Annotated in this window: 60 protein-coding genes and 1 pseudogene (1 of these 61 running past the window's edge); 54 read left to right on the forward strand and 7 right to left on the reverse strand. The window is 37.6% G+C overall.

Annotated features, from left to right (window positions below; all coding sequences use genetic code 11):
* Positions 1–232: 232 nt before the first annotated feature.
* Positions 233–2,008 (forward strand): ABC transporter ATP-binding protein, encoded by a 1,776-nt coding sequence (locus NRIC_RS12625; RefSeq protein ID WP_146623065.1) that lies wholly within the window; start codon positions 233–235, stop codon positions 2,006–2,008.
* 234 nt (positions 2,009–2,242) lie between these two features.
* Here the strand turns inward: NRIC_RS12625 and NRIC_RS12630 are convergent, their stop codons facing one another.
* Positions 2,243–2,803, reverse strand: a complete 561-nt coding sequence (locus NRIC_RS12630; RefSeq protein ID WP_175580086.1) for a helix-turn-helix domain-containing protein — start codon at positions 2,801–2,803, stop codon at positions 2,243–2,245.
* 458 nt (positions 2,804–3,261) lie between these two features.
* Here NRIC_RS12630 and ccpM point away from each other — a divergent pair, with 458 nt between their 5' ends.
* Positions 3,262–4,689: a Cys-rich peptide radical SAM maturase CcpM gene (ccpM, locus tag NRIC_RS12635; protein ID WP_146623067.1), complete on the forward strand. Its 1,428-nt coding sequence runs from the start codon at positions 3,262–3,264 to the stop codon at positions 4,687–4,689.
* Between the two features lie 10 nt (positions 4,690–4,699).
* A complete protein-coding gene (locus NRIC_RS12640) occupies positions 4,700–4,942 on the forward strand; it encodes a hypothetical protein (protein WP_146623068.1) in 243 nt (80 codons plus the stop codon).
* Here the strand turns inward: NRIC_RS12640 and NRIC_RS12645 are convergent.
* The 4 genes from NRIC_RS12645 to NRIC_RS12655 all read right to left on the reverse strand — a co-directional run bounded on the left by NRIC_RS12645 (position 4,917) and on the right by NRIC_RS12655 (position 6,566).
* Complete coding sequence (locus tag NRIC_RS12645) at positions 4,917–5,300, reverse strand: hypothetical protein (protein ID WP_146623069.1); 384 nt, start codon at positions 5,298–5,300, stop codon at positions 4,917–4,919. The genes NRIC_RS12640 and NRIC_RS12645 overlap by 26 nt on opposite strands.
* Before the next feature lie 147 nt (positions 5,301–5,447).
* A complete protein-coding gene (locus tag NRIC_RS19715) occupies positions 5,448–5,582 on the reverse strand; it encodes a hypothetical protein (RefSeq protein ID WP_265416114.1) in 135 nt (44 codons plus the stop codon).
* Positions 5,583–5,606: 24 nt separating this feature from the next.
* Positions 5,607–5,975, reverse strand: a complete 369-nt coding sequence (locus NRIC_RS12650) for a DUF1694 domain-containing protein (RefSeq protein ID WP_175580087.1) — start codon at positions 5,973–5,975, stop codon at positions 5,607–5,609.
* A gap of 378 nt (positions 5,976–6,353) precedes the next feature.
* On the reverse strand, positions 6,354–6,566 hold the full coding sequence (locus NRIC_RS12655; protein WP_146623071.1) for a hypothetical protein: 213 nt from the start codon (positions 6,564–6,566) through the stop codon (positions 6,354–6,356).
* A gap of 167 nt (positions 6,567–6,733) precedes the next feature.
* Between NRIC_RS12655 and NRIC_RS12660 the strand changes: the two genes are divergently transcribed.
* The 13 genes from NRIC_RS12660 (at position 6,734) to NRIC_RS12720 (ending at position 18,365) form a co-directional block, all read left to right on the forward strand.
* Complete coding sequence (locus tag NRIC_RS12660; protein ID WP_146623072.1) at positions 6,734–7,549, forward strand: MerR family transcriptional regulator; 816 nt, start codon at positions 6,734–6,736, stop codon at positions 7,547–7,549.
* 320 nt (positions 7,550–7,869) lie between these two features.
* The gene (locus NRIC_RS12665) at positions 7,870–8,721 is read left to right on the forward strand and encodes a PRD domain-containing protein (RefSeq protein ID WP_146623073.1); all 852 of its coding nucleotides are present in this window, start codon (positions 7,870–7,872) and stop codon (positions 8,719–8,721) included.
* On the forward strand, positions 8,721–10,553 hold the full coding sequence (locus NRIC_RS12670) for a beta-glucoside-specific PTS transporter subunit IIABC (RefSeq protein WP_146623074.1): 1,833 nt from the start codon (positions 8,721–8,723) through the stop codon (positions 10,551–10,553). Before NRIC_RS12665 ends, NRIC_RS12670 begins: the two co-directional genes overlap by 1 nt.
* 9 nt (positions 10,554–10,562) lie before the next feature.
* The gene (locus tag NRIC_RS12675) at positions 10,563–11,990 is read left to right on the forward strand and encodes a glycoside hydrolase family 1 protein (protein ID WP_146623075.1); all 1,428 of its coding nucleotides are present in this window, start codon (positions 10,563–10,565) and stop codon (positions 11,988–11,990) included.
* A 10-nt stretch (positions 11,991–12,000) separates the two neighbouring features.
* Positions 12,001–12,780, forward strand: coding sequence for a histidine phosphatase family protein (locus tag NRIC_RS12680; protein WP_146623076.1), 780 nt, complete (start codon positions 12,001–12,003; stop codon positions 12,778–12,780).
* Between the two features lie 566 nt (positions 12,781–13,346).
* Positions 13,347–14,213 carry a PRD domain-containing protein gene (locus NRIC_RS12685; protein WP_146623077.1) on the forward strand — a complete coding sequence of 289 codons (867 nt, stop codon included), beginning with the start codon at positions 13,347–13,349 and terminating at the stop codon, positions 14,211–14,213.
* Entirely contained in the window at positions 14,206–16,065 is a 1,860-nt protein-coding gene (locus tag NRIC_RS12690) for a beta-glucoside-specific PTS transporter subunit IIABC (protein ID WP_146623078.1), read from the forward strand. Before NRIC_RS12685 ends, NRIC_RS12690 begins: the two co-directional genes overlap by 8 nt.
* A gap of 27 nt (positions 16,066–16,092) precedes the next feature.
* On the forward strand, positions 16,093–16,818 hold the full coding sequence (locus NRIC_RS12695) for a glucosamine-6-phosphate deaminase (RefSeq protein WP_146623079.1): 726 nt from the start codon (positions 16,093–16,095) through the stop codon (positions 16,816–16,818).
* A 170-nt stretch (positions 16,819–16,988) separates the two neighbouring features.
* Entirely contained in the window at positions 16,989–17,144 is a 156-nt protein-coding gene (locus NRIC_RS12700; RefSeq protein ID WP_146623080.1) for a DUF960 family protein, read from the forward strand.
* 112 nt (positions 17,145–17,256) lie between these two features.
* Positions 17,257–17,394: a type II toxin-antitoxin system RelE family toxin gene (locus tag NRIC_RS19875; protein WP_227873799.1), complete on the forward strand. Its 138-nt coding sequence runs from the start codon at positions 17,257–17,259 to the stop codon at positions 17,392–17,394.
* Positions 17,378–17,557, forward strand: a complete 180-nt coding sequence (locus tag NRIC_RS12710; protein WP_146623081.1) for a winged helix-turn-helix domain-containing protein — start codon at positions 17,378–17,380, stop codon at positions 17,555–17,557. The genes NRIC_RS19875 and NRIC_RS12710 overlap by 17 nt, the downstream gene beginning before the upstream one ends.
* 303 nt (positions 17,558–17,860) lie before the next feature.
* Complete coding sequence (gene relB / locus NRIC_RS12715) at positions 17,861–18,082, forward strand: type II toxin-antitoxin system RelB family antitoxin (protein ID WP_146623082.1); 222 nt, start codon at positions 17,861–17,863, stop codon at positions 18,080–18,082.
* A 4-nt stretch (positions 18,083–18,086) separates the two neighbouring features.
* A complete protein-coding gene (locus NRIC_RS12720) occupies positions 18,087–18,365 on the forward strand; it encodes a type II toxin-antitoxin system RelE family toxin (protein WP_146623083.1) in 279 nt (92 codons plus the stop codon).
* Positions 18,366–18,486: 121 nt separating this feature from the next.
* Here the strand turns inward: NRIC_RS12720 and NRIC_RS12725 are convergent, their stop codons facing one another.
* A complete protein-coding gene (locus tag NRIC_RS12725) occupies positions 18,487–19,407 on the reverse strand; it encodes a sugar-binding transcriptional regulator (protein WP_146623084.1) in 921 nt (306 codons plus the stop codon).
* Between the two features lie 160 nt (positions 19,408–19,567).
* On the opposite strand from NRIC_RS12725, the gene NRIC_RS12730 reads away from it, so the two are divergent.
* From NRIC_RS12730 to NRIC_RS12745, 4 genes are all read left to right on the forward strand, one after another.
* Positions 19,568–20,404, forward strand: coding sequence for a class II fructose-bisphosphate aldolase (locus NRIC_RS12730; protein ID WP_146623085.1), 837 nt, complete (start codon positions 19,568–19,570; stop codon positions 20,402–20,404).
* A 16-nt stretch (positions 20,405–20,420) separates the two neighbouring features.
* Positions 20,421–21,116, forward strand: coding sequence for a triose-phosphate isomerase (locus tag NRIC_RS12735; RefSeq protein WP_146623086.1), 696 nt, complete (start codon positions 20,421–20,423; stop codon positions 21,114–21,116).
* A 5-nt stretch (positions 21,117–21,121) separates the two neighbouring features.
* Positions 21,122–21,640, forward strand: a complete 519-nt coding sequence (locus NRIC_RS12740) for a YjbQ family protein (RefSeq protein ID WP_146623087.1) — start codon at positions 21,122–21,124, stop codon at positions 21,638–21,640.
* A gap of 81 nt (positions 21,641–21,721) precedes the next feature.
* On the forward strand, positions 21,722–22,162 hold the full coding sequence (locus NRIC_RS12745) for a PTS sugar transporter subunit IIA (protein ID WP_146623088.1): 441 nt from the start codon (positions 21,722–21,724) through the stop codon (positions 22,160–22,162).
* 102 nt (positions 22,163–22,264) lie between these two features.
* Here the strand turns inward: NRIC_RS12745 and NRIC_RS12750 are convergent.
* Positions 22,265–22,522 (reverse strand): annotated as a pseudogene (locus tag NRIC_RS12750) (nucleoside-diphosphate kinase); the annotation flags it as partial.
* Positions 22,523–23,109: 587 nt separating this feature from the next.
* Here NRIC_RS12750 and NRIC_RS12755 point away from each other — a divergent pair.
* The 34 genes from NRIC_RS12755 to NRIC_RS12920 all read left to right on the forward strand — a co-directional run.
* Complete coding sequence (locus NRIC_RS12755; RefSeq protein ID WP_146623182.1) at positions 23,110–24,354, forward strand: NAD(P)H-dependent oxidoreductase; 1,245 nt, start codon at positions 23,110–23,112, stop codon at positions 24,352–24,354.
* A 71-nt stretch (positions 24,355–24,425) separates the two neighbouring features.
* Complete coding sequence (locus tag NRIC_RS12760; RefSeq protein WP_146623089.1) at positions 24,426–24,818, forward strand: transcriptional regulator GutM; 393 nt, start codon at positions 24,426–24,428, stop codon at positions 24,816–24,818.
* A gap of 15 nt (positions 24,819–24,833) precedes the next feature.
* Complete coding sequence (gene srlA, locus NRIC_RS12765; protein WP_146623090.1) at positions 24,834–25,367, forward strand: PTS glucitol/sorbitol transporter subunit IIC; 534 nt, start codon at positions 24,834–24,836, stop codon at positions 25,365–25,367.
* Positions 25,368–25,402: 35 nt separating this feature from the next.
* Entirely contained in the window at positions 25,403–26,413 is a 1,011-nt protein-coding gene (gene srlE / locus NRIC_RS12770; RefSeq protein ID WP_146623091.1) for a PTS glucitol/sorbitol transporter subunit IIB, read from the forward strand.
* A gap of 25 nt (positions 26,414–26,438) precedes the next feature.
* Positions 26,439–26,792 carry a PTS glucitol/sorbitol transporter subunit IIA gene (locus NRIC_RS12775; RefSeq protein ID WP_146623092.1) on the forward strand — a complete coding sequence of 118 codons (354 nt, stop codon included), beginning with the start codon at positions 26,439–26,441 and terminating at the stop codon, positions 26,790–26,792.
* A 52-nt stretch (positions 26,793–26,844) separates the two neighbouring features.
* Positions 26,845–27,807 (forward strand): sugar-binding transcriptional regulator, encoded by a 963-nt coding sequence (locus NRIC_RS12780; RefSeq protein ID WP_146623093.1) that lies wholly within the window; start codon positions 26,845–26,847, stop codon positions 27,805–27,807.
* A gap of 52 nt (positions 27,808–27,859) precedes the next feature.
* Positions 27,860–28,813 carry a sugar-binding transcriptional regulator gene (locus NRIC_RS12785; protein WP_146623094.1) on the forward strand — a complete coding sequence of 318 codons (954 nt, stop codon included), beginning with the start codon at positions 27,860–27,862 and terminating at the stop codon, positions 28,811–28,813.
* Positions 28,814–28,957: 144 nt separating this feature from the next.
* The gene (locus NRIC_RS12790; RefSeq protein ID WP_146623095.1) at positions 28,958–29,266 is read left to right on the forward strand and encodes a DUF960 family protein; all 309 of its coding nucleotides are present in this window, start codon (positions 28,958–28,960) and stop codon (positions 29,264–29,266) included.
* Between the two features lie 147 nt (positions 29,267–29,413).
* Positions 29,414–29,671: a hypothetical protein gene (locus NRIC_RS12795; RefSeq protein ID WP_146623096.1), complete on the forward strand. Its 258-nt coding sequence runs from the start codon at positions 29,414–29,416 to the stop codon at positions 29,669–29,671.
* A 117-nt stretch (positions 29,672–29,788) separates the two neighbouring features.
* The gene (locus tag NRIC_RS19720; RefSeq protein WP_175580088.1) at positions 29,789–29,989 is read left to right on the forward strand and encodes an alpha-galactosidase; all 201 of its coding nucleotides are present in this window, start codon (positions 29,789–29,791) and stop codon (positions 29,987–29,989) included.
* 95 nt (positions 29,990–30,084) lie between these two features.
* On the forward strand, positions 30,085–30,330 hold the full coding sequence (locus NRIC_RS19725) for an alpha-amylase family protein (RefSeq protein ID WP_146623098.1): 246 nt from the start codon (positions 30,085–30,087) through the stop codon (positions 30,328–30,330).
* A 195-nt stretch (positions 30,331–30,525) separates the two neighbouring features.
* Entirely contained in the window at positions 30,526–30,825 is a 300-nt protein-coding gene (locus NRIC_RS12810) for a hypothetical protein (RefSeq protein WP_146623099.1), read from the forward strand.
* A gap of 131 nt (positions 30,826–30,956) precedes the next feature.
* Positions 30,957–31,799 carry a 5-dehydro-4-deoxy-D-glucuronate isomerase gene (gene kduI, locus NRIC_RS12815; RefSeq protein ID WP_175580089.1) on the forward strand — a complete coding sequence of 281 codons (843 nt, stop codon included), beginning with the start codon at positions 30,957–30,959 and terminating at the stop codon, positions 31,797–31,799.
* A gap of 21 nt (positions 31,800–31,820) precedes the next feature.
* A complete protein-coding gene (locus tag NRIC_RS12820) occupies positions 31,821–32,627 on the forward strand; it encodes a gluconate 5-dehydrogenase (RefSeq protein WP_146623100.1) in 807 nt (268 codons plus the stop codon).
* Between the two features lie 152 nt (positions 32,628–32,779).
* A complete protein-coding gene (locus NRIC_RS12825) occupies positions 32,780–35,521 on the forward strand; it encodes a sigma 54-interacting transcriptional regulator (protein ID WP_175580090.1) in 2,742 nt (913 codons plus the stop codon).
* 23 nt (positions 35,522–35,544) lie between these two features.
* The gene (locus NRIC_RS12830; protein ID WP_146623102.1) at positions 35,545–36,351 is read left to right on the forward strand and encodes an HAD family hydrolase; all 807 of its coding nucleotides are present in this window, start codon (positions 35,545–35,547) and stop codon (positions 36,349–36,351) included.
* Positions 36,352–36,847: 496 nt separating this feature from the next.
* The gene (locus NRIC_RS12835) at positions 36,848–37,336 is read left to right on the forward strand and encodes a PTS sugar transporter subunit IIB (RefSeq protein ID WP_146623103.1); all 489 of its coding nucleotides are present in this window, start codon (positions 36,848–36,850) and stop codon (positions 37,334–37,336) included.
* A gap of 4 nt (positions 37,337–37,340) precedes the next feature.
* The gene (locus NRIC_RS12840) at positions 37,341–38,201 is read left to right on the forward strand and encodes a PTS mannose/fructose/sorbose/N-acetylgalactosamine transporter subunit IIC (protein WP_146623104.1); all 861 of its coding nucleotides are present in this window, start codon (positions 37,341–37,343) and stop codon (positions 38,199–38,201) included.
* The gene (locus tag NRIC_RS12845) at positions 38,194–39,036 is read left to right on the forward strand and encodes a PTS system mannose/fructose/sorbose family transporter subunit IID (RefSeq protein ID WP_146623105.1); all 843 of its coding nucleotides are present in this window, start codon (positions 38,194–38,196) and stop codon (positions 39,034–39,036) included. The genes NRIC_RS12840 and NRIC_RS12845 overlap by 8 nt, the downstream gene beginning before the upstream one ends.
* Before the next feature lie 114 nt (positions 39,037–39,150).
* Positions 39,151–39,570, forward strand: coding sequence for a PTS sugar transporter subunit IIA (locus NRIC_RS12850; protein WP_146623106.1), 420 nt, complete (start codon positions 39,151–39,153; stop codon positions 39,568–39,570).
* A gap of 1 nt (position 39,571) precedes the next feature.
* Complete coding sequence (locus NRIC_RS12855) at positions 39,572–41,347, forward strand: DUF2264 domain-containing protein (RefSeq protein WP_146623107.1); 1,776 nt, start codon at positions 39,572–39,574, stop codon at positions 41,345–41,347.
* Positions 41,344–42,477: a glycoside hydrolase family 88 protein gene (locus tag NRIC_RS12860; protein WP_175580091.1), complete on the forward strand. Its 1,134-nt coding sequence runs from the start codon at positions 41,344–41,346 to the stop codon at positions 42,475–42,477. Before NRIC_RS12855 ends, NRIC_RS12860 begins: the two co-directional genes overlap by 4 nt.
* Before the next feature lie 56 nt (positions 42,478–42,533).
* Positions 42,534–44,729, forward strand: coding sequence for an alpha-galactosidase (locus NRIC_RS12865; protein ID WP_146623108.1), 2,196 nt, complete (start codon positions 42,534–42,536; stop codon positions 44,727–44,729).
* The gene (locus NRIC_RS12870) at positions 44,707–45,525 is read left to right on the forward strand and encodes a hypothetical protein (protein WP_146623109.1); all 819 of its coding nucleotides are present in this window, start codon (positions 44,707–44,709) and stop codon (positions 45,523–45,525) included. Before NRIC_RS12865 ends, NRIC_RS12870 begins: the two co-directional genes overlap by 23 nt.
* The gene (locus NRIC_RS12875) at positions 45,518–47,131 is read left to right on the forward strand and encodes a glycoside hydrolase family 43 protein (protein WP_146623110.1); all 1,614 of its coding nucleotides are present in this window, start codon (positions 45,518–45,520) and stop codon (positions 47,129–47,131) included. The genes NRIC_RS12870 and NRIC_RS12875 overlap by 8 nt, the downstream gene beginning before the upstream one ends.
* Positions 47,128–47,775, forward strand: coding sequence for a bifunctional 2-keto-4-hydroxyglutarate aldolase/2-keto-3-deoxy-6-phosphogluconate aldolase (locus NRIC_RS12880; RefSeq protein WP_146623111.1), 648 nt, complete (start codon positions 47,128–47,130; stop codon positions 47,773–47,775). The genes NRIC_RS12875 and NRIC_RS12880 overlap by 4 nt, the downstream gene beginning before the upstream one ends.
* 2 nt (positions 47,776–47,777) lie before the next feature.
* The gene (locus NRIC_RS12885; RefSeq protein WP_146623112.1) at positions 47,778–48,773 is read left to right on the forward strand and encodes a sugar kinase; all 996 of its coding nucleotides are present in this window, start codon (positions 47,778–47,780) and stop codon (positions 48,771–48,773) included.
* 30 nt (positions 48,774–48,803) lie between these two features.
* Complete coding sequence (locus NRIC_RS12890; RefSeq protein ID WP_146623113.1) at positions 48,804–51,347, forward strand: sigma 54-interacting transcriptional regulator; 2,544 nt, start codon at positions 48,804–48,806, stop codon at positions 51,345–51,347.
* 144 nt (positions 51,348–51,491) lie between these two features.
* The gene (locus tag NRIC_RS12895; RefSeq protein ID WP_146623114.1) at positions 51,492–51,974 is read left to right on the forward strand and encodes a PTS sugar transporter subunit IIB; all 483 of its coding nucleotides are present in this window, start codon (positions 51,492–51,494) and stop codon (positions 51,972–51,974) included.
* A 14-nt stretch (positions 51,975–51,988) separates the two neighbouring features.
* On the forward strand, positions 51,989–52,804 hold the full coding sequence (locus tag NRIC_RS12900; RefSeq protein WP_146623115.1) for a PTS mannose/fructose/sorbose/N-acetylgalactosamine transporter subunit IIC: 816 nt from the start codon (positions 51,989–51,991) through the stop codon (positions 52,802–52,804).
* A complete protein-coding gene (locus tag NRIC_RS12905; protein ID WP_146623116.1) occupies positions 52,801–53,628 on the forward strand; it encodes a PTS system mannose/fructose/sorbose family transporter subunit IID in 828 nt (275 codons plus the stop codon). The genes NRIC_RS12900 and NRIC_RS12905 overlap by 4 nt, the downstream gene beginning before the upstream one ends.
* A 65-nt stretch (positions 53,629–53,693) precedes the next feature.
* Positions 53,694–54,410, forward strand: coding sequence for an alpha/beta hydrolase (locus NRIC_RS12910; protein ID WP_146623117.1), 717 nt, complete (start codon positions 53,694–53,696; stop codon positions 54,408–54,410).
* Positions 54,411–54,584: 174 nt separating this feature from the next.
* A complete protein-coding gene (locus tag NRIC_RS19730) occupies positions 54,585–54,707 on the forward strand; it encodes a hypothetical protein (RefSeq protein WP_265416115.1) in 123 nt (40 codons plus the stop codon).
* Positions 54,708–55,305: 598 nt separating this feature from the next.
* Positions 55,306–57,671, forward strand: the 5' portion of a protein-coding gene (locus NRIC_RS12920; RefSeq protein WP_146623118.1) for a GH39 family glycosyl hydrolase. Its footprint extends 64 nt past the window's final position; only the first 2,366 of its 2,430 coding nucleotides appear in the window; its start codon is at positions 55,306–55,308; its stop codon lies off the right edge, out of view.

Below are 57,671 nucleotides of genomic sequence, written 5' to 3' on the forward strand. Positions count from 1 at the left end.
GTGCCTAGAGCTATAAGGGATTCGGGCGATATATCATGTTTCAAGTTTTAGTTATTTAATCGAATATTGAACTCTCGTGTAAAAATTTGAATGTTTAATAAACCGAAGGAAAACAGGGAAAAGCACTTAATAATAATATGTATAATTGTATGTGAAAAGTGAAATATCAAACAATACTCAGAGTTACCTTCAAAATATTCCTAAAAAAGACAGAAAAAGGTCGTGATAGAAAATGGAAAATCTATCTACTACTCAAGCATTACAAACCCTGTTTAGAGCAATTCGAATGCTTTATAAGTTCAAAAGATCACTATTGTTTATCATGTGTATTAAAACACTAATTGAGGGCATGATTACCCCCCTCTTACTAGTCGTAATGCAGCAAGCAATAAATAATATTCAAACTAAAACTGGAAATTTTACTATTATAATTTGGATGTTTTGTTTTTATTTTTTAATAAAGATATTGTTTGAAATTTTTGATACTTGGTTGAATGTTTATACTGAAAAAGTCCAAAGTCTCTTTTCTAAAGATATAGAATTGCGAATCTATGACAAGATTTCTTCCATGGATCTGGAAGATTTTGAAAATCATGAAACTTACGATCTACTTAGAAGAGCGCAAACGCAAAGAGGGGAAAACATTGTTTCCTTTTTCAAAGAATTCATGGGAATATTAAGAGAACTGATCAATTGTGCTGGTATGTTAATAATATTAGTACGATTTAATATTGTTCTAGTCTTTTTAGTAACCTTGATACCTATAGTTCAGTACTTCTTTTCGTTAAAAATTGGAAAGGAGCAATTTAGTACCATGGTTGCTCGAACATCTAAGGAAAGAAAAGTCTGGTATATTGACTACTTGTTTACTACAGGAAATGCATTCAAAGAACTTAAACTATTCAATTTCGAATCTTTTCTAAAAATACAGTATGAAAAGCTAAAAAAAATAATTATTACTCAAGACATAAAAATTGCAAAAAAATATGCAAATAACTCTTTATTATTTACAACTTTTGATTTGATTTCTTCATTCGGACTATATGTGTATATAGGATACAAAACCTTTAGTTCAATAATTCTGATCGGTGATATGACAACTTATATAAACGGTATTGATAGTGTAAAGAATAGTGTTTCCTCATGTATTCAAGCTGCTTCCAATATTACACGAAATAGTTTTTATCTGTCTTTACTTTTCAAATTTCTAGATCAAGATAACCAAAATACTACTGTTGGAAATGATATTCGGAAAAAGACTATAACAAGTATTGAAACTATTGAACTAAAAAATGTTTCATACAAATATTTAGGCTCGTCTGATTATGCAATAAAAAATGTATCATTCGTATTAAAAAAGGGTAGTGTGTTAGGGATTATTGGAAAAAATGGATCAGGGAAGTCTACATTGATTAAAATTATCTTAGGTTTTTATAAAAACTATGATGGAACAGTATTAGTTAATTCCAAAGATTTGAGAGACATTGATTCTTACTCATACCAAAAACAAATTAGTGCCGTATTTCAAGATTTTATAAAATATGAGTTTTCATTAAAGGACAATGTGATGATATCAGATATATCTAAATATAATGAAGAAGATAAGTTCATTAATTCTATAAAAGATGTCGGATTAAACGATTATATCCATAATCATGATATGATATTAGGGAAATGGTTCGAAGGAACGGATTTATCTATAGGACAATGGCAAAAAGTTGCAATTGCACGATCAATTTTTAAGGATTGTAGTATGTTAATAATGGATGAAGCGGATGCGTCACTTGATGTAATATCGCAAAAAGAAATTTACAAATTGATTGCAAAAATCTATACAAACAAGATTGGGATTTTTGTGTCACACAAAGTAATAAGTACAGGGAAAATTGCATCAGAAATACTAGTATTAAAGAAAGGAGAGGTTGTAGAATACGGGAGCTCTGAGAAATTGGCTGAAAATCATAAGCATTATTTTGAAATGTTAGAAGCAGATATGGATTATAACTGATCTTTATTAAGAAGATGACTATATAAAAACACTTTTAACATCACATTGATACTATGCGTTGATAGACTTCAGATTAACAAAATTCAAAAGGATATTTTCAGTGATAATTATTAAGAGAAAGCATAATGAAAAAAGGCGTCTTTTAAAAAGAGGCTGTGACAAACACCCATGGCGGTTGTCACAGTCTCTTTCAATTGTCTAAAGTATTGTTATAAGGATTTTAATTAATTTTCGTCAAACACCAGTAGCAAAAACTATTACTCCACTATAGGTGAGTATTGTTAACAAGAATGAGAAAACTGTAATAAAAAAAGAGATGAAGATAATAATCTGAATTATGCGATGAATAATTTTTTGTGTCATATTTAAAGATTCTTTGTAGAAAGACTTAAAGTATAGTACAGCCACAAAACAAATTGAAATGATAAACATGATTTGGAGTGGAATATCAGCCATTAGCATCCTTGAACCATGAACTAATAAAGGATTCAAAGACAGAATTGAAAATAATGAAACAAAGAAACATACAATAAGTATAAAGATACTTTGACCTAACAATTGATTAATAACAGCGTCATCTCTAATCTTTTTCATAAGTTGCTCATCTCCTTTAATTAATATATCCAGCGAGACATCAAAAAATAAACTTATTTGCAACACCATATTTATATCTGGCAGACTTTTTCCAGTTTCCCAGTTGGAAATTGTCTGTCTTGAAATATTGAGTTCATCGGCTAGTTGTTGTTGAGTAATCAATTTCTTTTTCCGCAGGTGTGTAATAGTTTTTCCAATCACGTTAAACATCTCCTTTCTTCACATATATTGTATTCTGTGAATTAAAAAAAATCTAGCAAATATGTAATGCAAATGATTTTTCCTGATGTAAAGATGATTTGACAAAGTTCTCTACAACAGTAATTCCTGAGTATTGAATTGAATAGACGGATAAAAATCAATAATTGTTTTTGTCTCAAAAGAATTACCTGTTATTGTTACAATTAATGAATATATTGAATAATTCCAACGAAGTAAGAATAAAAGGAAAAAGTATGAACTATCCTTTTATACCAACGCTTATAGGCTATGAAATGTAAACTCAACAGTATTGAAGCAGTTTCGTAACTACTCAATAATAATAAATGATGGTAGGATAAAAATGTAAATATTACTAAGTGCTCTTCTCTGTTATCACTTAAAGTTCAGTTTTCTATAACCTTTATTGTTAATTACTTCACATTAGGAAGGAGAATTTCATGAAGAACAATATTCCGTTTGTCCATTTGTTTAATGTTTCAGAAAACCATTATATGTTTGATGTGAATACTGATTCGATACTAAAAATTACCGAGAGTACGAGTAAAAAAGTAAACGATTTATTCGATAAATCTAAACATGGAGAGGTTGAAAATTCAGAAGATCTTCTGAAACTTAGGGAAAATGGGTATCTAAAATCAAATAGAGTCGAAAAGACGCTACACCCTAGCACAAAACTGTTGCCGACAATATTGAGATCAAAAATAAATTTTCTTGTTCTTCAAGTCACTCAAGGATGTAATCTAAGGTGTAGTTATTGCATTTATTCTGGATTGTATGATACGAGACAGCATTCGAAAAAAAAAATGTCTTTTGATACTGCTAAGAAAGCTATGGACTATTTGATCACTCATTCGACTGATAGTCCCGACTTAAAAGTAGGTTTTTATGGTGGAGAGCCTCTATTAGAATTTGAATTAATTAAAAAATGCGTTGATTACATGGAAACTATGGGAGCTAATAAACCTCGAGTATATAACATTACCACAAATGGAACATGCTTGACTTCAAACGTAATGGATTTTTTTGTCAAACACAATTTCAGAGTTACGATTAGTCTTGATGGACCTGAAAATGTACATGATAGAAGTAGAAGATTTGTCGATAGCGATAAGGGGTCATTCAGATTGATAAAACGGAATTTGGAAAAATTTAAAGAAAGACATCCACAATATTATTCTCAAAACGTTGGTTTCAACACTGTTTTAACATCAAAAGACAGTTATTTTGAAATAAGTGATTATTTTAATTCTGAAGATGTGTTTTCGAACTCAGAGTTTTCATGTAATTTTGTATCGGATGCCCAGTCTAAAGATGCTATCAATATAAATGATCAATTCCTTCAAGAATATTACTATGAATATTTCAAAATGTTATTGTCCAAAGTTGGGCGTGTGGGTGAAAAGAATGTATCAGTAATTATTAAGCAGGAATTTACTAATATATGGCAAACTCGAACGGGAAAACAAAATTTTAAAAGGGAAAAATTGCCTAGTATTTCCCATCACGCGGGTCCTTGTATTCCTGGAGAAAAGTCGCTTTTTGTGACTGCTGATGAAAAATTATTTCCTTGTGAGAGAGTTAGTGAAAATTCTGAATATTGTAGTTTAGGCAGCCTTGATTCAGGAGTAGATGTTAACAAAGCTGAAAAAATGTTAAATGTTGAGACCGGCATGGAAAAGCACTGCCATAATTGTTGGGCTTACGAATATTGTGGAATGTGTTGTAGATTTTCCACAAGTCAAGCTGATATCACAAAACAGATTCAAATGAGGTGCTCAGGTATGAGAACAGGAGTGGAGAATTTGTTCAAGGATTACTGTGTATTGCGCGAATTAGGATTCGATTTTGAAGTTAACCATAATTAGGAGGGATGAAATGTCTAAAGTAGTGATTTATCCATTCGATAAAGGATCTGAGGTAATAGTGTCTAATAGAAAACATTTGATAGATTTGGAGATATCTCAATTAATTTGTCCAAATGGATGGGGTTATAAGAGCTATGATGGTGTTAATGTGGATCATAATTTCAATGCTAACTGTGATTTACTTATTATTCCCGAGTATGAGAACGAGATTAATTTTGAAATTGAAATCATTGTGTTAAAATATATTGGCTAAAGGATAAGTGATTCTTTTTGGCTGCTATTTTTATTTTATTTGCAGCAAAGCACTCTGTAAGAATATGATCAGAAGAAGTCTTTGAAATTCCAATTTGATATACTGTTTCCTTCATCGTCATTTCTTTTCGAATAATGTTTGGTGGGGTAGACATGTATATTTTTGTTGCATCTTCTGATTCTTCTGGGTCAGGTCTATCAGCACAAACAATGATATCACCCTTGCTGACAGAGAGACCAAGTAGTTCGTAATACCTAACGATCAAGGCCTTCGTAAATGTTGTAAGACCCATACCATTACAGATACTATGGGTGGTTTTCACAGTAAAATGAGTTTGATCATAGGTGATTCTTATCATATGACGACTCCCGCTACTATAATAATCATCAAAAATAAATTGAGTACCTTCTGGCTGTACTGGAGCATATTGAGTAAGAATCTCGAAGTTATAGTGAAAAAATCCTTTTTTACTCGGTCATTTAGAAAAGGTAGACGCCGCATTAAATCATTTGCGGCTGTTTACATGGTTCACTCGTTTTTTCAAGTGAACAGAAAGGGCAAATACACCTGTCTGTTCATTATTATTGATAGCAGTATAGTATTGGCCCATTAGATCGATTTTCATAAATTTATTCTCCATTTCCCCTCCTGAAAAACGATTTCTTTATCTTTTTGTTTGCGGCTCCAAAATCACAGCAATATGGGAAGATTTTTCAAAATCACTCGTTTTTGAAAGTCGATAGCCATCGTTTACAACAATCGTAAAATCCCCATTTTCTCTTATAATCAACTTCATTAATTTAGAAATATACTTTTGTTGAAGATTTCCGTTAATCAGTAATTTTCCTTTCGTATGACTCAAAAGCGTTTTTAACTTTTTTATTGACCCGCTGATATTTTTATGAAAATCCTTGAACGTTATGAAATGCATAATTTTTTTTGAGTTGCTCCCTAACAGCAGATCAGATTCAATTACAGGCCTATTTGCATTTTTTTGATGTTGTAGGATATATTGTTGAATTTTTTTAATCATTTTTGATCTCCTCATTATTCTGTATTTTAAATTCTAAGTAAGAATGAACCATCGATTTTAATAGATATAAGTAATCTGTTTCTTGTCTTTTCGCAGACGTAAATAGTGTTCTGGAAATTATCTGACAAAGTATTTTTATTTCTTTTTGTTCAAAGCTTCTCCTAGATAATTGGAAATTCTGAAAACGGACCTCAATAATTTGTGCAATTTTTTCTTCTAAAGAAACGAAGGGCTTTATATATTTTCCAGAGTTTAATTTGATTAATTGATTCAAGCATTTAAAAGAAAAGTTCTTTTTACCTAAAGCAATTAGTTTTTCAATAAAAGTATCCAGCTCTTCTTTTGAAGTAACTTGAGGGAAAGTTTCAAATATCTTGATTAAAATTTCGTGTTTATGGCATCTAGAAACGCATTGATATTTTTGTAATACCTCAAGAAAAATGGTTTTGAAACATTTGCTACTTTTAAAAGTTCCAGTTGAGAAAAATTAATCGTTTTCTTTCGTTCTGCTAAAAATTTCATCGCAAAAAACAATCTGTAATCAAGTGCATTTTGATTATTTTCTTTTCTGAAAAATATAATTAGTTCCATATTGAATCATCTCCATTCATCGTTATAAATAATTTAAATCCTTTTTTAACGCTAATTATCTGGATTCCTTACTAAGCATTTTAATCAAATTGTATTGAAGATCCCCAAGTGATGTGCTATAACTCATTTATAAGGTATCCCTTAAAGGGAAGGTCAAGGAGGAGTTTATGAATCATAAAGATTTATTAACAATTGGAAAACTTGCGGAGCTTTCTGGCATTCACGTAAAGGCTTTACGATATTATGATCGCATTGGTGTTCTTACTCCAACTATCGTGGATGAAGACAACGGATACAGGTACTATTCGAAGGAGCATGTTCTTTTAGTTGAGATAATAAAAATGTGTGCAGATGTAAGTATTCCTCTCAAGGAATTAAAAAATTACTTATCAGATGATGGTTCGATTGAAAACGTTGCTGAGTTAGCAGATATCGGGATTGAAAAAATCACGCAGCGGATAAAAGAGTTTCAAGAACAGCTCTTATTTTTGGAAGAAATAAAGAGTGATATTCAACGTATTACACGGATCGGTGAGGGAAAAGAAGACACGATCATTCGTTTTGAAGCAACTGACTATTGGCTAGAACCTTATGAAGGAAACATTGGAGATTTGGAATACCATAGATTAATGGGAAGGCTTTTTGAAAAGCTTGAGACAGATTTAGGATTGAAATCCAAATATGAAATGGGTACCGCATTTATTAATAGAACTGGAAAATACGAATCCTATATGTTTATCAGACTTGAAAAAGACGAGAAAAATCTTGATTTTGATAATGTTATTCGAATTCCAAGAACTGCGTATAGATCAGAATTGACGACCGAAAAAAAGGTAGCCTCTGCTCAAAAAATATTTCCAGACTTACTTTCAATCGATTATGAGAAATTTATCTTTCAACTGGAGATTATTTCTGTCCAAATGAATGAAAAGAGTCCGAAATATGAGATAAGATGTTCGCTTCCAAATTATTTAAGAAAGTAACGGATGTCGTCTCAATAATTATTAATTTAAAAAGAGGGGATTAAGAAAAAAGATACCTTAATTAGCCTTGGTAAATCTGATTGTATAAGACTTTTTGCTACACTAATTATACGAATTCCATTACGGTTTATCTGAAAAATTCTAAAATAGATTGACTTTCTATTTTTTTTTAGCTAATATAGTGATGACAAAAGAAACCGCTTTTATTCGACGATAGAATAAAAACGAGAGTATGTTACTGAATCGCAGGCAGACTCAAATCACTAGCATTTTTTGCTGTGGTTTGAGTTTTTTTTGTTCAAAAAAAAGGAGGAGAAACTATGATCATTCGTCAGATACTCAATAATAATATTGCTCTAGTGCAGCGGGGTGAGCTAGATGTCATGGTGATATCAAGAGGTGTCTCTTTCAAAAAAAAGGTCGGTGATACGCTAACATTAGCAGAAGTAGAAAAAGTTTTTGTCCCTGATTCGCATGATGTGCTGGAAAATTATAGTTATCTTCTGAGTCATGCTGATCCATTGACGCTTGACGCAACTGAACAAATCGTGAAGTATGTTGAGGACCTAGAACAAAAGAAAGTAAATGACTATCTCTATTTAACATTGTTAGATCATATTGATTACGCGTTGAAAAGAGCTGAAAAAAGTCAATTCATTATTAGTCCGTTGGCTTGGGAAGTCCGAAAATTCTACCCTGAACAGTATGCAATGGGCAAGCGAGCTCTTGCTATCATTACTGAAACGACCGGAGTTGAATTTCCTGAAAGCGAAGCTATCTCGATAGCTTTACACTTTGTTAACCTGAGCAATCCAGAAATCGACATTGAAGAAACGATAAACGCGATGGAAGTAATGAATAATATTTTACGAATTATTCGGGTCCATTTTCAATTGGATTTCGATGAAGGATCAATGAACTATAATCGTTTGGTCACTCATTTGCAGTATTTTATTCAAAGAATCTCGGCAGGTGAAATCTATAAAAGTGAAAATGAGGAATTGAATAAGCAGATTAGAATGATGTATCCCGAAGCTTATCTGTGTGTCAATAAGATCCGAATTTACATTTTAGATCGTTACGATCGTGAGATTACTCAAGATGAGGAGACCTATCTTATGCTGCACATTAATCGTGTCACACAACGTGAAGAAAGAGAGGAGCAACAATAATGAAATATGAAGCTTTTTGCAATCAGATCATTGAACTCGTTGGTGGAAAAAGAAACGTAGAAGCAGTTGTTCACTGTATGACTCGCTTACGTTTTACTTTAAAAGACGCCAGTTTAGCTAAAGCGGATGAGATTCGTGCATTAGATAGCGTAGTTGATGTCGTATCAAATAAAATCTCATTTCAAATTATTATCGGAACCGAAGTAGCGAAAATTTATCCTGAACTTCTGAGTTTGCTAGGAATGGAAAATGTTGAAGAATCAAAAACCAATAAAAATGTCGTGAAACGAATCTTAGATCTTTTATCTGAGAGTATCACACCAACGTCGCCGGCTTTAATGTCTGTCGGATTGATTGCTGGTATTCTATCGATATTTACCTTGACGGGCTTGTTATCACCAGAAAGTTCTACCTATATTATTTTTGACAGTATCAAAACGGCGATGTTTAGTTTCTTACCAGTGTTTATGGCAGTTTCTGCTTCAAAGCGTTTAGGGACGAACACGTATATGGGGATTCTTCTAGCCGCAACTTTGCTTACCCCCACTATCAATGGAGTGGAAGGGTTAACTTTGTTTGGAATTTCATTACCGACAATCACTTATTCTAGTTCATTTTTACCGATTCTATTAGGTATCTGGTTTATGGGAAAAGTGACCGCTGCGACGACTAAGATTGTTCCAAAATCATTGGACTACTTTATCTCACCAGTGATAATTATCATGATTACTCTACCCGTCACACTGCTCTTATTTGGTCCGATCGGTACGTGGATCAGCAATGGGCTCTCATTTGTTGTCGACTTCTTGACTCAATCAGTCGGATCGTGGGTGGTAGTTGCACTATATGCGGCATTCCAACCATTTTTAATTATGTTAGGGGCGGCTAATTTTACGATTCCTTTGATTATGAATGCTTTTGCGAGTCAAGGCTTTGAAACGATCTTTGTGCCAGGCTTTATCATCTCGGATTTAGCAGTTAGCGGCGTAATGTTCGGCTACTTCCTTCGTGCGAAAGAGAAAAAACAAAAGTCATTTTTTGGAACGGTTGCCTTTAGTGCCTTCATGGGTGTAACCGAACCAGCAATCTTCGGTGCCTTTGTTAAATATCGTCGACCATTTATGGCGGTAGCGATCGGCGGCGGGATTGGTGGTCTGATTGCCGGAGTGATGAATGTTAAAGCCTATTCGTTAACTACGCTCTTTGGAGTGGCCAGCTTTATTGGGGATAATCAATACAGTAATTTCTATTTTATGATCATCGCATTAGTCGTGGCCTTCATCGGATCGGTGATAGCAGGTTATTTACTGTGGCTGCCAAAAGAAACGGCTATTGATGAGGTGACGGAAATTAATGAAACCGCCGACAAGTCTGTTTTAAGTAAGGTGGATATTATTGCTCCGGTTGCAGGGGAAAAAGTTCCTTTAAATGAAATCAATGATCCTGCTTTCTCTAGTGGGGCACTCGGCAAAGGTATTGGGATTACACCAACAGAAAATAGTATAAAAGCACCAATCAGCGGCAGAGTCGTCTCGTTATTCCCGACCAATCACGCAATCGGAATCAAGAACGAAGATGGCGTGGAGGTCTTGATCCATATTGGCGTAGATACGGTTGAGCTGAAGGGACAATTCTTTAAGCCGTTGGTCAAGGTGAATGATCCAGTCGAACTGGGAACGCCATTGATTGAAGTGGATTTTGATCAGGTCAAAGAACATGGCTTTGATCCTACTGTAATTATGGTGGTGACCAATACGCAAGACTATTTGGATGTGGTGGCGAATACGGCCGCTGAACCATCTAGAAAAGAATTGTTAACGGTTGTCTTATAGGAGGATAAAATGAAGTTTTCGCAGGACTTTTTATGGGGTGGCAGTATTGCCGCTCACCAAACAGAGGGAGCTTTTGATCAAGATGGCAAAGGGCTGGGGATTATGGATCTTTTAACCAGCGGCAGTTATCTTAGACCAAGAGAAATCACTAAAGAAATAGAATCCGGTAAGCGATATCCTTCTCATGAAGGAATCGATTTTTATCATCGCTACAAAGAGGATATTCGACTTTTTGCTGATATGGGCTTTAAGGCACTACGAATTTCAATTGATTGGTCAAGAATTTTTCCTAATGGTGATGATGTTCAACCAAATCAACAGGGGATTCAATTTTACAGTGATCTAGTAGATGAATTGCTCAAGTATGGAATTGAACCGATCGTCACCTTATATCACTTTGAAATGCCTATGGCGATCGTAGAGAAGTACGATACATGGAAAAATCGCGCAACGATTGATTTGTATTTGAGATTTTGCCAAGTAATGGGAGAAGCATTAAAGGGACGAGTGAAGTATTGGATTACCTTCAACGAAATGAATCACATTGATCCAAAAACGGAAGTCTCAGATATTTTCACCTACATTCTTGCGGGTCTAAAAAATTCTGAGATTGAAGAACCGCAGAAAACACTAGCTGTGATCAGCTATAACATGACATTAGCTTCTGTTAAAGCAGTCAAACTGCTGCATGATCTTGATCCAAAAAATGAAGTGGGATGTGTCTTTGGCTTAACACCATCTTATCCAAAGACCTGTCAGCCGGAGAATATGTTGAAATCTTTTCAAGATACATTGCAAGAATTCTATCAGATCGATGCAATGGTCGGTGGTCGTTTTCCTAAGTATAAATTGTTTGAATACCAAAAGATGGGGATTACGTTGGACTATCTCGATGAAAACCAGCCAGCATTTGCAGAAGGGAAAATAGATTTCATCGGGTTGAATTATTATATGAGTGCAGTAAGCACGATAAAAGAACGGAGCGATCAGGAAGGTGCCTTTTTCGGTGGTGAGCTGAATCCGTATCTCGAAAAATCAGAATGGGGCTGGTCGATCGACTCTGTTGGCTTGCGCTACCTGTTGAATTTTGTCTATCACAAATACCATCTGCCGATCATGATTTGTGAGAATGGCTTAGGTGCAGAGGATATACCATCAAAAGATGGAACAATCAACGATGATTATCGGATCGATTATCTACAAAAACATTTGAGCGAGTTGAAGAAAGCGATCTTTGAAGATGGGGTCGAATGTTTTGGCTACTTGATGTGGGGGCCGATTGATCTGATCAGTGCCACTACAGGAGAGATGAAAAAACGCTATGGCTTCATTTATGTGAATAAGCACGATGATGGGTCGGGCGATTTATCCAGAGTTCCAAAGAAATCTTACTATTGGTATCGAGATATGATTAGTACTCAAGGAGTAAACTTATAGGAGGAAGAAAATGAAGAAATTTTTAAAATCAATGTTGGTATTAAGTGCAGTTCTACTGTTAGGAGCTTGTGGAACACAAAATCAACAGGCTAGTGAAGAAGAGAAGAATGAAGAAATTACTCTGTATCTCGTTCGCCACGGAAAAACATTCTTTAATAGTACTGGGCAAGTCCAAGGTTTTTGCGATTCACCTTTGACCGAAGATGGTATTGAAAAAGCCAAACAATTGGGTGAAGGATTAAAGGATATCGAATTTGATCTCGCTTATTCCAGCGATTTAGGAAGACAACGTAATACTGCCAAACTAATTCTATCCAAAACAGCTAAATCAAAGCCAAAGCTTACCGAATTAGATGGCTTTAAAGAATGGAATTATGGCGGTTATGAAGGCAAAACAAATGAAGAGATGATGAAACCAGTACTTGAGTCAAACGGCTTCGAGTATGATGAGAGTGGAAGCCAATATGGTGCGATGGTTGAAAAACTTGGAGATGAAGGAATTGCTGATACGATCGCTAAAAATGATCCACTAAAGGCCGCCGAGAGTTATGATGAGATCGTTACTCGAGGCACTGCTGCGATGGACAAAGTAATCAAGGATGCAAAGAAGAATAATGCCAAAAATGTTTTGATCGTATCGTCTGGCGGGATGATTCCAACTCTATTAAGTATTACCGCCCAAGAGGAATACAAAGGTGAACCGATCAGTAATTGCAGTGTAACAACGTTGAAGTATAAAGATGGCACCTACAAAATTGAATCAATTGGGGATACTCAGTATATCGAGTGATAGAAAATGCTCCACACAGAACCTAATAGAATAAATGGCGTTCAACATGATGTTGGTCTGTTATTTTAAAATGAATGTTCAATCAATAGAATGACAAATGCTAGAGTAGAAATTGAGTGTCGATCATCAACCAACAGGCAATAATTTGAACAGCACTTGACGAATATAAGGTTGATTGAGATGTCGACCCTTACTGAATAAATTGATTCGAATTTTAAGAGAATACATTTAATGATTTTCCTAAGATTGATTCTTGAGGAATATAACTATAATTATGAAAACGTTTGCTCGGTGTGAGCTAACTGTTTGTTTTATTATAATTATCCTGTTGCAAACGAAAAATACCTGTGCTATTCTTTGGGTACAAACTAATATTAGGAACGTAACTATAACTTTTAGGCGTCTCCAAAAGGTCCATCCTTGGATGGTATCTTTTGGGGCGCTTTTTAGTTTTTCTGGAGGTGCTTGAATGAAATAAAAAATTTACGGCATTGAAAAGTCAATTGACAAGTTCTATCGAATCATAGAACCTTAAAGTAAAAGAAGTGTTAAGGGACGTGAAAAGCATGCAGTACTCGATCGTGAGAAATCTGAACAATCATGTTGCCTTAGTCAAAGATGAAGAGCAAAAAGATTTCATCGTGTTTGGACGAGGCATTGCTTATGGGAAGAAGACTGGACAGATAATTTCAGAAGTAGACATCACCGAATGTTATTTTCTAGGAAAAAAAGACATGGCCTATTTTTCAGATATTAGTGAGCAGATGGTGCCAGAGATTATCGTTATCGCTGAGCAAATCATTTCGGAAGCAAAAAAAGCAGTTAAGGGAACTTACAATGCAAATTTGCTATTGATGATTTCCGATCATTTGAATTTCGCAATCGAACGGGCGAAAGAAGATATTTCCATTAAGAGTCCTTTGGAATTTGAAATCAGAAGATTATATCCAAAAGAAATAGAAATTGGAAGGATCGCAATCAAACTTGTAAAAAAAGAATTAGGAGTCGTATTGCCAAAGGAAGAAGAAGCGATGATCGCCTTGCACATCGTAAACAGTCAAGTAGGCGGTGAAGTGATCCAAAATGCCATGCTCATCACTGAGATCAGCAATAAAGTCATCGATATTTTAAACTTTCATTTTCAAACGAATTTAGATATGAACACTAGTGTGATGGCACGCTTTCTGATTCATTTGCGTTACTTCATCATGAAATATATGAAGAATGAAGAGAAGGAACCAGAAGCAGGGTATGAGGGATTATTTACTTTTTTAAGTACAAAAGACCCAGAAATCTATGCAGCAATTCAAAAAATCGATCAATTTATTTACAAGAATTATGGTTGGAGCATTTCAGAAAATGATCAAATCTATTTGATGATGCATGTCAACCGTTTGGTACAGGAAATAAGAGAGGAGCATACTGATGAATGAAACAGCAGAACAGATTTTAAAGCTGGTTGGCGGAAAAGAGAACATTTCATCGTTGGGGCACTGTATTACTAGACTAAGAATCACCTTGAAAGATAAGAACAAAGCACAGGTCGAACAAATCAAGCAATTGGATGACGTTATGAATACACAATTCCAAGGTGGTCAATTACAAATTATTCTTGGTCCAGAAGTAACGAAATACTATAATGCACTAATTGATCTTACAGGTGACATTAATGGTGCAGATGATAAGTCTCCCAAAGAAAAAGTCTCACTTCTGAATAGAATCGCTGGTAACTTATCAGGTATTTTTATTCCTGCCATAGCGGCTATTTCTGCGGGTGGTACGCTTAAAGCGGTACTTGCACTACTTATGGCTATTGGTTTAGTTGGGGTAGATTCAGATACTTATACTATTCTAAATATGCTGGGAGATGCACCATTTTATTTCTTACCAGTAATTCTTGGTTTTTCGACAGCGTCAAAGATCAAAACGAATCCTTATCTAGGCGCTTCGTTGGGTGCGGTTCTGGTTTATCCAACATTAATTAATGGAGCCGCTGAAGGGTTGAGCGCTTTTAGTTTTCTCGGATTGCCTATTCCTTATGGCGCTTATGCAAGTACCGTATTGCCAGTTATCTTGGCGGTGATTGTTTTGAAGTATGTCTATAACTTCTTAAATAGAATTATCCCGGCAGTCTTAGAAATTGCGGTCACCTTTGCTTTAGCCTTCTTTGTTACTAGTATTATCATGTTGATGGTTTTAGCGCCTGCTGGTAATTATTTAGGAATCTACTTAGCAAAAGCCTTTACTTGGCTGTTCGCAACAGCAGGTCCTTTAGCAGGTATGATGATGGGTGGGTTCTTTACAGTAATGGTCATGACGGGATTAGGGTATGCCCTAATGCCAATGGTTTTCCAAAATTTAAGTGTACTTGGTTATGACTTTATCTTTATTCCATTTATGCTTTATTCCAATATCAATCAAGGCGTGGCGGCATTGGCTGCTAGTATTAAGCTGAAAGATAAAAAACAAAAATCTGTAGCCATTGGAACAGGTGTGACTGCGATTTTCGGTATAACTGAACCGGCCATGTATACAGTCAATTTACGTTACAAAAAACCATTTTACTCAGCAATGATTGGATCTGCTACAGCTGGTCTGCTCTCTTCACTATTTTCGGTAAAAGCCTTTGTGATGGCAGGTGGTGGTATCACAGCATTACCAGCATTTATGAGTTCAGAATATAAGAACAATCTGTTGTTTATGTTGCTTTCATTAGGTGTGGGGATGGTTATAACGTTTGTAGTTAGTCTTGTCTGGACCAAGGAAAGTGATTTGGATGAAGAGATCGATGTTTCAAAACAAAAGAACGCAATAACACTAGAAAATGGGGCGACACTGACCCTTTCTAGTATCGGCAATGGCAAAATGATCGATATTTCGGAAGTACCTGACAGTACTTTTTCAGAGGGAATCATGGGTCAAGGTGTAGCAATTGATATTCAAGATGGTAAGATTTATGCTCCCTTTGATGGTGAAGTCGCTGCGATTTTCCCAACCAAACATGCAATTGGCTTGAAATCAAAAGAAGGGATTGAAGTATTGATTCATATTGGCGTTGATACTGTTCGTTTAGGCGATGATTATTTTAATGGTCATGTAAGAAATGGCGATGCGGTGAAAAAGGGTCAGCTATTAATTGACTTCGATTATAACAAATTGAAGGAGACAGGAGTCTACACACCAACGATCGTACTTGTAACGAATACGAATGATTTTGACAAAATTACTGTTAGGAATACCGAGCAGTTCAAAACTGAAAGCGCGCTAATGGATATTTTAGTGTAAATTAAATTAATTGGAGGAAAATGGAAAATGAAAGTAATTATTACAAAAGATTATGCGACAATGAGTGAATTAACAGCAGGAATTGTTTTAGAAAAAATGATGGAGAGCAAAAGAGTGAATCTTTCATTAACCGCGGGCAGTACACCCGAAGGAATGTATCGAATTTTATTGGATAAATTGAGTAAAATCGAAATGGATACTTCATTGATCAATTATTATAATTTTGATGAAGTCCCCCTTGAAAACGAACGGTACGGATTAACAATGAGTACACTAAACAAGGATTTTTACGAGCCAGCCAAGATTGCGAAAGAAAATATTCATGAACTAAATCTAGAAAACTATCAAACATTTTCAAGAAAGATTATTCAGGATGGTGGACTTGATTTAATTGTTATGGGAGTTGGCGCCGACGGGCATTTTTGCGGCAACATGCCGGGAACAACAGGCTTTGATAAAGATATTTATTCGTGTGAGTTAGTTCCAGGCAGCGATGGCTTTCAATTAGTAGAAAAAATCACTGGTAAAACGCCAGGTCCGGAAACCGTCACTTTTGGACCTAAAACTGTTTTGGGGGCTAAGCAGCTTGTCCTGATTGCTAATGGTGAGGCAAAAGCAAAAATTATCAAACAAGTGTTGGAAGGCCCCGTCACTGAAGAGGTTCCATCATCGATTTTGACCACTCATCCAAATATCACAGTAATCTTGGATCAAGAGGCTGCTCAATATTTGAACAAAGATCTATTGAAATAACTTTCGGAGTGCTAAGTCGATATTCGGATAACTCAACGGATCATCAGAAAATTATGTATTATAATTTTTGTCGATTTATCTCTGTTTACAAATATATATCATTACCATGAAGCTCAATCATCTTAATCGGTGATTGGGCTATTTTTTGTGCCTAAAAGGAGGAGTAATCAATGTTCGATACACAAGAAAATCGCTATATCACGAGGGGAGTGAATGAACAGGTGCCAAAGGAAATACAGCAACGTTGTTTTCAATTGATAGATGAGAAGGTGAAACAAGAGGATGTTCAGTTAGATTATCTACAGATATTCGAGTGCAGAGGTTAATATAGTCTTCTCCGAAAATGTGTATACTAAATTGTACTAACACCAATAATAGAATTATCGAGAATGAAGTGGTTAGACAAAAATATAGAAGGCTCATACAATCCGAAAATACGTGGTCGGTAACAAAAAGGGGATTTGGCGCTATCGTGTAGGAGACTATTGTGTGTTGTTTGAGATTGATGATGATAAATTAATTTTACTCGTTCTAACAGCAAGGCATAGGAAACAGGTCTATGAAAAGGAACGATGAACCCAACAACTCGCATCTCTCCCAGACTTCAGTCTTGATAAAGCGGATCAAGATGAAGCTCGAGAACGCCGGCTTCGACCCAGAGATGCTTCAAACCATTTGGGGCAGCGGCTATCGGCTGAGTAAGGGCGTGTTTGAGAAGGATTTTTTGGTAAAGGTTTAGCAGGGGAAGAGTGATTCACATAGGATAGATTTGAGTAATAGGTTCTTGGGGAAACTGAATGATTTTATTGTGAGATGGTTGATGGTATTGGCGTCTCTTTTTTGGTTGGGGAAGTTGACAGTTTACTCGTTACCGGACGATAAACATAGAGGGAATGCGATGAAGGTGTAAGGACAGTAACATTTTCCGAGGCAATCTTCAGGAGTCTGAATAGTAAACAATAAGCTGAAAATCGTTATACCCTTGTATAGCAAAATGTGTTATACAGATGTATAATAGAATTATCAAGAAGGGGGAGTTACCATGCCTGTTATTCCAATCAGAGTAAGTGATGATGAAATGGAGATGCTGAAAGAATATGCTAAATTTGAAAATATTTCCGTATCAGCGTTGCTACGAAACTCTACATTTGAAAAACTGGAAGACCAATACGATATAAAGATTGCTGAACAAGCTCTGAAGGAACACCAAAAAGATCCAAGCACAACGTCACTCAAAGATGCCCTGAAACAATACGGTCTGTAGAATTATGGCAAAAGAATACTCAGTCGAATTAACTAAGAGATTTCTAAAGGATTTGAAAAAAATCGACAAGTTCTCAGCAAAACTCATATTGAAGTGGTTGGACAAAAATATCGAAGGCTCAGACAATCCTAGATTACGGGGGAAGGGATTAGTTGGTAACAAAAAAGGAATTTGGCGTTATCGCGTAGGAGACTATCGTGTGTTGTGCAAGATTGACGATAATAAATTAATTGTACTCGCTCTAACAGCAGGACATAGAAAGCAGATTTACGAAAAGGAATGAAGACCTTGCCAAAGAGCTACATGTTTCGAGAGAAAACTCTGTTCACGCCTTTGGAACGTTGCCCTGTACCATAAATGATCCTATTTTTCACTAGTATTTGACACATGAAGAAATCGCTGAACTACAAAAGTTCAGCGATTTCTTCGTCAATAATTAAATCGGTAATAAAATCCATATTCAGTAAGGTTTGAACACTCTCAGCTTTTTCTTTTCCAGTTGCAACGATCGCTACACGAGGGATTTTTTGAATGTCTTTCAGTTCAATTCCAAGAAGGCGTTGAGAAAAGCCCTTTTTCAAAGGAGTCCCATCAGCGGTGAAAATCGTACTCCCAATATCTCCAATAGCATGCTCTCTTTTTAGTAACTCCGCTTCGTCTGTAGAAATGTATTTCAACTTTTTATAGGTCGAAGAACGAATCGGATCACTAACCCCTAAAATAGCAAAATCTACATTCTTTCCTTCATCAATAATTTCTTTAATTAGCTCCGTGTGAAGGAGGGTTTCTTTCACTTCCATAGTATCAGCAATTGCAGGCGCATAGAAATAGGAAACGTCACAATTATATTTTTCGGATAACACAAATGCTAAGTGATTAGAATGAAAACGGACTTCCGATAATCCGATCCCTCCTATTAAAGGAGTAATCTTCAAATGATTCAAATTCAGTAAATTAGCTTGTTCTACATATTCATAAAGTGTCGAGCCCCATCCAATCCCTAACTTGTTGATATTCTTTAGTATTGGTTCGATAAGATCGACACAGAGCTTTCCTGCAGCAGCTTTCATATCCTTCTGTGATCTTGCGGCAATTTTAATATTTTCTAGATGATACTTTTCCATTAACGCTTCTTGAAGCTTTAATAAACGTAATTCATTATGCTGAATCGTAATTTTCACTATTCCTTTTTCCTTTGCTTCGTGGAGTAGAGAAGCAACTGTTGGTCGCGAAATATTTAATTTTTTGGCAATTTCACTCTGGGTTGCTTCATCTTCATAATACAAAAGAGCTGTTTTTAGCATTAAATCCTCTCTATCAAGCATTGTCCATAGTCCTCCTTTTTATTTCGTAGCATATGTTCCTGATAATAGTATTTTATACCAAATGATATTATCCGATTCCGTTGACTTCTCATCTCAATCATACTACAATTTTTACAAAAGTAAAACATGAATTACAAATGTAAAAAAGGAGAGGATTGTTTTGTTAGTTAACTCAAAAGAAATGCTTATAAAGGCAAGTAAAGAAGGTTATGCGGTACCCGCCACTAATTTTATTGATTTAGATTCAGCACGGACTTTCGTCACAGTGGCTGAAAAATTAAATAAACCTTTGATGTTACCATTTGCACAAGCCCACAAAGAGTTGATCTCATTAGAAGAAGCAGCATTAATTGGTAAATATTTAGCCAAGAAAGTTTCTGTACCTGTAGTCCTCCATTTAGATCATGGAGAGGATTTTGAATTTATCAAGCGTGCGATTGATTTAGGATTTACTTCTGTAATGATAGATGCATCCAAAGAAAGTTTAGAGAACAATATAAAAATTACTAAACAGGTTGTTGAGTATGCGCATCAAAAAGACGTGACTGTTGAGGCTGAATTGGGACATGTAGGCGCAGGTACGAATTATGAAAATCATGAAACGACGGATTCTATTTATACAGAAGTGAAAGATGTTCAAACATTTTTAGAAAAGACAAATGTTGACTCTCTAGCAATTTCAATTGGAACCGCTCATGGAGCATATAAAGGAACACCGATTCTAAATTTCGATCGATTAGCTGAAATCAAAGAAATGACAAATGTACCTTTAGTACTACATGGTGGTTCTTCATCAGGGAATACCAATCTGAATCGCTGTGCATTAAGTGGTATTGCAAAAATCAATATTTTTACTGACTTTTTAAATTCGGCCTATAAACGAAATATGGATGGAAATCCGAAAGATTATTTAGAAATGAAGCGGTTTTCTAATGAAGCGATGGCTGAGACTTTGGAAGTTTGCTATAAAGTATTTGCAACGAAAAATGCGAAATAGAAAAGAGGAAAAAAGAATGTCAAATAAAATCAAGTATCCATTTTTCGTATTTAATCCTAAATCGTATTTATATGGAGAAGAATTACTTAAATTAGCAAAACATGCAGATGAACTAGCATTAAAGTATCCAGAATGTTCTATCCTGGTAACGGTTCCTTTTGCAGATATTATGGCAGTGAAAAATGCGACACAAAATATTATTGTAACTGCTCAGCACATGGATGGAATCGTACCTGGACGAGGGATTGGTCATGTCTTGCCTGAGTCGATTTACCATGCAGGAGCGCGTGCGGTTTTCTTGAATCATGCAGAACGTCCAATGACCGTCGCAGCGTTAGCCCAAGCGATAAAGCGTGCAAAGGATCTAGGTATTGAGACAATTGTATGTGCAGACTCAATCGCTGAGGCTAAATCTGTAGCAATAATGGGAGCAGATGTGATTTTATGTGAGCCAACCGAACTGATTGGAACAGGACAAACAAGCGATAGTAGTTATATTGAACAAACAAACCAAGCAATCAAAGAGATCGATGAAACTATTTTAGTGATGCAAGCAGCAGGGATTAGCACAGCAGATGATGTTTATCGAACGATTGAGCTTGGAGCAGATGGTACAGGATGCACTAGTGGAATTACAAATGCAGATTCACCTGCTGGTATGTTAACAGATATGGTAGATGCATTAATGAAAGCATATAGAGAAAGAGGGTAACCAGAATGGCTGTGAAACATGAACAATTGTCTCTTAAGACGCAAGCAGGAAAAATTACTTATTTAGATATCACATTGCAATTAAGAAAAGCAATAAAAAAATCAGGGATTCAAAATGGCTTTTGCGCGATTACTACACCACATACGACTTGTTCTGTGATCTTTGAAGAATATGTTCACGATAAAGACTGGAAAGGTGATGAATTCTTACAGGTTGATCAGAATAGAATCCTAGATAAACTAGTACCGAGACAATACACAGAATCTGATTACTTGTATCCTGGTCCGGCTCATGTTGAATTTCTAAAAGATTTAGCTGCAAAAGACCCCAATTATTTACCCGATCCCGTATCTATTCTAAATGCAGACGCTCATATCAAAGGCTCTTTATTTGGCGCTAGTGAAACAGTGATCATCAAAGACGGAGAACCATTAATTGGTTCTGTTGGCTATATGTATTTTGTTGATTGGGATCAAAATCGTGAACGTACACGCACATGCAATTTAATGATTATGGGTGAATAGACCTTTTTATGAAGCAATTATAGTATGGAAAGCCATACTATTTTGCTTTTTTTGTGATAGTCAAGAAGAGGAGGGGCCTTGTTGGAAATAGAGATAGTTAATTTTTTAGATATAGAAATGTCTACACAAAAAGAATTATTTGAATATGTAAGCAAAAAATTGATCAAAAAAGGATATGTTGAAGATGACTATTTAATTGGTCTAATGAATCGAGAGAAAGCATATCCAACGGGTTTAAAAACAGATGTGGTGAAAACAGCTATTCCTCACACAGAAATGGAGTTTATAAATAGACCGTTTATAGTAGTAGTAAGATTAAAAAATTGTGTTGAATTTCAGCATATGGGGAAAGAGGAAAGTGTCTTTGCAAAGTTAGTATTTTTTTTAGGTATCAGTCAAGCAAATTTTCAATTAAAAACTATACAAAAAGTTCTGAAAATAATTACTGATGAAGGGACCGTTTCAACTCTATTAAATTGCCAGGACCCAAAAGAAATAAAAGAAATCCTTCTCGCAGAATAGAATAAGTTTAAAAGGATCATTCATAAATTAATAATTATGGGTGAACTTTTTAGATATAATTTTATTATAAATGTATACAATATTCAGTTTCTTCAATGACTTTTAAATTTTTTTGCTATTAAAGAAACGCTCGATTTCAATTTTTGCAGATTTTTCGGAATCAGATACATGAATAATAGTTTTGCTTGCATCTATAGCAAAATCACCTCTAATTGTACCGGGAGCGGCTTTTATCGTATTTGTAACAATTATTTTATGGGTGATTTGGAAAACATTTTTATCTTGTAATAGGACAAATACCACTGGTCTTGAAGTCATATCACTAATAATATCAGTGAAAAATATTTTTTCCTTTAAATGATTATAATGTTCTTATACTACCTCTTCTTACAAAAATCCCTGATACATTTCTTGAATTGATAATTCACGATCCCCGAATCTTTGAATAATTCGTCCGATTTCATCGAACGACTCTTCAGGACGATATGATTTCAATCAATTGACTAACTTATCAATATGATTCATATGTTCATAATCACTGGAATTGGAACTTTGTGAGCTCGGAATGAGCTGAAAAATTATTCACCATCCCATGATTCAGAATCTGTCCATCCTTTAGAAGTAAAGAAGATAAACACTGGCCATTGAGGGATGGTAACATCCTCTGCTTTTCCTTTTGTTGCATCATTTTTTTGTGTTGTTTTAGTAAAGAAAACGAGACAACGATTTTGGAATAAGTTGTAGTTCTACTAAGAAGTGTTATCTAATACTATTCTAAAAAACAAATAATACAAGTTGTAACATATGTTCTAAATGTGAACATATGACAATAGGATGTGAAAATGTTGCTAGTAAGCGTTGACAATCACTTTTTTGATGCTATACTGAGAAATGTTAAACATATGCCAACGGTATTGGCAAATGACAAAAATGATGGAGGGTTCAAAATGACGTTATATGGTAAGTTGTTAGAAAGAGAAAAAAATGGTGCTCCAATAAAAGTTGGAGTTATTGGTGCAGGGCAAATGGGATTCGGAATGATTTCACAAATTTCGACAATTCCAGGGATGATCGTTGCAGGGATTAGTGATATTAACTTGGATGCGGCTAATCGTGCTGCTGATGCTTACAATGCAAGTGCTAATCAAAAAGTCGATATTTTGATTAGTCAAAACTTCAAAGACATTATTCATTCTGACAAGGTTGAAATTATTGTTGATGCTACGGGTGTTCCCGAGGCTGGCGCGCAAATCTCATTAGAATCCTTAATGGCTAAAAAGCACTTAGTATTATTGAATGTTGAAATTGACATTACCATTGGACCATTGATGAAAAAAATGTATGACGCAACGGACCTAATTTATACTGGTTCAGACGGTGACGAGCCAGCTGCGACGATGCAAATGTATGAATTTGCTAAAAGCATGGGGATGGAAGTATTAGTTGCTGGCAAAGGGAAAAATAATAAGCTAATGGTTCATGCCAATCCTGATACAGCTGCTGAAAAGGCCAAAGCACAAGTAATGAGCCCTAAAATTCTTGCTTCCTTCCAAGATGGCACGAAGACAATGGGAGAAATGAACTTGCTGTCAAATGCGATGGGCTTTGTTCCCGATGTTGTTGGAATGCACGGTATTTCAGCTGATTTAGATGGCACAGTTAAACATCTGGATCTAAAAGAGAACGGCGGAGTTTTAAGCAAGTTTGGCGTCGTTGAGTATGTAGATGGGATTGCACCAGGAATCTTTTGTATCGTTAAAGGACAAAATGAAGGCGTTGCTCATGAAATGAATTACCTGATGAAAAAAGGTGATCGTGATCATCATATCTTATACCGTCCATTCCACTTATGTTCGTTGGAAACGCCGATTACCATTGCTCGTGCCGTTTTAGAACAAGATACGGCAATTGTTCCAATGGGAGCACCTGTTTCTGAAACTGTTTGTGTGGCTAAAAAAGATATTAAAGCTGGTGAAAAAATTGATGGCATTGGTGGCTTCTGTGTTCGTGGAGTACTAGAAACACATGAAGACATGAAGAAGAACGCCAATATTCCAATCGGTTTAATTGCAGGAGCTGTTGCGAAGAAAGACATCAAAGATGGTGCCTTCTTGACAATGGATGATGTTGAATTGGATGAATCAACAACTGTTTATAAATTACGTAAATTGCAAGATGAGACTTTTGCTTAAAAAGAAGCTAAAGTTAGCACCAGAAAGAGTTCCAACTCTATCTGGTGCTATAAAGAAATGAGGATAATTGTATGCAGATTCTAGTGATTATTCTTTTCCTATTAATGATAGCACAAAGCTTTTCAAGCATTATTCAAGTGAAGTATTATCAAAAATTTTTTGCTAGCCTAACAAATAGGTATAAAGAGAATTCTGCCTATGAATTCTATACTGATGTCTCAAAAGGAAAGTTGTTTAGAACAATTGTTGCAGTAATCATTGATTCGAATGGGGAAATAATTAGTTGTCATATATGCAGAGGATTTACCGTATTTGCTCGCTTCAAGGAAGACACGAGTTACCGAGGCATTTCATTGAAAGGATTCTCTGAGCGGAAAGATAAAAAAGATCGCTTGACTCAAGTGGAAGATACTCTTGCGAATGTTTATTCCAGAAAGTTGGAAACGATTACTGATAATCGATAATTAGGAGGAACATAAATGAAGTATATTGAATGGTTTGGTAAAAATTTTATTGGCTTGTTTGAAGCTGGTGGGGAACAGTTTATAGGATTCATGACGGGGATTGTTCCGTTGCTTATTGTACTTTTGACATTTACTTATTCAGTCATCGCCTTTATTGGTCAAGATCGTGTAGATCGTGCAATCCGCTATTGTTCAAAATATATGATTCTTAGATATTCCATTATGCCGATTTTATCCGTAATGATGTTGACGAACCCCATGGCATATACATTTGGAAAATTCGTTAATGAAGAAGAAAAACCCGCGTTTTACGATTCTGTCGTTTCGTTTTTACATCCTGTAACAGGATTATTCCCGTATGCCAATGCTGGTGAGTTGTTTGTTTATTTAGGTATTGCGAACGGTGTTATGAAAGCAGGCTATAGTCAGTCAAGTTTAGCTGTACGTTACTTCTTGGTAGGGGTAGTGGTCATTTTATTCAGAGGAATTGTGACAGAACGACTAACGAAATTCTTGATTGCGAAAGAGTCAAAACGTGTGAATACTTAATAACGAAATGGGAACTCTAAATAGGAGGTAAGCAAATGTATAAAACAGTTTTTGTAGCACCAGGAAATAATGGTTGGGGTGTAGGATTTACATTAACACCATCAGATAAAAAGAATAAAGTTGTCTCAGTAACCGGTGGGGGGATTCATCCGGTCGCACAAAGAATTGCGGATCTTACTGGAGCCGAAGCTTGGGACGGCTTCAAAAATCAAGTGCCGGAAGAAGAAATGCTTTGCGCGGTCATTGATTGTGGTGGAACAGCAAGAATCGGTGTTTATCCGATGAAACGAATTCCAACGGTCGATATTTTACCGTCGTCGCCATCGGGACCATTAGCGAAACATATTACAGAGGATATTTTCGTATCAGGTGTTAAACCAGAAAGTATTCAGCTTTCTGACAAACAACAGGCTCCCGAAGCAACAGTTGTTGTTGAAGAAAGTGCGCCGCAGCAAGAAGAAAAGTTTGAAGATAAATATGCCAAAGCAAAGGAAGAGCATGCAAAGGAAAATGCGAAGAAGGATGGTTTTTTAGTACGTTTTTCTCGAGGTATCGGTGGTGTGATGGGAGTATTCTATCAATCAGGACGTGATGCGGTAGATATGTTACTGAAGAATATCATTCCTTTTATGGCGTTTATCAGTATGATGATCGGAATTATCAATTATACAGGGATTGGTGACTTGATTGCCAAAGTGTTATCACCCCTAGCAGGCTCCCTTCCAGGTATGATCGTATTAGCATTAATATGTAGTATTCCAATTTTATCTCCAATCTTAGGACCAGGTGCAGTCATATCTCAAGTAATTGGTGTATTGATTGGTACCCAGATCGCCAATGGTTCGATTCCTGTTCAGTATGCCTTACCCGCTCTATTTGCTATAAACGCTCATGTTGGCTGTGACTTTATTCCGGTAGGTTTGTCGTTAGGTGAAGCAAAACCTGAAACGGTTCAAGTCGGAGTTCCAGCTATTCTATATAGTAGAATGTTGACAGGTTTTACTGCGGTTATTCTGGCTTATTTTGCCAGCTTTGGTATGTACTAATAGAAGAAAATTGGAGGTATGTGAAATGGTAAGAACAAAAATTATTGAAGTTGGATCGATGGTACCAGCTTTTGAAGAAGAAAGACTTATTATTCTTTTTGGACCCAAAGCGACACCTGAATTAAGGGATATTTCTGTAATTCACGAAGTAGAAGAACAACCGAAAAACTCAATTAAAGTCGGTGGTAAATTAAAAGTCGGAGAAAAAGTGTATAATATTGAAGAAGTTGGCTCTCAGGCAAATCCTAATTTTGATGAATTGGGACATGTTTCGATTTATTTCCGTAATGAGGTTGGGGAAATTTTACCTGGGGCAATTGTTGTTAGTCCAGGAGAATTTCCGACAATTGAGGTTGGGGATGAAATAGAGTTTATTTAACGGAAAACCTCCCTTCATTTAAAAGGGAGTTTTTTTTGTAGGAGGTTATTATATGGAGGATATTTTGTCTGATCGTGACTTAGTCAGAGTGGCAACGATGTATTACAAAGAAGAGATGAAGCAATCGGATATCGCGAAGCAACTAGGCATCTCTAGGCAATTGGTTTCAAAATACTTAGTTGATGCCCGAGACAAAGGAATCGTTGATATCAATATTAACAGTTCCAGCGCGTACTCAGTTCAGTTGGAGTTACGCTTACAAAAGGCTTTTGGTCTCAAACGAGTGGCTGTATTGGATACTAGCTATTTAGAAAAACAGGAAATTGAAAAATTAATTGTTCAAACAGCCATTGCTACTTTTCGAAAGGATATTGCGAAAGCTCATAGCATCGGAGTATCTTGGGGGCGAGTTTTACGACGGTTAGTAGATGAATATCCTTATGTGAATCAGCCTGATTCAACGATCATTCCTTTAATTGGTGGGATGGGGTCTGATAAAGTGGAGGTTCACTCAAATCAGATTGCCCACGATTTATCTAGAAAAATGCGGGCAAAATGTAAGTACTTATACGTTCCAGCATTAGTTGATAGTAAAGATATGAGGGAAAGACTAGTTGAAAACGCAACGGTCAAAGATGTACTGGAAGATGGGAAAAACGTTGATTTTGCTATAGTAGGTATCGCCTCCCCATTTTCGAAAAGCAATACAATGACTGAAATAGGGTATATTGGCCAAAAGGATATCGCTGATTTGTCAGAAGCCCATGTTATCGGTGATGTGAACTCGCGCTTTTTTGATGTTGAAGGAAACGAAGTGAGCTGTCGAATCAACGAAAATGTTATTGGAATCAATTTAGAGGATATTCGGAAGATAGATAAAGTTTGCGCTATTTGTTTTGAGGATGAAAAGATGGAAGTTTTGTATACAACAATTGCTTCCAAAATAATTAACTGTATCACATTGACGGATGTATTAGCGGAGTATTTACTGGATCGAAAGGCTAGGGTTAAGTGAGTAATAAATACAGAAATATAAAGGCTTTTTAGCACGAATAGGAGGGAAACAAATGGCCCTATCTGATGATAAAAGGCTACTAGTAGAAATAGCCTCATTGTATTATGAACAGAGAAGAACGCAAGAAGAAATCGCTAAAAAAAAGAACATTAGCCGATCATTAGTATCAAAATTTTTAGCCAAGGCTAGAAATGAAGGAATCATTGAGTTCACAATAAATGATCAATACGCTGGCCCATTTAGAGAGTTAGAAGAACAAATAAAAGAAAAATACAGCTTAGATGAAGCAGTCTGTGTGGAATCGACGGATCATAGTACACAAGTAAAGGTGCTGGGGATCGCTGCAGCTAGATATTTGTCGAGGATTTTAAAGCCAACGGATATCGTTGCTGTCTCTTCAGGAACTACTGTTTATGAAGCAGCTGAAAACTATTCTAAGCAACACCAATTACCAAACGTCAAATTCATACCATTGGTTGGAGGCTTGGGCACAGAACACCTTACGATCCAATCCAATCGTGTGTGTGAATTGCTGGCTTTCAAATCGGGTGGACGTTCGACAGAGCTGCATGCTCCGATCACATTGAACGATAGTGAAGCAAAAAAAATATTAATGAAACAGTCGTTCATAAAAAAGGTTCTTGATGAAGCTGAAAAGGCAAATGTAGCACTCGTTGGAATCGGTGGAACGCCAATCTATTCCACCTTGACTAACGCCTATTTGTCAGAAAAAATCCACAACGATCCAGCCTATTCAGAAGAAAAGATTTCCGGGGATATTTGTTACAATTTTATTGACCATTCAGGAAAGGTAGCTAAATGTGCTTGGAATGACCGAGTAGTATCAATTGACTTAGATAAACTAAAAAGGATTCCCTGTCGTATTGGTGTTTCAGGAGGAAATGAGAAGATAAGCGGAATCAACGCAGCTTTAACAGGACAGTTGATTAATGTGTTGATTACTGATGAAAAAACAGGTAGAGGATTGTTAGGGACTTCACGCTGATTACTTTTAAAATGAAGAAAGTTACTTACGTTTTAGGTAGTCTATTGTGATTTAACCTCTATTATAAAGATATATTATAATAATGCAGCTCAATCATCTGTATCGGTGATTGGGCTATTTTTTGTCTAAAGGAGGAAGTAAAAAATGTTTGATACACAAGGAAATCGTTACATCACGAGGGGAGTGTATGAACAAGTACCAAAGGAAATGCAGCAACGTTGTTTTCAATTGATTGATGAGAAGGTGAAACAAGCGGATGTTCAGTTAGACTACCTACAGATATTCGAGTTCAATCGAGATGATCAGAGGGGGACGATCACGATTATCCATCGGCAGGAAGAACCTTTCTTTATTGATTATCACGAATGCCGAATAACGGAGGCTTTAACAAATTTCCAAATAAAAAAACTGTGGGTGATTGATGAGACGATGTTGTTACCGGAAGAGTATTGATCGCAGATAGTAAGCACAAGAGTAAGAAATCAGAGCAAGTGGAGTTCTGAAGGACGTAAAACAACGTAGCTGATCGAAAAGTTACAGCTAGAGCCCTCTTGGAAACCATCGGGAGTGGGGCTTGAAAAGTACGGACAGGTTGGCTCAATGCCAGTGAGAGGATGGTTTCCTTATGTGGCCGTTCATGATCAGAATAAGGATGTTACTTGGTCAGTGAGTCTTGCTCATCCTGGTTCATGGCAGATCGAAGCATATCGTTTGGATGAAGATTTATGCCTTTCTGGAGGACTAGCGGATCGTGATTATGGGCATTGGGTCAAGGCAGTTCTTACAGGTACATTATTTACTTCGCCTAAAGCTTATATTACAGTCGCACGGGGGAATGAAGAACTAGCATCTCAATGACTAACAGAAGCAGTAGAAGAACCATTAAGAGAGAAAAGACATCCTAATGAGACCGAACTTGCTGTGCAGTTCAATGAATTTTGTACTTCTCGGGGTAGACCTACAGAAGCGTCAGTTTTGGAAAATTTGGATTCATTAAAAGGTAAGAATATCCAATATTATGTTATTGATGCGGGCTGGTATGCAAATCAGCACGGGTGGGAAAAAAGTCATGAAGACTGGCAATTTAATCACGAACAGTTTCCCAACGGTCTAAAAACAGTCATTGAAGAAATTAAGAAAAACAATATGGTTCCTGGCATTTGGTTTGAAATTTAAACGGTTGGTAGTAAGTCCACCGCAAGTAAATTTTTGATCATTTACTAGCAAAAGATGGCTTTCCTCGAACTGTGGGTAGCAGGCGTTTTTGGAATATGCGTGATCCGTGGGTGAAGTGCTATTTGCAGGAGAAGGTGATTGATTTTCTTAAGGAGCACGACATTGGCTATCTAAAAATTGATTACAATGAAAATTTTGGGATTGGTTTTGATGGCGCTGCTTCCTTTGGAGAAGAAAATCGGCAGCAATTAGAAGCCAGCCAAAGTTTTATTCAAGAGATTCATAGACAACTACCGAGTTTAGTCATTGAAAACTGTTCCTCAGGTGGGCATCGTTTGTAATACTCGATGATGCAGTTGACAGATCTTTCTAGCTTTTCTGATGCTCATGAAGCCACTTGTATACCCATTATTGCTGCAAACTTACATCATCTTATGCTTCCTCGACAGAGTTTGATTTGGGCAATCATCGGAAAACAGGATTCAGTGCACCGACTGTATTATTCAATGATTAGTACCTTTTTAGGAAGAATGTGTTTGTCTGGAGATATTAATGATTTAACTCAGATTCAATGGGACGTAATCAATAATTGTCGAGACTTTTATGAGCAATGCAAAATTTTAATCAAACATGGAAGAACGAAAATTTATCGCGACGAAATTCTTTCTTATCGTGAACCGAATGGATGTCAGATTGTCTTCCGTTTTAACAAAGGCGAAGCATTAGTTGTTATCCATAATTTTGACAAAAAAGAGGTTGAAATTCCTTTTAGCATGGGCAATATATTGTATGCCTGTGGCATCGAGGAGCAAATGATTTCGATAAAACAGAATTAAATAAGTGTCGAATAGTATTTCCTCAAAAGCTCATGGTATGTGCGCTGTTAGTGGATTTAGAATAGTTCGACAGATAATGGCACAGAATTTGCTTAATTATCAGTGAACGATAAAAAAGGAGTGTTATGAGAATGCAAAAGATTGAAACACGATATACTCACAGTCCAGAGGATATCAAACACTATTCGACAGAAGAATTGCGTCGAGAATTTCTAGTTGAGAAAGTTTTTGTGCCTGGGGAAATTACTTTGACCTATACTCACAATGATCGAATGATCTTTGGTGGTGTCACACCAACGACTGAGGCATTAGAGATTGTTCTAACTTCTGAATTGGGAGTTGACTACTTTTTAGAACGTCGCGAATTAGGCGTCATTAACATTGGTGGAACGGGAACGATAGAGATTGATGGAAAAAAAGAATCTATGAAAAAACAGGATGGTTACTACATTGGAAAAGAAACCAAACAAGTAATATTCTCTTCTGATGACCCTGAGCAACCTGCAAAATTTTATATTAGTTGTGTACCGGCTCATAAAAAATACCCAAATGTGAAGATTAGTATTGATCAGATTCAACCAATGGAAACTGGTAATGGGGATACTTTGAATGAACGAAAGATCTATCAGTATATTCATCCAAATGTTTGTGAAAGTTGTCAATTGCAAATGGGCTATACGATATTGGAGCCTGGAAGCGCTTGGAATACGATGCCTTGTCATACGCATGAGCGTCGGATGGAAGCCTATGTATATTTTGATTATGCAAATGAAGATACTCGCGTTTTCCATATGATGGGAAAACCTGATGAAACGAAGCATTTAGTTGTGGATCAGGAACAGGCAGTTATTTCACCAAGCTGGTCGATTCATTCAGGTATTGGAACTAGTAATTACTCGTTTATTTGGGCAATGTGTGGTGAAAATATCACTTATACAGATATGGATATGGTTGCAATGGAAGAGTTGAAATAGAAAGAGAAATGAGGGAATAAAATGGAATTTGATATGGATATGTTTCGTTTAGATGGAAAAATTGCTTTAGTAACAGGTGCTGTTTATGGTATCGGCTTTGAAATCGCAAAATCATTAGCAGCAGCAGGAGCAACAATTGTTTTCAATAATTTAGATCAAGAGTCAGTGGACAAAGGAATCAAGAATTATCAAGCTGAGGGAATTACAGCTCATGGTTATGTGTGTGATGTGGCAAATGAGGAAGCTGTTGTCGAGATGGTGAAACAGATTGAGGCAGAAGTTGGTATTATTGATATCTTAGTAAATAATGCAGGAATAATCAAACGAATTCCAATGTTGGAGATGTCAGCGCAAGATTTCCGTCAAGTAGTGGATGTAGATTTGAATGCACCATTTATTGTGTCGAAAGCTGTTTTGCCTTCAATGATTAAGAAAGGTCATGGGAAAATTATCAATATTTGTTCAATGATGAGTGAGTTAGGTCGGGAAACTGTTGCAGGTTACGCAGCAGCAAAAGGCGGGTTGAAAATGCTGACAAAAAACATTTGTTCAGAGTTTGGTGAAGCAAATATTCAATGTAATGGAATTGGACCTGGTTATATCGCAACACCACAAACGGCTCCTTTAAGAGAACGTCAAGCTGACGGATCTCGCCACCCCTTCGATCAATTTATCGTGTCAAAAACACCTGCGGCACGTTGGGGAGAAACTGAAGATTTAGCAGGTCCAGCGGTCTTTCTTGCTTCGCAAGCTTCTGACTTTGTTAACGGGCATATTCTGTATGTGGATGGCGGCATATTAGCATATATCGGGAAACAACCAGAATAGAATAGTTGGAGCGGCCTCGATCAGTTGAGAGCTGCTCCTTTTTGCACTGTTTTCGACACAAAATAGAATTTGTGTAGAAGTGTCGATGATTATTGATTATACTAAATTTAGAGAACATATATGTCCATTAACAAATGTTAGGATGTGTTTTGATGTCAAAGAAAAAAGTATTGGAGCTGTTACACACCAATACAGAAATGGTGGATAAAATTGCAGCAGCTGACCAATTAACAGCTGAAGGAATTTCTGAAATAGTTGGTATTCAACGCAATACGACCAGCCAGTATTTGAATGAGTTTGTCAAAGAAGGCTTAGCGATCAAAGTGAAAAGCCGTCCAGCCTTGTTTTATCATAAAGCAGTTTTTGAACAACGTTTTTTTGAACCTAATTTGACTGTCTATGATAGTTTTACACAGTTGTTGGAGGAAAAACGCAGTAATGATAATAAAAATAGCGAAGTTTTTTCCTCTGTAATTGGCGCACATTCTAGCCTACAAATGGTGATCGACCAAATCAAGGCTTCTGTATACTACCCAGGAACCGGACTGCCCATCATGTTTCATGGCGATACTGGAGTTGGGAAAAGCCTGCTAGCGCAAAAAACCTATGAATTTTGTGTCGAACAAGGTTTGGTGGAGCAGGATGCACCGTATTTAGAATTGAACTGTGCGCAATATTATCATAACGAAGAATTATTGAGCAGTATTCTATTTGGTTATAAAAAAGGAGCATTTACAGGTGCGGAAGAGAATCAGATCGGTTTGCTGGAATCCGCAGATCAAGGTGTTCTATTTTTAGATGAGTGTCATCGTCTATCGCCTGAAAGTCAGGAAAAGCTGTTCACCTTTATTGATAACCAAACGTTTTCTCGCATGGGAGAAAACAATAAGCTCCGTAAATCCAAGGTACGATTGATTTTTGCCACGACGGAGGATATTCAAGATAATTTTTTACGAACCTTTGTCCGAAGAATTCCGATCACCATCAATATTCCTTCACTGCAGGAGCGAACAAATCAAGAAATCTCAGAGTACATCTATACCTTTTTGATTCAGGAGAGTATCAAATTTAACAAAGAGATTGTCGTGACACCTTGGGTCTTGAATCGTCTGATGTCTTTGAATTATCGAGACAATGTTGGAGAACTTAAAAATTTGATCAAGATCATTTGTGCTGGCGCTTATGGCCGCCAAACGAATCAAGCGCAAGTAATGATCAGTGCAGAGTCTCTGGAAGAAAGTTTGATGTCTCGCTTCTTATCCTTAAAGGAAATCGACAATATTGAGGATAGCGATCTGTTAATTTCTCCGGATAGCAAGATTACCGATTTTATTCATACCGATACGATTGAAAGTCTCATGATTAATGGCATATTCAAGGTATTTGAGAAGCTGTTTCAACAATATCAAGCAGAAGAAGTGACGGAGGACTACTTGGTTCAACAATTATCAAGAGAAGCGACGACGGTTGTTGAAATGCTGGTCTATGAGGACAATGAAGAAAAAAATACGCTGAAGCTGCTTAGAAATACGGTAAAGGAATTAGTGAATTTCCTAGAATCCAGTTTTTTTATCAAAATGCGAGGCAATTCAATTGTTGCGTTAACCAGCTATTTGTATAAAAGAAGTAGCTTCATTTTAGATGTGCCCAAGTTGAGCCAGAAGCAGCTAGAGGAGATCAAAGAATTTATTTCCATCAATCTTTTGATGGAATCCAAGCTTTTAAACGCACTGCTAGAATTAGTCGAATCAAAATTAGATGTAACGCTAACGGATTCTGAAAAAGTCCTGCTGACCTTCTATTTAAAAGGACTAGACTTAGAGGTCAAAAAACCAGAAATTCGTGGAGTTATTTTAGCACACGGTTTTTCTACCGCCAGCAGTATCGCGGATGTGGTCAATCGTTTTATGGATGAGCACCTGTTTGATGCCTTTGATATGCCCTTTAATGTTTCTTTGGAAAAGGTGAAGGAGTATATGAATCATTATATTAAAAGTAATGATTGTTCAAAAGGGCTGGTCATATTAGTGGATATGGGTTCGCTGATGTTTTTGGCAGACAGCTTGGAGCAATTATCTGGGCCATTATTGATTATGAATAATGTGACGACGCAGCAAGCGTTATTTGTGGGAGAAATGCTAAAGAAAAAGACAGATCTGGAAATAATCGCTGAAAAAATCTCTACTAACATGCCGTTTGACTATAAAATGACCTATCCATTAAAGGAAAAAGAGCTGATGATCGTTACTGTTTGCCAGACGGGACTAGGTGCTGCACAGCAGTTAAAAGAATTTTTACAGTCAAGTATTCCAAAGGAAACAGGCTTTCAGGTGGAGGCTGTGGATTATCACTATTTAAAAAAATACGGACAAGAGAATTCCTTATTCAAACTATATGAAGTCCAAGGAATTGTCGGCACAGCTGATCCAGGTGTACCTGGAATTCCCTATGTTGCTTTAGAAGATTTGATTTCGGGTAATGGACAGGAAATTATCGATAAAATTTTTGCTGAAATTAAAGACGAGGAAATCAGAAAGACGATCAATAATAATTTGGTACGTAATCTGTCCATTGAACGCTTGATTTCGGCAGTAACGATTTTGGATGTTAAACGTGTCATCGCTTATATCGATGAAGTGATCGACCGTTTTGAACGGCACGCAAAATTTACCCTGACCAATAGCAAAAAGGCTATTTTGTATGTTCATATTGCTGGCCTAGTGGAGCGTTTGATTCGTAATCAAGAGGTGACACATTATAGCGGTGAGATACGTCCGCAGAACCGCAAATTGATGATCCTGTCAGAATCGTTAGAGATTTTAGAATCTGCCTACAATATTGAGATCAGTGAATATGAGTTGAATTATTTGTATGACATAATTTTTGATTGTTAAAAGTTTTACGCAGGAGGTATCAAATGAAATTAGCCGCAATTGATTTAGATGGAACATTATTAAATAGCCAGCATCAGTTACTAGAGGTAAATACCCAAGCGTTAAGGCAGGCACAAGCACAAGGCATTCAGCTGGTTCTTGCGACGGGGAGAAGTGTTGTTTCAGCCGTGGATATACTGGAGCAAATGGAATTAGAGGGCTTTATCCTCGCCCTGAATGGCACATTTATCGCGCAAAAAACGAGTGCAGGGGTAAAAATGCTTCGCAGCTTTCAGCTAGAACAATCAGACGTGAAAAAAGCTTTTGCCCTGGCACAAGAGGAAAAGATCACCTTTATCGCCAGCAATCAATTGGGCAGTGATCGAGTTGTAATGGATGATCCAGAAGAGCTTGTCCAAGAATTTCTGATGAAGCGTGCTGACCTGAGATGCTTCACAGCGAACGAAATGCAAGAAAAAATTGATGATTCCAGTAATCACTATTTGAAACTAGCGTTTACGAATCGAAATCGGAAAAAGCTGTTGAGCTTAAAGCAACGTCTGGAAAATGCGGGACTGCCTACTATTTTTTCGGATACACATTATATTGAATACGTTCCTCAAGGAGTCAATAAAGGAACCGCCCTGCAATTTCTATGCGAAAAATTAGGAATCCCGTTAAGCGAGACCCTTGCAATCGGTGACCAAGAAAATGACATAGAGCTGTTGCAAATAAGCGGCAGAGGGATTGCGATGGGAAATGCGCAAGAGCATGTGAAAGCGGTAGCGGATCAGGTAACAGTAACCAATGACCAGGCAGGGGTAGCAAAGGCGCTGCTGCGCTATTTATAAGCTATAAGAAAAGTATGAGATTTTAGCATGAATAAGTCGCTTTATAGCAGGTAGATTCATGTCTGGCTTCACGAACTAGCTTTTTCGGCAATAAGCAAAAATATTTCGAAATTTGAGGGGCAATTTAGAAATATTTTGGTCTTATTACTCAAGAGCTGAACGAGTTCGCGAAGCCTTTCTTACTGAACTGAACTCAAAGTAGACTCTTGAGTTCAGTTTTTTAATAGAAAGAGTATCTCTGTGCCGACACAAATTTTCTTCTCTATCGACAGAAGAACTGTGAATATAAATGCGTCAAAAAGCTGCAGGAACGGCAATGAACGGCAAATAATAAATGCAAGGCCTTTTCGCTTAAAGCCTTGTTACATAAGGAAAACGCTTAATTAAACGAAAAAAAGCAGTTAGAATTGGAAATAATCAGGAAGCTCGACTAAATTTGGCATGGGACTTGCTAATAATAAAGTGAAATGAAAAACAAGAAATGGAGGAATAAAAAATGATTTCTATGATTCGAATTGATGACCGTCTAGTTCATGGACAGGTCGCAGTGAAGTGGTCGAAGCAATTAAGTGTGAACCGCATCGTGGTTGTAAGTGATTCTATCGCAAAAAATGAAATTCAGATCAGCGCCTTGAAGATGGCAGGACCGGCAGGAGTGAAGGTTGCGGTGCTCTCGTTAGAAAAAGCTGTAAGTATTCTGAACGATCCTCGTTCAGAAAAGTTGAATATCCTAGTGGTAACAAATGAACCAAAATATGTGTTGGCGCTGTTGCCTAAGTTAAACCAAAAGCCAGTGTTAAATATGGCAAATTACGGACGGATTGGCGGTTCATTGTCAGATAAGGAAAAGATCACCGAGACCGTTTATTTGTCACCAGAAGATAAGGAAGTAGTGAAGCAGGTATTTGCTCTTGGCTATGATTTTAATTACCAGCCGTTACCAGACGATGCGCCTCAATCACTGAAATCGTTAATAGGGGGATAAAAACATGTTAGCAAATGCTTTAATTGTTGGGTTTGTTGTTGCTCTAGCTAAATTTGTGGATTGGTGGGGTTCGACGCAGCTGTCTCGTCCAATCTTTATTGTGGCCTTATTAGGACTTTTATTAGGACATCCGACCGAAGGAATCATTATGGGTGCTCAATTAGAATTAATTTTTTTAGGAAATGTTAGTCTTGGCGGCGTGATGCCTTCAGATATTACTTTGGGATCGATCTTCGGTGCTGCCTTTGCGATGATCGTAGGTTCTGATTTGAATGTGGCTATTGCGTTGGCCGTTCCAATCTCTATGCTAGGGACCTTGCTATATTCTTCAATGAAGATGGTGGTTACTTCGCTGGTGCCTCGTTTTGAAAAACATATCCGTGAGCACAATTATAAAGCCTTCAATCGGCTGTGGCATCTTCAATTCTGGGGATTTGAGCTCTGTTATTTCTTATTAGGCTTTATCGTAATTTTAGTTGGTGCAGATGCGGTGAAAGCTTTTGTAGAGTGGCTGCCTGCATGGGTACAAACTTCTATGACAGTTGCGGCAACGATGCTTCCAGCAATTGGTCTGGCATTATTGTTAAAAATGTTATGGCAAAAGTCTTTAGCACCGTACTATTTCTTAGGCTTTGCTTTAGGCGCATTTTTCTTTTATCAAAAAGCCACAGAAGTAAAAGATGGCATTATTACGACAGAGTCCAGCAGTATTTTGTCTTTAGTTCAGATTGCCTTTGTCGGATTTATTATTGCGGCTCTGGTTGTGATGTCTGAATTAAAAGCCAATAAAAGAGACGTAAAAGCTGCTATGAATAATGCGGTTGTTGATGCTGACGATGAAAGTGAGGGCTTTTTCGATGACTAAAAATGAAATGTTGAAACTAAATAAAGATGAGCGAAAAATCGTATCAAAAATGTTTTGGCGAAATCAGTATCTAATGTTTTGTACTAGTTATACAAAACAGCAGGGAATTACCTATGGGTGGTTGATGGCGCCTTTCTTACAAAAAGTATATGGAAAAGATACAGAGGAATTTTACGATGCGATGGGTCGACACCTTGATTTCTTTAATACGGCCCCGGCAATGAATGGCTTTATTTCAGCACTGACGCTTTCGATGGAAGAAGAAAATAAAGAGCTGGTCGATCGTGGAGAATTTTTTGATACATCAGCGATTCCCGCATTAAAAACTGCATTGATGGGACCTCTAGCTGGGATCGGTGATGCTATTTATCTCTCAGTTTTACGCGTAATTGCAACTGGAGTCGCCTTAGGTCTTAGTGAGCAGGGAAATATCTTAGGGCCGATTTTATTTCTGTTAATCGTCAATGTACCAAATATGTTGATTCGCTGGTTTACAACGGTGGTTGGCTATAAAGCAGGCGGTACCTTCATTTCGGAGGCCATGCGGTCAGGTACTTTCGCCGCCATTACAAAAGGTGCGGCAGTCTTAGGTTTAATTATGACCGGAGCGATGACGGCACAATTTGTCACATTCAAAACTACCTTTGAGGCGAAATTATCGGGAACAACCTTCAATTTACAAAATGTTTTTGATTCGATTATGCCAGGACTATTACCGTTAGCGATCACCATGATTTGCTTTGCCTATTTGCGCAAACATAATCGTCCTGTACGTGCATTAGTTGCGATCTTTGTTTTAGCTGTAGTATTTACTATTTTAGGTATTGCAGGTTAAAAATATAAGCAATCTATTCCGAGCAGTTTATGTAAAAACTGCTCGGAGTTTTTGTTTTCGACAGATTGTTGGCACACCAATTGCTTAATTATAAATGAACAGACTATCAAAGGAGTGACGAATTTGAAAAAGAAATTTTTTCTAATATCTCATAATGAATTTGCCCATGGATTAAAAAAAGCACTGGAAATGATTATAGGACCGCAGGAAAATTTGTATTCTTTTGGACTGATGCCTGGTGGACATCCTGATGAGCTCATTCAACGAATCGAAGCCTTCATCACCGATGATACAGAGGCTGTAATTCTAGGTGATATCGCAGGAGGGAGCGTGTGTAATTCCGCGATGCGCTTAACTACCAAAAGAAATGTTGTGTTAGTTACAGGAACGAACTTGCCTTTAGCGATGGAAATTATCGTAGGACAAACGACATCATCAGAAGCAATCCAACAGATCATCACCGCAGTCAGAGAAGGCATGAAAATTTTGACACTCGAGCCTGCTTGTCAAGAAAATACAGAGGATTTTTTCTAACATGACTTTTAGTAGAAAAGCAGTCCTTGATTACCTGTTGGATTTGCTGCCTGAGGATGATGAATACCTTGCTCAAAGCGGCAGCGCCTATTTAATTGAAATTCGTCAGTTAGAAAGTATTCTGCGACCGCTTTGGGGAATATTGCCAGCATGTAGCGGTTCACTTAAGGAGCTTAAAAGCTTCGACGCTATCATGAAATTTCAGGAATGTGTCGAAAACAAGCAGCTGCCGACTATCTCTACTGCAAATCGTCAAATTGCGGTAGAAGCAGGTGTACTGGGTTACGCCATCGGTCAATTCGGTGAAGCTTTTTTACGATTGTTTAGTCAAGCTGGACAGGCCTATTTGATTCAATGGCTGAATCAGTTGAATCAGATTGAGTTTCCGGCAGGGAATTGGTATTTCTTTTTAATTCTGATCAATGGTGCGTTGAAGGAGCAGGGCTTACCATATTCGGAGGAACGCCTCGCTTTTGCAAAAGCGGGAATCGAGTCGTTTTATTTAGGTGATGGCTGGTATTCAGACGGAAAGAATCAGCAGCGAGATTATTACGTTGCCTTTGCCTTTCATTTTTACGGCTTGCTTTACAGCCGTTTTTCCAGGGATGGGCAGGGACAGGTGTATGTTGAGCGTGCAGTTCTGTTTGCCAATGAGTTTAAGCATTGGTTTGATCCTGTCGGACGTTCGCTGCCATATGGCCGAAGCTTAACGTATCGCTTTGCACATATCAGCTTTTGGAGTGTGTTGGTCGTTAGCGGGGTGTATCAAAAGTCGAATCTAAGTTTAGCTGAAATTAAAGGGATAATTGGCCGGAATTTACGATTTTGGCAAAAGTGTCCGATTCAGTTGCCAAAGGAAAAGAATCTGTCGATTGGCTACGCCTACAATCAGTTGATGTTATCGGAAGATTATAATGCACCAGCTTCTCCGATGTGGGCGTTTAAAGCATTTGTTTTATTAGAATTGCCAGATGACGCACCATTTTGGACGCTTGATGAAGCGGCTCTGCCGATCCAAGCGCATAGTGTCCAAGCACACGCCGGCTTTCATATTACTCAAAATAAGGAGCAAACTATCGCTTTGAGTAATTTGCAGTATTGCAGCAATCAGAAACTGTATCATCAAAGTGAAAAATATACGAAATTTGCGTATTCATCTTATTTTGGCTTCAACTTGACCCGCGACAATCAAAACATTGAGTCATTTGCGGTTGATTCTACGCTAGCCTTTTCTCTGAAAGGGCACAATCAATACCAAACACGCCAGCGAATTTTTGCTTCAAAAATTTTTCCTACCTATAGCTGGAGCAGTTGGACAGTTTGGGAGGAGCTTAAGGTACAAAGCTATCTTGTTCCGATGGATGGTCATTCGCATGTGAGAATTCATATGATTGATACACCGTATCCTGTTGAAGTTTTCGAAGGAGGATTCCCATTAGTTGATTGGAATCCCAAATATAATCAACCAACCTTCACTTCGACCAGCAGTTGTTTAGAAAATCGCTTTGGCTTTAGCTTAATCAAGGATATAAAGGGTAATCGTCAAGCGGATATTGTCAGTCAGGGTCCTAACACCAATATTTACTCATCAGAAAAAAATGGTATTCCTGTTTTGAAAATAGAACGATCAAAAGGAAAGGTCACATTTGCGGCACTCGTAGCTGGTGGGCCTAAAAAAGCAGCACTTCCCAAGCTGCAATTTTTTGAAACGACAGCTGATTTTCAAATTTTAACCAATAATCAAGAATACATAATCAAAAAGGAGCAATGGATATGATTAATGCAGAAACGACACAATGGGCAAAGAAGATTTTAAAAAAAATCGATGAAAAATTAACGGTCGAAGCAAAGCGCCTAGGAGGGAAAATTCCTTATATTCCTAGTGTAGAAACGGGACTTTATGAAGAAGACCTAGGGACATCTGATCCTGTTTGGTGGACCAACGGTTTTTGGTCAGGCATGATGTGGCAAATGTATCATGCCACCGAAAAAGAACTTTATAAAAAAACTGCTGAACTAAATGAAGTAGCTTTAGATAAGGCCTTTGAGATTTATACAGGTCTGCATCACGATGTGGGTTTTATGTGGCTGCATACCGCCGTGGCAAATTTTCGTCTAACAGGAAATGAACGTTCAAAAGAACGGGGACTTCATGCGGCTCATCTATTAGCAGGGCGTTACAATCCTAGAGGAAAATATATCCGTTCTTGGAATCGGGATCGTGCTGGTTGGGTCATCATTGATTCAATGTTGAACATTCCAATGCTTTATTGGGCAGAAAAGGAGATCGGTGATCCGCGTTTTCGTTATATCGCTGAAGATCATGCGGATAAGGTGATGAATCAGATTGTAAGACCGGACGGGTCAGTCAATCATATCGGTGTTTTCGATCCAACAAACGGCGAACTAATCGAGACGCCAGCCGGTCAGGGCTATGCCTCAGGATCTTCTTGGTCGCGCGGACAAGCCTGGGCAATTTACGGTTTTGCATTAAGTTATCTTCACACAGGGAAAACAGACTATCTGGAAACTGCAAAAAAAGTGGCCCATTATTTCATTTCTGAAGTCGCGAAAACAGATTGGATTCCAGTAGTTGACTTTAGAGCACCACAAGAACCGGTGATGATTGATACGTCAGCGGGAATGTGTGCTGCCTGTGGCCTTTTGGAGATCGCTAAGCATGTGGATGAGTACGAAAAAGCGTTGTATATTGATGCCGCAATAAATATCCTGCAAGCAACAGAAGAAAAATATGCCATTTGGGATACGGAAAAAGATGGACTGATTGATTTTTCAACAGGTAGTTACCATGAAGAAAAATGGACCGAGGTGCCGATTATTTATGCGGACTATTATTTTGTTGAGGCCATTTTGCGTCTATTGGATAAAGATTTTCTAATTTGGTAAAAAATGAAGACTTAAGGGGGGTCTTAAGTCTTTTTCCGCAAAGGATGAGGAAATAAATGAATATACAAGGATTGAAAACCATCACTCTAGCCACAGAGTGTACTCAGATTAGTTTTGTCGTATTAGAAAGTGGTCATTTAGCATTAGCCTATTTTGGCGAACGCTTGCCTGACACAGATTTAGCCTACGTCATTACTGAAATCAAAAGAGCCAGCTATTTAGCTGATACAGATGGGATAAAAGATTTTAAACTAGAACAAATTCCGCTAGTATATCCTGCTTTTGGGAATCCCGATATGCGAACATCTGCCCATCAGGAAAGCTATCCAGATGGCTCCCGTTTAGCAGATTTTCGCTATCATCATCATGAATTTTCAATTGAGAAGGAGCCGCTTGAGGGATTGCCCTTCGCTCAGCACAAAGAGCAGCAGGTCTTGAGGATTTTTTTGCAAGATGAATTAACGAAAAATGAGCTGCTGCTTCAAATTACCGCTTTCGTGAAGCAGGATGTATTTACCCAATCAGTGAAATATACCAATCATTTGAAGGAACCGATATTTCTTCATTTTTTGATGTCGCTAAGCATCGATTTTCTCACGGATAAATTCGATTTACTGACACTAGGCGGCGCATGGGGCAGAGAAAATCAGTTATCTAGGCAGCCAATTCGTCAAGGATTCCAAGGCATTGATAGTAAGCGAGGCGCCAGTGGTCATGGTCAAAATCCCTTTATAGCGCTGATGGATCCTGAGACCACCGAAGATTCGGGACAAGTGATTGCCGCCAATTTGATCTACAGTGGGAATTTCTCTGGAAAAGTAGAAGTAGACATGCATCAAAATTGCCGATTGCAGCTTGGAATCAATCCCTTTGAGTTCGGCTGGAAATTAAACTGTGGAGAAGCCTTTCAGACACCAGAAGCAGTTTTTTTAACGACTGAGGCTGGATTAACTGAAATGAGCCATCGTTTCCATCGTTTTTTCCAAGAATGTCTGATTCAGAGTCCGCACCGTACAAAAGAACGCCCAATTTTACTCAACAATTGGGAAGCCACCTATTTTGATTTTACCCGCACAAAAATTATTGAAATGGTTGATCAGGCCTGTGATCTAGGGATTGAATTGTTTGTGTTAGATGACGGCTGGTTTGGGAAGAGAAATGATGATACGACCTCTCTGGGGGACTGGTTTGAAAATGAAGAAAAGTTAGGCGGAAGTCTTTCCTCTTTAGTAGATGAGGTCCATCAGCGTGGATTGAAATTTGGGATATGGGTAGAGCCGGAAATGATTTCCTTATCTAGTCAGCTGTATGAAAAGCATCCAGATTGGCTCGTTCAGGTACCCAATCGTACCCCGCAGATGGTTCGAAATCAGTATATGTTAGATCTTACGCGAAGAGAAGTTCAGGACTACTTGATCCAAACGCTGAATCAACTGTTTGCCGAAAATCAAATTGATTATGTCAAATGGGACATGAATCGCAATGTAACCGACAGTTATTCAGCCAATCTTGCATCCGATCAACAAGCAGAATTTTCCCATCGCTATATTTTGGGACTGTATCGCATATTAGCGGCAATCACTTCTCATAATCCGAAAATTCTCTTTGAAAGCTGCGCAGGCGGTGGAGGACGTTGCGATGCTGGAATGCTGTATTACATGCCGCAAACATGGATTAGTGATGACACGGATGCGATCGCTCGACTGGCAATTCAAGAAGGAACGGCACTTGTTTATCCTCCTGTAACGATGGGCTGTCATGTGTCCGCAGTGCCTAATCATCAGGTCGGTAGAAGTACTCCACTCAAAACAAGAGCACTCGTAGCACAACAGGGAAATTATGGTTACGAACTGGATATTTTGAAGCTGACAGTTTCTGAAAGACAACAAGTAAAAAAACAGATTCAAGAATATAAAAAAGAACGAGCAACCTTGCAATTTGGTAAGCACACCCGCTTAGCAGTCTATGATCCAGCAAATGAGTTTGCTTGGCAAAAGGAAAATGAGCAAACCGGTGAGTTGATCGTCACGCATATAACTATTTTAGCTAGACCCAATACCGTTCCTAAGAGATTAAAGCTGAAGGGCCTGGAGGCAACCGCTCGTTACCTGGTTAACAAAGAGATACATAGCGGTCAAGAATTGATGAAGATTGGTTTAATGATTGACCAACCAGTAAATGATTTTTACACGACAAAATGGAAGATCGAAAAATTGGAGGACAGTGAGTATGCTGACATTGAAATTGGTTGATTTTGCAGGAGCTATTGTTGGAGAGCGATCCCACGAAGAAGAAACGTACCTTGCTTATAAAACGCGAGAATACGCAGCCGGAGAAAAAATTATCTTAGAGTCCAGTGAAACCGAGTGCTTTGTTTGGGTACAGGTAGACGAAGCCCTACCGGCAAGTTTAATCTACTTAACCACCAATCAATGGGAATTTCCTATTATTACGGATGCTGAATTAAAAAGGGCATACTCCCCAAAACTATTTGCTGGAGAGAGACATTATATTCGAGCGTTCTTGCCGAAAGGCTATGAGGTAGAAAATTATCGTAATTTGGCCTTGAATGCTCATGATCAAAAGAACGATTCAGGTGCCTATCCCCATGCATTTGCCAATGTAGAAACGCGCAATGATTCAACCTTTTTTGCCCGTAATGCTATCGATGGCATGATTGCAAATGAAAGCCATGGTTCATTTCCGTACCAATCATGGGGAATCAATCAACAAGCGGATGCTCAGATAACTATTGATTTTGGACGTGAAATAGTTACGGATAAGCTCGCGCTCGTTTTGCGGGGGGATTATCCACATGATAGTTATTGGGAAGCAGTCACTTTAGAATTTTCCGATGGAGAGCAGCTAGAATTAAAAACGACGAATGCTCTTGATCGCCAATATTTTTCCTTTGAATCAAAAAGAACGAGTACTGTAACGTTAAAGAAACTAATGAAACACCAAGATGGCTCACCATTTCCAGCACTCACAGAATTAGAGGTTTATGGATATGAGCTGCATGGAAGGGAGACAATTTGTTATGAATAAGCTAGTTAATCCAATTTTACGCGGATTTCATCCCGATGCGAGTGTGGTAAAAGTTGGAACCGATTATTATTTGGCAACCTCAACATTTGAGTGGATGCCTGGAGTAGAAATCTATCATTCAAGGGATTTGGTAAATTGGCAATTGATCGCCAATCCCCTTCAGAATAGCCTTCAGGCATCATTAATTGGAAACTATAATTCAGGCAGCATTTGGGCGCCGCATCTGAGCTATACAGAGGGACGCTTTTGGCTGTTGATTACAGATGTAAAGACAGGAAATGCTTTTAAGGATACGTTGAACTATGTTTTTTCTTCTGAAACAATCACAGGTGATTGGGGAACGCCGACCTTCGTGACAGCTAGTGGCTTTGATCCAGCCTTTTTCCATGATGATGACGGTCGTCATTACATTATGAGTATGCTGTTTGACCACCGTTTGGAGCAGCCAAATTTTACTGGTTTAGTCATTCAGGAGTTCGATATTGAAAGCATGCAATTGATCGGTGAACGCGAGTACTTTTACACGGGGACCGATTTAGGAGTATGTGAAGGACCGCAGCTGCTAAAAAAAGATGGCTGGTATTATTTATTGTGCGCAGCAGGTGGAACAGGCTACAGTCACGCCGCGACAGTTTGCCGATCAAAAACTATTATGGGACCCTATGAGCTTTCACCCTATCATCCTTTTTTGACCACCAAGCCAGTACCTGAAAATCCGTTACAAAAAAGCGGCCATGCATCGTTTGTCGAAGTTTCGTCAGAGGAATGGTACATCGTGCATATTTGCTCTCGTCCGCTTACTAAACGTGGGAACTGTACCTTGGGTCGTGAGACGGCACTACAGAAAATTGACTGGATTGATGATTGGCCACGGCTCAGTAATGGAACAATGTTTCCAGATTTGGCGGTTGAAGTTCCTAGTATTGCTCAAAACAGTGACCAGCAGCTTGATTTTAGTACGCAATGTGATTTCACAGACCCAGAACTTCCAGATTACTTTAAAACATTAAGACAACCACTTTCGGAAATGAGCCAAAAGATTTCTCTGTCAGAGCGTCCCGGTTATTTGCGCTTGTATGGTGAACAAAGTATTACCAGCCTGCACCGTCAGACATTGATTGCTCGACGATGGCAGCATTTTTGCTTCAAAGTGGAAACCGAAATGGAATTCGAACCAGAGAATTTTCAACAAATGGCTGGTTTGGTTCTATTTTATGACACTGATAATTGGCACTATCTGCAGGTTTCATATGATGAGAGGCTACAGTCAAAAGTTATCCAAGTAGAGACCGCTAGAGTCCACCAATTCATTTACCGCTCCGAGCGAATCGCTATTCCATCAGATAAGCCCATTCGACTAGCGGTTAAGGTCGATCGAGACCAAGCCCAATTCTTTTACGGAATCGGAAATGGCGAAATACAGCCAATTGGCGAGATACTAGAAGCAGATCATCTAAGTGATGACTATATCAAGGCAAACGGAAAACTGGCATTTACAGGTGCGATGGTAGGAATATGTGCACAGGATTTTGATCGCCATCGCTCGTTTGCTGATTTCAATTATTTTAATTATTTAGAAAATCATACAAACGAGGCGAAAAAATGAAAAAAATGGATAGCTTAAAAAAAATAGAAAATGCTGGTGTGATTGCTGTTATACGTGGAAATTCGGCCGAACAAGGAAAAAAATCCTGCGATGCTTTGCTTAAAGGTGGGATTAAAGGACTGGAAGTCACATGGACTCTACCGCAGGCTGATCAAGTCATTGCAGAAGTGAAAGCTGAAATTAGGGATGATGAGGTAATCATTGGTGCTGGAACGGTACTTGATGCGGTAACGGCCCGTTTAGCAATCATGGCTGGTGCTGAGTTTATTGTCAGCCCAACATTTGATCAAGCAACCGCAGAAATCTGTAACCTATATCAGGTACCCTATCTTCCAGGCTGTATGACGATCACAGAAATCAAGGAAGCGATGAAGTCTGGAGTAGATATCGTTAAACTTTTTCCAGGCTCAGCATACGGCCCAGAAATTATTTCTGCCTTTAAAGCACCTATGCCTCAAGTAAATATCATGCCGACAGGCGGCGTTAGTTTGAATAATATGGAGGAATGGTTTAAAGCGGGAGTGGTTACGGTTGGTGTAGGTGGGAATTTATTGAAGCCAGCAGATACAGGGAACTATAAAGAGGTAATCAAAATGGCTGAAAGCTATGTGAAAGAATTTAAACGTATAAAAGAAGGTGCCTGATAATGGAGAAAATATTGGCTTTTGGGGAAATTATGCTTCGATTATCCACCATTGATAACGCAAGACTAGATGAAAGTACTGAATTTGCATCTCATTACGGTGGAGGAGAAGCAAATGTGGCGATATCATTGGCAAATTTTGGTCATCAGGTAGGTTTTGCATCAAAAGTTCCTGATAATCCATTGGGGTATGCAGTAAAGAAACACTTGAATAAATACGGTGTTGATACCTCTAGCTTATTATTTGGTGGTGAACGACTTGGAACTTATTACTTGGAAAAAGGAGCAGGCCTTCGAGGAACCAATGTCATCTATGATCGCGCACACTCAAGTTTTTCAGAAATGCAGGAGTTGGAATGGGATAGCATTGAGTTATTTGAAGGTGTTAACATAATACACATTTCCGGGATAACTCCTGCATTAAGTACGAAATGGCAAAACTTGATGGTACAATTAATAAAAAAGGCAAGAGAATACGATGTAAAAGTTAGTTTAGACATTAATTATCGAGGAAAGCTTTGGTCGGTTGACGAATGTGGTGCGTTTATTCGTAAGATTGCTCACTATATTGATTATTGTTCCGCTGCAAAATTAGATGCGCTGAATTTCTTTAAAATCTCTGAAAAAAAAGATGCAGGCTTAGATTATTATTATCAAGCCATAGCTGAAAGCTATCCGAATATCAAAGTGTTTTATTCAACTAAACGCAAAGTTTTTGATGCTCAACATAATCAATTACAGGGAAATCTCTATCAGAATGGTAATTTATATCAGTCGAAAATGTATGATATTAATCATATCGTTGATCGAGTTGGTGGAGGAGATGCGTTTACGGCTGGGATTCTACATGGATTAATCAAGTATGATGATCCCCAAAAGACGATCGATTTTGCTGCAGCAGCATCGACACTGAAGCATACTGTTTCCGGCGACTGCAATTTATTCTCAGAAAAAGAAGTACAGGACTTTTTAGATACAAGCGGAGAAATTAAACGATAAGGTTTCACGTAAACGGAGAGGTGATGAAGAATGTCAGTTCAGGAAGAGTTATTATCTTATATTCAAGAGAATTTTGTAAACGAACCTGTAACAGCATCACTGATTGCAGAAAATAAAGGACTTAGTAGAAATACTGTAAGTCATTACTTAAATCGTTTGGCAGAAGAAGGACATTTAAGAAAGATAAAAAGTAAGCCAACGACTTTTGTTTTTGAAACATTTTCTCAGGAGATAGATTCCTTTGAAAGCTTAATTGGCTACGATGGTTCTTTACGTCCAATGGTTCAGCAGTTCAAATCAACAGTTATGTATCCTAATGGGCTGCCGTTGATTTTGAATGGTGCTAGCGGGACAGGAAAAAGCTTTATTGCACGACTGATCTATGAGTATGCGAAAGAAAAGGCCCAGATTGAACCAGATGCTCCCTTCGTGGTTCTGAATTGTGCGGACTATGGAAACAACCCTGAATTACTTTCATCCGTTTTATTTGGCTATGTATCTGGGGCCTTCACTGGGGCGAATCAGGAGAAAAAAGGCCTGCTCGATGAAGCCGATGGAGGATATCTTTTTCTAGATGAAGTGCATAATCTTACTGCGGAAAATCAGGAGAAACTATTTCTATTGATCGATTCGGGTCAATTTCGACGTCTAGGTGAGAACGAGAAATGGCGTAAGACTCGCGTCCGTTTAATTATGGCTACAACAGAAAATACGGAATCGACGTTATTGACGACTTTTCGTAGAAGAATTCCTTACGAAGTCATATTGCCGCAATTTTCATCACGTCCTTTAAATGAGCGTTTACGTCTAATCCAACTATTTTTTCAACAAGAAGCAAACAAAGTGAATAAGCAGGTGAGTGTTTCTCAGACTTTGATTAAAGAACTATCGAAAATCAAATTCGAAGGAAATATTGGACAACTGAAAAACCAGATTAAAGTTTTAGTCGCAGATGAATTACCAAGACAGTCGGCTGAAATCATCGTTATTCCTTATCATAAAGCGGTTGTCAGAGAATGTGATTCTGTCAGTTTTATTCCAAATGACGAACCCCAGCCGTTGGCTGTGCAATGTGATTCTCTCAATCATTTAAGAGAAGAAATGAAAGAAATTCAAAAATTCAGTCAATTAGTTAATAGAACGAAGAATCTTTTCTTTTTGATGGAAAACTATTTGACTGAAGCAGATAACCAGTTAGAAAAACAAATGAATGATTTTTTTACATTATTTGGATATCGTGATATTGAAAAATTAATTGATAGAAAATTAAGACAATATGGTTTTCTACCTTCAGAGGCCCAACGAAAACGTCTTACTAAAATAATTTATTTTTTTAATGGTCAGGGATTTATCTTTGAAAGGAATATTGCCATTGAAGAGACGGACCGCTCTAGTTTTCGCAAGTATTTTGTAGTGACAGATTCATTATTGGAAATGTATCATGGGCACCCATTATTTAATCAGTTCAGGAGTTTATTGGCAGCCTATTTATCAAGTGAATTTCCAATCGTTTCCAAAATAAATGCAATAATTGTTATGCACGGGAAAAATAATGCAAAGACGCTTGCTGCGACAGCTAATGAAATGATTGGTGAGTATATTTTTGATTATTTTGGAATGCCTTCATTAGTTAGTACCCAGGAGATTATCAATGAAATCGTCAATTACACGAAAAAAGTCGATACTAGTCAAGGCTTAGTTATATTAGTAGATATGGGATCTCTAGAAAAAATTTACAGCAGTATCAAAGGAAATGTGAGTGGGGATTTGATTGTTATGAACAACGTGTCTACTGCTTTAGGTATCGAAGTAGGAATGAAGCTGCATCAGGGTGCAACAACGCGTCAATTAGAGCAATTAGATTTAGAACACTTCAAAGTGGATCGTCAATATTTTGAGGGAGTTTCACAAAAACCCAATGTTTTGATTGCTTGTTTATCTGGTCAAGGGATTGCGGATAAAATCAAGGATATTTTTATAAAATATCTTTCTGACGAGGTTGACGTGTTGACTCTTGATTATCAGAAATTAGCCGAGAAATGTCAAAATCTGGATGAGATATTTTTCAAAAATACCATTGCAGTTATTACTACACCTAAAATAGAGGACAGTATACAACCGATAATTTCAGTCGAGGAAATTGTCAAAGATACACAATCATTAATGAGTCTTCAAGATTATATGGATCAATCGGCGATTAAACAGTGTGGAAATGATATCTTGAAATTATTTACAATTGAAGGTGCATCAGAGCGTTTAAACTTTTTGAATCCAGAACGAATCATCAATGAGGTTGGCGAAGTAATTACTTCATACGAAAATTATTATCAAATTAGTTTTCCAAATTTTGTGCGGATTAATCTCTTTTTGCATATGTCTTTGATGATTGAACGAATTCTGACAGGTGGCGACGATGAGAATACAGATTTTATCGTCAAAGATACAAATGAATTCAAGAATTTCTGCGAGTTTTCTGATGTTGCATTCGATAAAATATGTAAGAAATACAATCTTCGTATTCCAAAAACCGAATATGCTATGGTTTATCAATTGGTGAAGCAAATGATGGGATGATCCCATTCGAAAGAAGTGTCGGAACAGGCTCCGACACTTCTTTTTAGACTGAGTATTGATTTGATAGGATTTTTGAAAAATAAAGTTGGCATAGTATTTGCATTTAATAAAGTGAACAAGAAAACAAGTAAGGAGTGAAACACAATGATTAAAATGGTACGTATCGATGAACGTTTGATCCATGGTCAAGTCGCAATGATTTGGAGTAAACAGCTAGGAGTAGATCGAATTATCGTTGTAAACGAAAAGGCGGCGACTGATCCAATTTTATCTTCGACTTTAAAAATGGCAGCTCCAGATTCTATCAAGGTCATTATTCTTGATGAAGAGAAAGCCAAAGTTCTACTGCGAGATCCAAGAATGAATGATTTGAGTATTCTAGTCATCGTTAATTCACCTAAGGATGCATTATTCGTTGTTGAAAATGCCAGTGAGATCAAAAAGGTTAATCTTGGAAATTATGGAAAAGCTAGTAAAGATGGTGATGAGCGGATTAAATTGAATGATAATGTCTTTTTGGGGGAGAAGGATAAAGAATATTTAAGAGAGATCATCAAATTAGGCGTAACAACCGAATATCAATTAGTTCCTGATCAGCCGATCACGGATATGAAGACAGTGCTTTAAAGGAGGAAAAGAAAATGATGCAATCGGTTTTAGTTGGTTTGATTATGGCTCTTGTCAAATGGTTGGATTGGGGTTTTCTGAATATTATGCCACGTCCCATTTGGATTGGTCCACTTGTGGGATTGGTTTTGGGTGATTTAACCCAAGGGATTATTATTGGTGCTGCAATCGAGGCCGTTTTTATGGGAACGTTTACCATTGGAGGTTCGGTTCCTTCTGATATTACAGCGGCTGCGGTTTTTGGAACGGCTTTTGGTATTTTGACTGGTAAGGGTGTTACTACAGGCGTTGCTTTGTCTGTCCCAGTCGGGTTGTTGGCAGTACTACTATTCAATGTTGTTTGTTTAATTTTTAACTTCGTTGTTGATTTCGAAGACCGAGCGATCGCTAATCATAATGAAAAGCAATTCAATCTTGCACACTTTTTTGCGATGTTTTTCTATCCAGCAGTCTATTTTGTTATGACTGTAATTGTATTACAACTGGGTGTTGGTCCAGTTGAGAGCTTTATGAGTAATTTGCCTGAGCAAGTTAATCAAATGTTGAATGTAATGGCTCAGTTGTTGCCAGCCTTAGGGATGGGAATTTTGATCAGCTCTATGTGGGACAAGGAGATTTTACCATTCTTCTTTATTGGCTTTGTTTTAGCGGCCTACTTGGGAATGAATACGATGGGAATAGCTGTTTTAGGTGGCGCAATTGCAATCTATTTCATTCTTACAGATTTCAAGAAGACCAAAGAATTAAATGAACTAAAGAAGCAGCGAATGGTTGTGGGTGCTACAAATAGCTCAAATCTAAATGACGAAATGGAGGACTTCTTATCATGATGAGATTCGATTTAGCAAAGGAAGAAAAGAAAGATTTAAATCGCATGTTTTGGAGACAAATGACAGGAATGTCTGAAATGACCTATGTTCGATTGGAAGGGCCGGGATTTGGCTGGGCGATGATGCCGTTACTTAGAAAAATTTATAACAATGATGAGGACTATTATAACGCTGTAGCTCGTAATATGATGTATTTCAATACGAATTATGCCTTCATTCCTTTTATCCAGGGGATTGTTCTTTCGATGGAAAAAGAAAATGCTAGAAATCCACAAGAAAACATTAATGAGTCTGTAAACGGAATCAAAGTTGGTTTGATGGGGCCACTTGCTGGACTTGGAGATTCCTTTTTCGTAGGCACATTACGCGTAATCGCTGCGGGTGTTGCAATGAGTCTCGCACAAGAGGGCAACTTATTGGGTCCGATTCTCTTTCTTCTGATTTACCATATCCCGTTTTATTTTATTCGATATTATGGCGGTATCGTTGGGTATAAACTAGGTGCAAGCTATATTCAAGAAGCTCAAGAAAGTGGGTTATTGCGATCCATTACGAAGGGTTGTAGCATGCTAGGATTAATGATGATTGGCGCCATGACTTTTATGAATGTTCCTTTCAAACTATCAGTAGTTTTGAAAATGGCTGGTCAAAAACTAAATCTGCAAGAGATTTTAGATCAAATCCTGCCAGGATTGTTGTCTCTTGGTTTCGTTTGGCTAGTTGTTTGGTTGATTAGAAATAAGAAAGTATCAACAACAAAATTATTAATTGGAATTTTACTTGTTTCAGTAGTTCTTGGTGGGCTAGGACTTGCTGGAAAATAATCGAGTGAGATGACCGTGATAATTATCATGGTCTTTTCTTCTATTCTAGAAAAAGAGGTGAGACAATGTACATTCAAGGTTCTTATTATTCAACAGTTTTACAACGAAGTAAATCGTATGTTGCTATACTACCAGAGAAGATTCCTAGAGAGGTTCGAGTGGTTTTCTTGCTACACGGAATTGGATCAGATGAACGCACATGGGCTCTAAACGTGCCGTTAATTGAGTACTCTGAAAAGTATAATGTTGCCTTTTTCTGCCCTGCTGGAGAAAACAGCTTCTATACAGATCATGCTGATGGCGAAAACTATGGAGAAGCGATCGGAAAAGAATTCTATGAAGTAATAAAGTCACTGTATCAATTGAATTTTGAGCGAAAAAATGTTCAAATAGCAGGTTTCTCAATGGGAGGTTATGGGGCAGTTTTACTGGGGTTACGATACTCAGAATTATATAGTCGAATAGGAGCCTTTTCTCCCGCTTTTGTTTTTTACAAAAAAGAGCGCAAAGAAGTGCACTACCAAAAAGTTTTTTCAAAAGGTGATCAGGGAAGTGAAAATGATTGCCTTTTTCAATACAAAAAACTTCTAAATCAGCGAAAAGAAATTCCAGCTATTCAATTTTCCTGTGGTAAAGAAGATCCACTCTGCGAACAAACAGTAAAAGTGATTGACCAAATTAAAGCGCTTGATTCCAACGCCCCAATAACCTTTTATCTACAAGCCGGGTTTCATGATTTCTCATTGTGGAGTAAAGATTTAGTGAGATTTTTAGAGATATAAGTTAATGTGATAGCCTTTGTGTAGCGGCAATTGTAGAAGTAATGGAAAAATCCATAAGGGAAAAAAGATTTGTTTCTAGTATTAACTCAATTTGCAAGTATATATTATTTCTTTGAAGTCCAATCATTTATATAGATGATTGGGCTATTTTTGTGTCTAAAGGAGGATCAAACAATGTTCAATACACAAGAAAATCGCTATATCACGAGGGGAGTGAATGAACAGGTACTAAAGGAAATGCAGCAACGTTGTTTTCAATTGATCAATGAGAAGGTGATACAAGCGAATGTTCAGTAAGATTACCTACAGATAGCTGCCAGAATTGTTTATAATTGGCTGTTAGGTGCATCTTATAATTCAGAGTTAGAAGTACTTAAGACCAGTGAACAAGATAAAAACATTTTATCTGAAATAGGTCCCCCACTCTTTACAAAAGAAAATGATGATCGGTTTTCTGAAGTCTCTGATCGCACGATGAGTAAAAATGAACGTCCTGTCAAAATGAGTTCTTTTATTCTGCCAATGTTTACATCACCTGATTATTCTTTAAATGAAATCTATACCACACTTTTTAAAAGTTCAGACTTGGAAGCAATTGCTTGAAAAACACAAGAAAGGAAAGTTTATTTATCTATACCCCGATACAGGATCTACCTATCAATTTTATGAAAAACGAGGATTTACGGTCTCAAGAACAAACAGATCAACATATTTGCTCAATAAATAGAACAAATATGTTGATTTGTTTGTTCTAAAGAGATTGCTCGAGCAATCGACTATATAGATTTAGTTCATATTTCACTGAATCGTGTGTATAATATATATTATTTTGCTGCGAAGAAAAAGACATTCATTTATGCTTTTTTATACTAGTTTAAAGAGGTGAGAAGTCATTATGCGTCTAATCGAACCATGGGATAACATAGAAATAAATTTATTAACGGGGAACCGAGTAATGCAGCATTTTGATTCGAATATCCATCTAATCTATGTATTAGCTGGAGAAGTGACGATTGAAAAAGAAGACACTATCGTTTCGTTGCAGAAAAATGATTTTTACATTTTATCAAAATCGTTAGTTCATACCGTCTATACTAAGAATGCGCGAACCTTTGAAATTGTTTTGAAGTATGATTTTGAAGTGCAGACAGATTACGTTTTTGAAGGAAATTCAGTGACGGATACGAAGAGAACGGATGATCAAGTCGTTCAATCCATTGAAAGGCTACTAAAGCTGTATATTTTGCAGGAGAAACAGACAATTTCAGCGGTCTTTGAAGAGTATTTTCATATCCTGCAGCTGTTGGAGAAGGAGTATACCAAACCATCGACGATAGAAGAAGAACGGAGCATGAAGCAAAAGGTCTACGAACTGAAATTTTACATTGATAATAATTTTGATAAGGACATCCGTTTAGTGGACATAGCCCATAAGCTGTATGTTTCCGATCAGTATTTATCACGCAGCTTTTCTAACGAGATCGGGATGCCGATGAATGAATATTTGATTCGTAAGCGCTTGGAGAAAGTTCGCAAAGACTTGCTAGAGACGGAAAAATCGATTACCGATATTGCTTTTTCAGCAGGCTTCTCGAATATTAACTCTTTTAATCGTCTGTTTAAAAAGTATCAAGGATTGACGCCTAGTGAGTTTCGCAAGGAAATAAAGGCGGAGTCTAAAATCGATTCGAAGAAAAACCGACTTGAAAAAGCGGATATTCAAAGCCTAGAGAGCTATTTTAAAGAAAAGGATAGCAAAATCGATGATGAGACGATTCAAGTTTCCATGCAGGAATCTAGCCATCAAAATTTTCAGAAAAATATGATCAATCTCGGGTATGCGGGTGATTTGACCCATGCGTCCTTTGCGGAACAAATTCATTTTTTGCAGAAAAATAATCCCTTCTATTATGGCAGAATCTGGGGACTGCTAAGCGAAGAAATCCTCGAACAGGTAGGAGAAGCTTATGATTTTTCGACAGTCGATGAGATCATTCGGATCATACTGAAGGCGGGAATCAAACCTTTTTTAGAACTCGGCTTTAAAGGGAAGCTGATCCATGAATCCCATACGCAGATCGTCAAAAGTCATCCCTTTATCCGAAAATCTTATGAATTATCGGATTTAATCCAACGGTTCCAAGTATTTTTCCATCATTGTGTAGATGTCTTTGGGTTAGAAGAGGTTTCCTCTTGGCTGATTGAGATTTGGAAGCCAAATCCATTAGTCTTGAAGACGATCGGCTGTGAGGAATTGATGCGCATCGATGACAATGGACTCCAAATGAATCTGGCGAAAGAAAAAACGTACATTGAGGTCTTTACAAAAATTCAAAAAGCGGTGAAGCAAATTGTTCCGGAAATCCAAATAGGCGGCTGTGGGTTAAGTTTGGACATCGAAACCCGAGATTTAAGTGATTTTCTTACCCAATGGATCACGAGTAAAGGGGCACCAGATTTTTTAAGCCTGTCGATTTATCCTATGGATGCGGTGAAGCAGCAGATGAATCAGAAAAAGCAACATCATGAGCCGATTTCACCAAACTCGGAGTATCTGCTTCACCGAATCAAAGGCTTCAAAGAACTTTTAGCAGAAATGAATTACCAGGGCAAAACATTTATTACGGAATTCAATGTAACCATCTTAAGTCGTGATATTATCAACGATACGGCTTTCAAGGGCAGCTACATTTTAAAAAATGCCCTCTCGGCTATGCCTTATTGTGATTTGATTGGTTATTGGCAGCTAACGGATCTGTCGGTGACCACCTTCGATACTGCCAATAAGGAAATTTTTGGCGGCTCTGGGTTGATTTCTAAAAGTGGGATTCCTAAGATCGGGTATTATGCCTATCGCTTCCTTAAGCGCTTAAGTGATCAGCTAGTATTTCAATCAGAGGATCTATTGATCACGAAGGATGATCCAAATAAAATCCAGATCCTGTGCTACTCCTATAGTCACCTTAATTCTACTTATTATTATGACTATAGCAGCGCATTTACGAGAAGGAACGCGGCAGCGCTGTTTGCCTCCGGGACTGTCCAGAAAAAGCAGGTATTACTGAAGGACTTGAAGGACGAGGAAAGCCGCTATCGTATTAAGTATTATCGTATCGGGGCGGCGGCAGGCAATATATTGGAGGAAATCAATCAAGTCAGCAGTTCGGATCGGCTGGACGATGAAGTGATCGCTTATCTAAAGCATCGCTGTGAACCGCAGCTTGAAATCAGAGAAGGCCATTCTCGAAACCATCAGTTAAA

Source organism: Enterococcus florum (assembly GCF_004309355.1).
In the GTDB taxonomy this organism is placed as follows: domain Bacteria; phylum Bacillota; class Bacilli; order Lactobacillales; family Enterococcaceae; genus Enterococcus_A; species Enterococcus_A florum.

Coding starts and splice junctions, on each gene's coding strand:
- NRIC_RS12690 (WP_146623078.1), top strand. CDS start 14,206: ATGAATGAAACAGCAGAACAGATTTTAAAGCTGGTTGGCGGAAAAGAG.
- NRIC_RS12685 (WP_146623077.1), top strand. CDS start 13,347: ATGCAGTACTCGATCGTGAGAAATCTGAACAATCATGTTGCCTTAGTC.
- NRIC_RS12890 (WP_146623113.1), top strand. CDS start 48,804: ATGTCAGTTCAGGAAGAGTTATTATCTTATATTCAAGAGAATTTTGTA.
- NRIC_RS12825 (WP_175580090.1), top strand. CDS start 32,780: ATGTCAAAGAAAAAAGTATTGGAGCTGTTACACACCAATACAGAAATG.
- NRIC_RS12645 (WP_146623069.1), bottom strand. CDS start 5,300: ATGATAAGAATCACCTATGATCAAACTCATTTTACTGTGAAAACCACC.
- ccpM (WP_146623067.1), top strand. CDS start 3,262: ATGAAGAACAATATTCCGTTTGTCCATTTGTTTAATGTTTCAGAAAAC.
- NRIC_RS12790 (WP_146623095.1), top strand. CDS start 28,958: ATGTTTGATACACAAGGAAATCGTTACATCACGAGGGGAGTGTATGAA.
- NRIC_RS12860 (WP_175580091.1), top strand. CDS start 41,344: ATGATTAATGCAGAAACGACACAATGGGCAAAGAAGATTTTAAAAAAA.
- NRIC_RS19715 (WP_265416114.1), bottom strand. CDS start 5,582: ATGGAGAATAAATTTATGAAAATCGATCTAATGGGCCAATACTATACT.
- NRIC_RS12640 (WP_146623068.1), top strand. CDS start 4,700: ATGTCTAAAGTAGTGATTTATCCATTCGATAAAGGATCTGAGGTAATA.
- NRIC_RS12785 (WP_146623094.1), top strand. CDS start 27,860: ATGGCCCTATCTGATGATAAAAGGCTACTAGTAGAAATAGCCTCATTG.
- NRIC_RS12910 (WP_146623117.1), top strand. CDS start 53,694: ATGTACATTCAAGGTTCTTATTATTCAACAGTTTTACAACGAAGTAAA.
- srlE (WP_146623091.1), top strand. CDS start 25,403: ATGTATAAAACAGTTTTTGTAGCACCAGGAAATAATGGTTGGGGTGTA.
- NRIC_RS12665 (WP_146623073.1), top strand. CDS start 7,870: ATGATCATTCGTCAGATACTCAATAATAATATTGCTCTAGTGCAGCGG.
- NRIC_RS12830 (WP_146623102.1), top strand. CDS start 35,545: ATGAAATTAGCCGCAATTGATTTAGATGGAACATTATTAAATAGCCAG.
- NRIC_RS12720 (WP_146623083.1), top strand. CDS start 18,087: ATGGCAAAAGAATACTCAGTCGAATTAACTAAGAGATTTCTAAAGGAT.
- NRIC_RS12655 (WP_146623071.1), bottom strand. CDS start 6,566: ATGGAACTAATTATATTTTTCAGAAAAGAAAATAATCAAAATGCACTT.
- NRIC_RS12870 (WP_146623109.1), top strand. CDS start 44,707: ATGCTGACATTGAAATTGGTTGATTTTGCAGGAGCTATTGTTGGAGAG.
- relB (WP_146623082.1), top strand. CDS start 17,861: ATGCCTGTTATTCCAATCAGAGTAAGTGATGATGAAATGGAGATGCTG.
- NRIC_RS19725 (WP_146623098.1), top strand. CDS start 30,085: ATGCGTGATCCGTGGGTGAAGTGCTATTTGCAGGAGAAGGTGATTGAT.
- NRIC_RS12775 (WP_146623092.1), top strand. CDS start 26,439: ATGGTAAGAACAAAAATTATTGAAGTTGGATCGATGGTACCAGCTTTT.
- NRIC_RS12905 (WP_146623116.1), top strand. CDS start 52,801: ATGATGAGATTCGATTTAGCAAAGGAAGAAAAGAAAGATTTAAATCGC.
- NRIC_RS12880 (WP_146623111.1), top strand. CDS start 47,128: ATGAAAAAAATGGATAGCTTAAAAAAAATAGAAAATGCTGGTGTGATT.
- NRIC_RS12900 (WP_146623115.1), top strand. CDS start 51,989: ATGATGCAATCGGTTTTAGTTGGTTTGATTATGGCTCTTGTCAAATGG.
- NRIC_RS12885 (WP_146623112.1), top strand. CDS start 47,778: ATGGAGAAAATATTGGCTTTTGGGGAAATTATGCTTCGATTATCCACC.
- NRIC_RS12675 (WP_146623075.1), top strand. CDS start 10,563: ATGAAGTTTTCGCAGGACTTTTTATGGGGTGGCAGTATTGCCGCTCAC.
- NRIC_RS12895 (WP_146623114.1), top strand. CDS start 51,492: ATGATTAAAATGGTACGTATCGATGAACGTTTGATCCATGGTCAAGTC.
- NRIC_RS12740 (WP_146623087.1), top strand. CDS start 21,122: ATGGCTGTGAAACATGAACAATTGTCTCTTAAGACGCAAGCAGGAAAA.
- kduI (WP_175580089.1), top strand. CDS start 30,957: ATGCAAAAGATTGAAACACGATATACTCACAGTCCAGAGGATATCAAA.
- NRIC_RS12835 (WP_146623103.1), top strand. CDS start 36,848: ATGATTTCTATGATTCGAATTGATGACCGTCTAGTTCATGGACAGGTC.
- NRIC_RS12695 (WP_146623079.1), top strand. CDS start 16,093: ATGAAAGTAATTATTACAAAAGATTATGCGACAATGAGTGAATTAACA.
- NRIC_RS12650 (WP_175580087.1), bottom strand. CDS start 5,975: ATGATTAAAAAAATTCAACAATATATCCTACAACATCAAAAAAATGCA.
- NRIC_RS12780 (WP_146623093.1), top strand. CDS start 26,845: ATGGAGGATATTTTGTCTGATCGTGACTTAGTCAGAGTGGCAACGATG.
- NRIC_RS12710 (WP_146623081.1), top strand. CDS start 17,378: ATGAAAAGGAACGATGAACCCAACAACTCGCATCTCTCCCAGACTTCA.
- NRIC_RS12760 (WP_146623089.1), top strand. CDS start 24,426: ATGCAGATTCTAGTGATTATTCTTTTCCTATTAATGATAGCACAAAGC.
- NRIC_RS12755 (WP_146623182.1), top strand. CDS start 23,110: ATGACGTTATATGGTAAGTTGTTAGAAAGAGAAAAAAATGGTGCTCCA.
- NRIC_RS12725 (WP_146623084.1), bottom strand. CDS start 19,407: ATGCTTGATAGAGAGGATTTAATGCTAAAAACAGCTCTTTTGTATTAT.
- NRIC_RS12660 (WP_146623072.1), top strand. CDS start 6,734: ATGAATCATAAAGATTTATTAACAATTGGAAAACTTGCGGAGCTTTCT.
- NRIC_RS12865 (WP_146623108.1), top strand. CDS start 42,534: ATGAATATACAAGGATTGAAAACCATCACTCTAGCCACAGAGTGTACT.
- NRIC_RS12735 (WP_146623086.1), top strand. CDS start 20,421: ATGTCAAATAAAATCAAGTATCCATTTTTCGTATTTAATCCTAAATCG.
- NRIC_RS19730 (WP_265416115.1), top strand. CDS start 54,585: ATGTTCAATACACAAGAAAATCGCTATATCACGAGGGGAGTGAATGAA.
- NRIC_RS12855 (WP_146623107.1), top strand. CDS start 39,572: ATGACTTTTAGTAGAAAAGCAGTCCTTGATTACCTGTTGGATTTGCTG.
- NRIC_RS12625 (WP_146623065.1), top strand. CDS start 233: ATGGAAAATCTATCTACTACTCAAGCATTACAAACCCTGTTTAGAGCA.
- NRIC_RS12820 (WP_146623100.1), top strand. CDS start 31,821: ATGGAATTTGATATGGATATGTTTCGTTTAGATGGAAAAATTGCTTTA.
- srlA (WP_146623090.1), top strand. CDS start 24,834: ATGAAGTATATTGAATGGTTTGGTAAAAATTTTATTGGCTTGTTTGAA.
- NRIC_RS12840 (WP_146623104.1), top strand. CDS start 37,341: ATGTTAGCAAATGCTTTAATTGTTGGGTTTGTTGTTGCTCTAGCTAAA.
- NRIC_RS12670 (WP_146623074.1), top strand. CDS start 8,721: ATGAAATATGAAGCTTTTTGCAATCAGATCATTGAACTCGTTGGTGGA.
- NRIC_RS12700 (WP_146623080.1), top strand. CDS start 16,989: ATGTTCGATACACAAGAAAATCGCTATATCACGAGGGGAGTGAATGAA.
- NRIC_RS12795 (WP_146623096.1), top strand. CDS start 29,414: ATGCCAGTGAGAGGATGGTTTCCTTATGTGGCCGTTCATGATCAGAAT.
- NRIC_RS12680 (WP_146623076.1), top strand. CDS start 12,001: ATGAAGAAATTTTTAAAATCAATGTTGGTATTAAGTGCAGTTCTACTG.
- NRIC_RS12845 (WP_146623105.1), top strand. CDS start 38,194: ATGACTAAAAATGAAATGTTGAAACTAAATAAAGATGAGCGAAAAATC.
- NRIC_RS12875 (WP_146623110.1), top strand. CDS start 45,518: ATGAATAAGCTAGTTAATCCAATTTTACGCGGATTTCATCCCGATGCG.